This is a genomic window from Mycobacterium sp. GA-1285 (assembly GCF_001499905.1).
GTDB lineage: Bacteria > Actinomycetota > Actinomycetes > Mycobacteriales > Mycobacteriaceae > Mycobacterium.
In genome coordinates this window covers 112,735-168,613 of sequence record NZ_LQIS01000055.1, presented here as the reverse complement: position 1 = coordinate 168,613, position 55,879 = coordinate 112,735, and the positions used below count along the sequence as shown (strand labels likewise).

Genomic DNA, 55,879 nt, shown 5'->3' with positions numbered 1-55,879 from the left:
CGACGTCATCGATTTCGATTCGACCGGCCACCAACCACTCCTTCTTCTGGCGCGGCCACCGGGTGCTTCGCCGGCACTCCGACGTGGCCGCTGTGTCGTCTGCGTCGAGTTCACAGCCGAGATGAACAAGCCTCGCCGCGCCCTATACCCACGTTAGTGCGCAGCCCAACCCGAAGCGCGGCAAGCAGTGCGCCCGGGCCCCCTGCGAGCCGGCGGATTGTCAGTAATGTTGTCTCGCGTGATGGCCCGATGAAAGCGCTGAGAAGGTTCACTGTCCGAGCGCATCTGCCCGACCGGCTGGTGGCGCTCGAACGGTTGTCGATCAACCTGCGCTGGTCCTGGGATCGGCCGACGCAGGAGCTGTTTGAAACGATCGACCCGGAGCTGTGGAAGCGGGTCGGTTGCGATCCGGTCGGCCTGCTGGGGCAGGTCAGCCCGCGACGGCTGGACACCCTCGCCGACGACGAGGCGTTCTTGCGCCGCCTCGACGGGCTGGCCGCCGATCTCGACGACTATCTGAACCGGCCGCTGTGGTACCAGCACGAGATCGAACGCGGTGCCCAGGTGCCCAACGGCATCGCGTACTTCTCGATGGAGTTCGGGGTGGCCGAGTCCCTACCGAATTACTCCGGCGGACTCGGCATCCTCGCCGGTGACCACCTCAAGGCGGCATCGGATCTCGGCTTGCCGCTGATCGCCGTCGGACTGCTCTACCGCTCGGGTTACTTCCGGCAATCGCTGACCGCCGACGGCTGGCAGCACGAGAGCTACCCGGCCCTGGACCCGCAGGGGCTGCCGCTCCGGCTGCTCACCGACCGCGACGGCCAACCGGTGCTTGTCTCGGTTGCGATGCCCAGCGAAAGCGGATACGACAATCAGCTGCGGGCGCGGGTGTGGATCGCCCAAGTGGGCCGAATTCCGTTGCTGCTGCTGGATTCCGACGTCCCCGCGAACGACCACGATCTGCGCGGTGTGACCGACCGGCTCTACGGCGGCGACCAGGAACACCGGATCAAGCAGGAGATCCTCGCCGGTATCGGCGGAGTCCGGGCGATCCGGGCGTTCATCGAGTTGGAGAGGCGGCCCTCGCCAGAGGTGTTCCACATGAACGAGGGACACGCCGGCTTCCTCGGTGTGGAGCGCATCCGTGAACTCATCGACGCCGGGCTCGACTTCGACACCGCGCTGACGGTGGTGCGCTCGTCGACGGTGTTCACCACGCACACCCCGGTCCCCGCGGGTATCGACCGGTTCCCGGTGGAGATGGTGCGGCGGTACTTCGGCGGCTCCGTCGATGAGCGCTCGCGCGAAGAGCATGGATCAAGCGGACCGTCCGAAACCTCCCGGCTATTGCCCGGCCTTCCGCTCGATCGCATCATCGCCTTCGGCGAGGAGGACGACCCGACCAAGTTCAACATGGCGCACATGGGCCTGCGTCTGGCGCAGCGCGCCAATGGTGTCTCGTTGCTGCACGGCAACGTCAGTCGGCACATGTTCAACGAGTTGTGGCCGGGGTTCGATCCCGACGAGGTGCCGATCGGATCGATCACCAACGGTGTGCACGCGCCGACCTGGGCGGCGCCGCAGTGGATGGAACTCGGCCGCGAACTGCTCGGCAGCGAGGACCTCAGCAGCGCGCGCGAACCCGCGGTGTGGGGCCGGCTGCAACAGGTCGACACCAGTCGTCTGTGGGGGATCCGCTCGCAGCTGCGCGAGCAGCTCGTCGAGGACGTGCGTGCGAGGTTGCGTCGCTCCTATCTGGAACGCGGCGCCGCCGAAGCCGAGTTAGGTTGGATCACAACAGCTTTCGACCCCAACGTCCTGACGATCGGATTCGCGCGGCGGGTGCCGACCTATAAGCGCCTGACGTTGATGCTGCGCGACCCCGGACGGTTGGAGCGGCTGCTGCTCAACGATCAACGGCCGATTCAGCTCATCGTCGCCGGGAAATCCCATCCCGCCGATGACGGCGGCAAGGCCCTGATCCAGCAGGTGGTCAAGTTTGCCGACCGGCCCCAGGTTCGGCACCGGATCGCTTTCCTGCCCGACTACGACATGTCGATGGCGCGCCAGTTGTACTGGGGATGCGATGTGTGGCTGAATAATCCGCTGCGGCCGCTGGAGGCGTGTGGCACGTCGGGCATGAAGAGCGCGCTCAACGGCGGGCTGAACCTGTCGATCCGCGACGGGTGGTGGGACGAGTGGTACGACGGCGAGAACGGTTGGGAGATTCCGACCGCCAAAGGTCTTGCCGACGAGAATCGCCGTGACGACCTCGAGGCGGCGGCTCTCTACGACCTGCTGGAAAATTCGGTCGCGCCGAAGTTCTATGACCGCGACGAGCGCGGCGTCCCGGCGCGCTGGGTCGAGATGGTGCGGCACACGCTGATCGTGCTGGGGCCCAAGGTTCTGGCGTCTCGGATGGTGCGCGACTACACCAAGAAGTACTACGCGCCAGCGGCACAATCGCTGCGACGCACCGTCGAGCCCGGCGGTGACAGTGAACCGTTCGGCGCCGCAAGGGATCTGGCCACCTACCGGTTGCGTGCCCAGGAATCGTGGCCCAAGGTCCAGATCACCGACGTCGACAGCTACGGACTGCCGGACACCCCGCTGCTGGGCTCGGAGCTCACACTGACCGCCACCGTGTACCTGGCGGATCTGCGCCCCGACGAGGTTGCCGTGCAAGCCGTGCTGGGCCGCGTGGACACCAGCGACCAACTCGTCGATCCAGTGGTGGTGCCGATGGCACACACCGGGTCCGCCGACGGCGGGAAAGAGGTCTTCTCCGCGACCGCGCCGTTGCCCGTCGCGGGACCGGTGGGCTACACCGTGCGGGTGCTGCCGCATCATCCGCTGTTGGCGGGCGACAACGAGCTCGGCCTCGTCACGCTCGCCTGACACCTGGTCTCGAAGTCACCCTCGACGGCGGGCCACATCCCGCGAATGCCCACCTGACCGGGCGATCGGGAGGATTCTGGGAGCATCCGCACGCGGCATACATCGGGCGCGGTAGGTTCCGAAGCGTTGCTAACGATGGAGGGTGGCCAGTGACGATTGGGATTGCGCTGCGGCGAGGCGTCACAGTGATCGCGGTCGCGGGGGTACTTGGCAGCGCGGGCGCAGCTTCCGCATGGGCCGATCCGGAGGCAGAGCCGGTCGTGGCCGAAGTGCCCGCCGAGGGAGCGCCCCCTGCGCCACCGCCTCCGGACGGTGCCGTCGAGTCCACCCCGCCCGCGGTGACCGAGACGCCCGACGGTTGGCGTCTCGAAATGGGCGCCGAGAAAGAGACCCAGGCACCGACACCTCCGCTGACGACTGCGTTGTCGTCACGTGAATATGTCGTCGGCGGCACGTATAAGGGACGGCTGATCGGCCCGGGCGACGAAGCGCCTGAGGGCAGCCTCGAAGTCGGCTACGAGATCGGCTGCGGCATCGACATGAGCACCTCGAACGGCGTCTCTCTGACCGGCACCGCGGGCATCAACCCGTCCATCGGACTACTGGGGCTCACCATCGCCGGTGGTGGAGAGGACTTCGGAATCCTGCCGAGCCTCGGCGGCAATGTCGGCGGCGGTATCACCGTCGGTCTCAAACCGGGTCTGGTCAACGTGGTACCCGTGACGAAGAAGAAGTTCACCGGCGCGGACCCATGGGTGATGGTGAGCAACTTCCGGGTCAAGATCGACGGCTGTGTCGGCGAGTCCTTCATCCGCTCGTATGCGTACCTCAGCCGTACGACGGACCAATCGGAGGCGATCGTGGCCTGGTACGGCGTGACCAAAAAGATCTGAGCAGATCTGAACCACTTAGTCGAAGCGCTTGAAGCAGCGCTCGGTGTCGCCGAGGACGCCCACCCGGAACGCGTCGATGCGTGAGAAGCCCGACGGCACCGACTCGCCGTTGACGTCGCTGGCGACCAAGCCGTTCAAGAGGATGCCCGACACGGCTTCGTCGATGTCGCCTGCGGTCAGAGCGACGGTGTTGCCGTCCGGGGTCGTCACGCTCTTGGAGAGCTTGGTGGTGGCGACACCGGTCAGGCACGCCGTGCGCAGCGCGGCCTCGGCGTCGTCCAGTGCGACGCCGCCGCGCTCGGTCTGGATGGCCTGCATGTACCGCGACACCAGCACCGAGTAAGCGGTGTTGTCACCGGTGGCCAGGCCGACCGGATCATCGACATCGGGTTGAGCGCCCATCATCGCGAGCTCATCGAGGTCGACCGCGATCGTGTTGGTCGCAGGGCAGTAGGACACCGGCGGGCGCGGCCGCGCGTTCGTGCACTCAGGGGAGTCGAAGCTCAACTTCGGCGGGTTGGCGGGCTTGAAGAGGATGTTCATCGCGTCCATCACGGCGCGCACCGACTCTTCGGAGACCGGCCATTCACCTGTCTCGTCCGATTGTAGGAGCACCGGCAGATTCCCCCGGCGTTGACCGATCTCCCGCAAGTCGATGGCCGCGCAGGCCGACGGGCCATCCGTGAAACCGAATTGGAAGGCCGACAGACGTTCGAACGCCGAACCGTGTTCGTCGACACCGACTTCGGGGTCGTCCTCACTCAACAGCGGATCGCGAAACGCGATGACGGCGGCCAACACGTTGTTGAGTCCTTCGCCGGTCGACAGCGTGAAGCGCGGTGAGTCGTCTTCGGCGACCCAGCGCATATAGGCGCCTGCAAGGCAATCGGCCTGTTGTTCGGACACCAGCGTCGGGGTGTCGTCGTCGACCAGGCCCGCCTGCCTCTGCACCGCGTGGCCGTATTCGTGGGCGAGCACCATCGTCACGCCCATGTCGCCGAACTCTCGCCGCAGGCTCGGCACAAGCTCGCCGCGATCCCACCCGATGGTGTTGTCGGTGGTGCAGTAGCCGGCGTTGACCAGTCCGTAGGTGTCGGTGTCGCAGAACACGGTGCTGTCGAATCCGTTGGCGTCCCAGGAATACACGCGATCGACGGGTTCGAACCGACTGTCGAAAGCGTTGCCGTACGCGCCTTCCCAGAACTCTTCGATGTCGCTGATCGCCTGGCGGGCCAGTTCGTCGGAGTCGCTCCCGTCGGTGCCCACCACCACTCGCGCCGGTCCATGCGCTTCCGGACGCAAACCGGTGGGGCCGTCGGTCGCCGGCATGCCCGCGACGCGGAACGGGTCGTTGAACACCGATACCGGCTCGCCTCGCAGCGTTGTGGTGCATCCGGTGATGACGAGAACCGCCAACATCGCGGTCACCGCGCCGACCCGGTGTCGTCGATTCATGGGCGACGCCTTTCCCGTCGAGGCGGCCAACGGGCGCGCACTGAACCGTTGTCAGGATAGAAAACAATCACCGCGCGCGTAGACGTTCGAGTGCCTGACGCACACGGTTGGAGTCGGTGGTCACCCAGAACGGCGGCAGGGAGGCTCGTAGGAACCCGGCGTAGCGGGCGGTGGCCATTCGCGAGTCCAACACGGCGACCACGCCGCGGTCGTCGACGCTGCGCAACAGCCGTCCCGCGCCCTGGGCCAGCAGCAGCGCCGCGTGACTGGCGGCGACGGCCATGAAACCGTTGCCGCCTCGGGCGGCCACCGCCCGTTGCCGGGCCGTCAACAGCGGATCGTCGGGGCGCGGGAACGGAATACGATCAATGAGCACGAGCGACAGTGACGGTCCGGGAACGTCGACGCCCTGCCACAGCGACAGCGTGCCGAACAGCGATGTCTCCGGATCGTCGGCGAACCGCTTGACCAACGCCGATGTGGTGTCCTCGCCCTGACACAGCACCGGAGTTTCCAGACGCTCCCGCATGATCTCGGCGGCCGCCTTGGCCGCACGCATCGAGGAGAACAGCCCCAGGGTTCGCCCGCCCGCCGCGGTGATCAGCGCGGCGATTTCGTCGAGTTGTTCCGCGGAACCTTTGCCGTCACGTCCCGGCGGCGGCAGATGCGCTGCGACGTACAGGATGCCGGACGTCGCATGCTCGAACGGCGATCCGACGTCGATGCCCTTCCACTCGGTCTGCCCGCCCGTCAGCCCCCACGCCGATGCCATCGCGTCGAAGGTGCCGCCGATCGTCAGCGTCGCCGACGTCAGTACCGTCGTCACATTCGCAAAGAGCCTGGTGCGCAACAGCTCCGAAACCGAAAGCGGGGCAACCCGCAACACCGTCCGTACGGATGCGCGCGTGTCCTCACGTTCGATCCACACCACGTCCGTGCGGTCCGGGATCGCCGGTACGAAGGAGTCGAGGACGCGCGAGGCGGCATCGCCGATATCGGTCAAGGCGGTGACGGCTTCGGTGCGCGCGGATGCGGCCGCCGGGTCGCTGGGCGCGGTGTCGATGGCCGACCGCGCCCGGTAAGCGGCGTCGCGCACCGCGGTCAGGTAGGTCGCCAACTCGGCGTCGAGCACGTCGATGCGGCCGGGTTCGGTGTCGTGGATCGCCGACGACAGCGTCGCCGTCGCGGCCTCCAGCCGTTGCGCCAGTTCCTGGTCGACCAGGCGCGCGGCGCGGCGGTGTGCGATGCCGAGCGATGTCGCGGACAACTCGCCGGTGGCCACCGAGGTCACGCGGTCGACCAGCTCGTGCGCCTCGTCGACGATGAGCAAATGGTGTTCGGGCAGCACGGCGGCGTCGGAGATCGCGTCGATGGCCAGCAGCGCATGATTGGTGACGACGACATCGGCACTGCCGGCGCGACTTCGAGCCTTCTCCGCGAAACAATCGGCGCCGAACGGGCACCGGGCCACACCGATGCATTCGCGCGCCGACACGCTGACCTGCGACCAGGACCGATCGGGGACGCCGGGGGTCAGCTCGTCACGATCGCCGGTGCCGGTGTCCGACGACCAGGCGATCAGCCGCTGCACGTCTCGACCCAGGGCACTGGTCGCCACCGGTTCGAACAACTCCTCTTGGGGACGGTCATCCTCGCCGGCGGTGCCTGCCGAACTGCCGATGTGGATCTTGTTCAGGCACAAGTAATTTCCGCGGCCCTTCAACAACGCGAACTCGGGTGTGCGCGGCAGCGCGTCGGCCAACGACTCGGCCAGCCGCGGAAGGTCGCGGTCGACGAGTTGGCGTTGCAGGGCGATGGTGGCGGTGGAGACGACGACGGGTTCGTCGGCCTCGACGGCGCGTGCGATCGCCGGGACCAGGTAGGCCAGCGATTTCCCCGTGCCCGTCCCGGCCTGTACCGCAAGGTGCTCACCGGTGTCGAAGGCGTTGGCGACCGCCTTGGCCATCTCGAGCTGACCCGCGCGTTCGTGGCCGCCGAGACCCGCGACGGCGACGGCCAGCAGTTGGGCGATGTCCGACATGTCGTTCGTGGTGAACCCTTACGTGCCGGGAGGAATCAGCCGCGTCGGCACCGCGGGTTCGCCGCGCGACAGCTTCAGCCCATCCCAGGGCAGGCTCATCAAGCCTTCCCTGACCCGCTCGCGGGCCGCGTCGAGGGCCAGATCCGCAACCGGTTCACCATGCCGTACCAGTGGAACCGTGAGGACTCGCGCGGTGAGGCCGTCGGGTTCGGACGGCGGACGGTGATAAGGAGATACGACCTCCTCGACGATCGTGCCGGTCGGCTTGGCGAACCGCATCGCCTGCTTCCGACCGCCGTGGGATTGCTTGTGGGTACTGCGCTTCTCCACCGGTAGGCCGTCCACCTCGACCAGCTTGTAGACCATTCCGGCGGTCGGGGCGCCGGAACCGGTGACAAGAGACGTCCCGACGCCGTAGATGTCGACGGGTTCGGCGCGCAGCCCGGCGATCGAGAACTCGTCGAGATCGCCCGAGACGACGATCTTTGTCTCGGTGGCGCCGAGGTCGTCGAGTTGAGCGCGGACTTGGCGCGCGAGCACCCCGAGGTCTCCGGAATCGATTCGCACCGCACCGAGTTCCGGACCGGCGACCTCGACGGCCGTCGCCACACCCGCGGTGATGTCGTAGGTGTCCACCAGCAGCGTCGTGCCCACACCCAGCACATCGACCTGGGCTCGGAACGCCGCGCGCTCGTCGGGCCCGTCATGGGTGGTGTGGAGCAAAGTGAACGCGTGCGCGCTGGTGCCGAGGGCCGGAACCCCGTAGTCGATCTGGGCCTGCAGGTTGGACGACCCGGAGAAGCCGGCCAGGTAAGCGGCGCGAGCGGCGGCGACGGCGGCCTGCTCGTGGGTGCGCCGCGAACCCATCTCGATCAGGGACCGCCCCTCGGCCGCACTGACCATGCGGGCCGCAGCCGACGCGATCGCGGTGTCGTGGTTGAAGATCGACAACGCCAGTGTCTCGAGTACGACACATTGGCCGAACGTGCCGTGCACCGAGAGCACCGGCGAACCCGGGAAGTAGAGCTCACCCTCGGCGTATCCGTCGACATCGCCTCCGAATCGGTAGTCGGCCAGATACGCGAGCGTCCCGGGGTCGAGGAAATCCGCGAGCGACGACAGCGCCGCGTCGTCGAATTCGAACTGCGCCAATGCATCCACAAACCGTGCGGTTCCTGCCACCACGCCGTAGCGACGCCCTTCGGGCAGTCGGCGCGCGAAGATCTCGAAGGTGGTGCGTCGGTGCGCGGTGCCGTCACGCAGTGCGGCCGCGAGCATCGTCAGCTCGTATTTGTCGGTGAGCAGGGCCGGGGATGCGGCGGTCACACCGTCACCGTAGTAGCTCGAAGTGCCGGTTATGCGTTGGCTATCCTGAACGACATGGTTACGCCGGCGAAGGCTCGACCGGGAACTCGCGAAGAGCGAGACGTCAAATCTGTCGCGACTGAAGACGCCGCCGCCGACACACCTTGGGTGACCATCGTGTGGGACGACCCGGTGAACCTGATGACCTACGTGACCTACGTCTTCCAGAAGCTGTTCGGCTATCCCGAGGCGCATGCGACTAAATTGATGCTGCAAGTGCACAACGAGGGCAAGGCGGTGGTGTCGGCGGGCAGCCGTGAGGCGATGGAGGTCGACGTGTCCAAGCTCCACGCCGCCGGGCTGTGGGCGACCATGCAGCAGGACCGCTGACAGACTCGTGCGCAAGTGGAAGCGGGTGGAGACCGCCGATGGAGCGCGCTTTCGGTCGGCCATTGCGCCGCACGAGGCCGCCCTGCTGCGAAGCCTCGCCACCTCGGTGGTGGGCATGCTGGAAGAGCGCGAATCATCCGCGCCCGCAGACGAACTCGAAGCGATCACCGGCATGCGTACGGGCAACTCGACACCGCCCGAAGACGACACGATGAAACGCCTGCTGCCGGATTTCTACCGGCCGCAAACAGAGCATCCGGCCGGCTCCAGCGCCGCCCAAAGCCTCAACAGCGCGCTGCGCGGCCTGCATGAGCCGGCCATCATCGATGCGAAACGTAAAGCCGCACAGACACTTCTGGACACCATGCCGGCACAGGGCGGCAAGTTCGAGCTGACCGAGGACGATGCGCACGCCTGGGCCGCCGCCGTCAACGACATGCGCTTGGCGCTGGGCACCATGCTCGCGATCTCACCCGACGGGCCCGACGAACTGCCGCCCGACCATCCGATGGCCGGGCACCTCGACGTCTACCAGTGGTTGACCGTGCTGCAGGAGTATCTGGTGTTGGGGCTGATGGGCAAGTCGAGATGAGTTCGATCACCGACGTGGCCGGCATCCGGGTGGGACATCACCATCGCCTCGATTCGGACGTGACGTTGGGTTCTGGTTGGGCCAGCGGCACCACGGTCGTGCTGACGCCGCCTGGAACCGTGGGAGGCGTAGACGGCCGGGGCGGCGCGCCCGGCACCCGGGAGACCGACCTGCTCGACCCGATCAACTCGGTCCAACTCGTCGACGCCGTGGTCTTGAGCGGCGGCAGTGCCTACGGACTGGCGACCGCCGACGGGGTGATGCAGTACCTCGAGGAGCAGGGTCGCGGCGTCGCGCTGGACGGCGGCGTGGTGCCGATCGTGCCCGCAGCGGTGGTGTTCGATCTCCCGGTCGGCGGATGGCAGTGCAGGCCGACCGCGGAGTTCGGCTACGCCGCGGCCGCAAGCGCGGAGACCGACGTGGCGATCGGCACCGTGGGCGCGGGCACGGGAGCGCGCGCCGGTGTGCTCAAGGGCGGCGTGGGTACGGCGTCGACGGTTCTCGACTGCGGCGTCACAGTGGGCGCCCTGGTGATCGTCAACTCCGCGGGTGAGGTGCTCGACACGACGACCGGCCTGCCGTGGCTGGCGTACCAGATCGAGGAGTTCGGGTTGACTCCACCGCCCGCCGAGCAGATCGCCGCCTACGCCGCCCGGCACCAGGAGTTCAGCCCGCTCAACACGACCATCGCCGTGATAGCGACCGACGCCGTGCTGAGTTCTGCGGGGTGTCGACGGGTTGCCGTTGCCGCACATGACGGTTTGGCGCGCACCATCCGGCCGTGCCACACGCCGCTCGACGGCGACACGGTCTTCGCGTTGGCCACCGGCGCGGTCGAGGTCTCGGCGGATCCGGCCACGCCGGCGTCGATGTCGCCGGAGGTCCCGTTGATCACGCAGGTGGGCGCTGCGGCGGCGGACTGTCTGGCCCGCGCTGTGATGGTCGGGGTACTGGCCGCCGAGTCGGTGGCTGGAATACCCACGTACCGAGACATGTTGCCCGGAGCGTTCGAGTAACCGCGAAACTGCATTCCAGCAGCCGATTACTCGACATTTCGCTGCTGGAATACAGTTTCGGGCAAGAAAGGGGTAGCTGCTGTGTTGGTGATCCGAGCGGATCTGGTCGACGCGATGGTCGCCCACGCCCGCGCCGACCATCCCGACGAGGCGTGCGGCGTGATCGCGGGACCCGAGGGCTCGGACCGTCCGGAACGCTTCATCGCGATGACCAACGCCGAGCGGTCGCCGACGTTCTACCGGTTCGACTCGATGGAGCAGCTGCGGGTGTGGCGGGAGATGGACGACGCCGATGAGGTTCCGGTCGTGATCTACCACTCGCACACCGGGACCGAGGCCTATCCCAGCCGCACCGACATCTCCCTGGCCCAAGAACCCGACGCCCACTACGTGCTGGTGTCGACGCGCCACCCCGAGGAGCACGAACTGCGGAGCTACCGCATCGTCGACGGGGTCGTCACCGAGGAACCCGTCAAGATCGTCGATCAATACCGGACTTAAAAGGAGCCCTTCGCATGTCTGTCGCGTCCGTTTCAGTGTCCATCCCGACCATCCTGCGCACCCACACCGGAGGGGAGAAACGCGTCACCGCGTCCGGCGACACCCTCGCGGCGGTGATCAGCGATCTGGAGGCCAACTACTCGGGCATCTCCGACCGCCTGATGGACAAGGACAACCCCGGGAAGCTGAACCGGTTCGTCAACATCTACGTCAACGACGAGGACGTGCGGTTCTCGGGTGGGCTCGACACCACTGTCGCCGACGGCGACTCGGTGACGATCCTGCCCGCAGTGGCTGGAGGGTAGCGGTCGTTTGATGGCGCGATACGACTCGCTGCTGGAAGCGCTGGGCGGCACACCGCTGGTGGGGCTGCGCCGGCTCTCGCCCCGGTGGGACACCGAGCCCCATGTGCGGCTGTGGGCCAAGCTCGAGGATCGCAATCCCACCGGTTCCATCAAGGACCGTCCGGCGCTGCGGATGATCGAGGAGGCCGAACGACAGGGTCTGCTTCAACCGGGCGCCACGATCCTGGAGCCGACGAGTGGAAACACCGGCATCTCGCTGGCGATGGCGGCGCTGCTCAAGGGCTACCAGATGATCTGCGTGATGCCGGAGAACACCTCGATCGAACGCCGTCAGCTGCTCGAGTTGTACGGTGCGCGGATCATCTACTCGCCCGCCGAGGGCGGCTCGAACACCGCCGTCGCCCACGCGAAAGAGCTTGCGGCACAGAATCGTTCGTGGGTGATGCTCTACCAGTACGGCAACGAGGCCAATTCGTTGTCGCACTACGAGGGCACGGGCCCCGAGTTGCTCGCGGACCTGCCGGAGATCACCCACTTCGTCGCGGGCCTCGGCACCACCGGCACCCTGATGGGGACCGGGCGGTTCCTGCGCGAGCGCAAGCCGGACGTCAAGATCGTCGCCGCCGAACCGCGGTACGGCGAGGGCGTTTACGCGTTGCGCAACATCGACGAAGGGTTCATCCCCGAGTTGTACGACCCGGAGGTGCTCACGACGCGGTATTCCGTCGGTTCGTACGACGCGATCAGGCGCACCCGTGATCTGGTTCAGGTGGAGGGGATATTCGCGGGCATCTCTACCGGTGCGGTGCTGCACGCGGCGCTGGGCATGGCGGCCAAGGCGGTCAAGGCCGGCGAGCAGGCCGACATCGCGTTCGTCGTCGCCGACGCGGGTTGGAAGTATCTGTCGACCGGTGCGTACGCCGGTAGCCTGGATGACGCCGAAGACGCGCTTGAAGGGCAGCTATGGGCATGACCGGCTATCCGGGGACCACACCGTCGCAACCGAGGAAGCGGCCCGCGTGGGTGGTCGGCGCCGTCACCGTCTTCAGCTTCGTCGTGCTGCTGTGGGTCATCGAACTGTTCGACTCGTTGTCGAACCACCGTCTCGACGACAACGGCATCCGGCCGATGGAGTCCGACGGGCTGGTGGGCATCCTGTTCGCTCCGCTGCTGCACTCGAACTGGGATCACCTGATCGCCAACACCGTTCCGGCCCTGGTGCTGGGCTTCCTGATGACGCTGGCGGGGATGTCGCGATTCATCTTCGCGACCGCCATCGTGTGGATCCTCGGTGGTCTGGGCACGTGGCTCATCGGCAACATCGGCATGCACTGCCCGTACGTCGGGGTGCGGTGCGAGGCCAACCACATCGGCGCTTCGGGGCTGATCTTCGGCTGGCTGGCGTTCCTCATCGTGTTCGGGTTCTTCACCCGCAAGGCGTGGGAGATCGTCGTCGGCGTGATCGTGCTGCTCGTCTACGGCAGCGTGCTGCTCGGCGTACTGCCGGGCACCCCGGGGGTGTCGTGGCAGGGCCATCTGAGCGGGGCGGTCGCCGGCGTCATCGCGGCGTATCTGCTGTCCGGCCCGGAGCGCAAGGCTCGCGAGAAACGCAGGAGCGTGGCGTCGAACCCGTACCTGAGGTCATGAACCCGGTCGTGTCTGCGGAGGCGCCCGTCGGCATCTTCGACTCGGGCGTCGGCGGGCTCACGGTCGCGCGCGCGATCATCGACCAGTTGCCCGACGAGAACATCGTCTACGTCGGTGACACCGCCAACGGACCGTACGGGCCGCTGTCCATCCCGGAGGTGCGCGCACACGCGCTGGCGATCGGCGACGATCTCGTCTCGCGCGGTATCAAGGCACTGGTCATCGCCTGCAACACCGCGTCGTCGGCCTGTCTGCGCGACGCCCGAGAGCGCTACGCGCCGGTGCCCGTCGTCGAGGTGATCCTGCCCGCGGTGCGCCGCGCGGTGGCAACCACCCGCAACGGCCGCATCGGTGTCATCGGCACCGCGGCGACGATCGGGTCCGGCGCGTACCAGGATGCCTTCGCGGCGGCCCGCGACACCGAGGTGATCGGTGTGGCCTGCCCCCGATTCGTCGACTTCGTCGAGCGCGGTGTGACCAGTGGACGCCAGGTGCTCGGGCTCGCCGAGGGATACCTGGAACCGCTTCAGCGCGCGCGGGTCGACACGCTCGTGCTGGGCTGCACCCACTACCCGATGCTGTCGGGACTGATCCAGTTGGCGATGGGCGAGAACGTCACGTTGGTGTCGAGCGCCGAGGAGACCGCCAAGGACTTGCTGAGGGTGCTCACCCAGCTCGATTTGCTGCGGCCGCACGACTCCCCGCCGGCGAAGCGGATCTTCGAAGCGACGGGAGACCCTGACGCCTTCACCGCGCTTGCCGTACGGTTCCTCGGGCCGACGCTCGACGGCATTCGACCTGTCCAACGTCACGCCGGCGCGCCGAGATGATTTCGGTCGCTCAAACCGGCCATGTTTTCGTCACAGCTGGATCGGGCATGGCAAGCTAGTGAGCGTGCGAATCACCGTACTCGGTTGCTCCGGCAGTGTTGTCGGACCTGATTCGCCGGCGTCCGGATATCTCGTCACCGCGCCCGATACCCCGCCGTTGGTTCTCGACTTCGGCGGCGGCGTCCTCGGAGCGTTGCAGCGCCACGCCGATCCCAACGACGTGCACGTGTTGTTGTCACACCTACACGCCGACCACTGCCTCGATTTGCCGGGCCTGTTCGTGTGGCGGCGCTATCACCCGTCGCCGGCGCAGGAGCGCGGTATCTTGTACGGCCCCGCCAATACCTGGGCTCGGCTCGGTGCCGCGTCGTCGCCCGAAGGCGGGGAGGTCGACGATTTCTCGGACGTCTTCGAGATCCGGCACTGGGTGCACAATCAGTCGGTGACCATCGGCTCACTGACTGTGACACCGAAGCTCGTCTGCCACCCGACCGAGTCCTACGGCATCCGCATCACCGATCAGCACGACGCGACGTTCGTCTACAGCGGGGACACCGGCTACTGCGACGCCCTCATCGACCTCGCCCGAGGCGCCGACGTGTTCCTGTGCGAGGCGTCGTGGACGCACTCGCCGGATCGCCCGCCGAGACTGCATCTGTCGGGCACCGAGGCGGGCCGCGCCGCCGCCGAGGCCGGCGTCGGCGAACTTTTGCTGACCCACATTCCGCCGTGGACGTCGCGCGAGGACGTCATCAGCGAGGCCAAGGCCGAGTTCGACGGTCCGGTGCACGCCGTCGTGTGCAACGAGACGTTCGACGTCGTGCGCGCGGCCTAGCTGACATCACTAGTCGGAGCCAGCGGATAGGGTTGGCTCGTGTCCCGAAGAGAAGACGGCCGGCTGGACGACGAGCTGAGACCGGTCCGCATCACCCGTGGTTTCACCACCCATCCCGCCGGTTCGGTGCTGGTGGAATTCGGCGAGACGCGCGTCATGTGCACGGCAAGTGTCACCGAGGGTGTTCCGCGCTGGCGCAAGGGCTCCGGAACGGGCTGGCTGACAGCGGAATACGCGATGTTGCCGGCCGCAACGCACGATCGGTCCGATCGCGAGTCGGTCAAGGGCCGTATCGGTGGGCGCACTCAGGAGATCAGCCGGCTGGTCGGCCGGTCGTTGCGGGCGTGCATCGATCTCGCGGCGCTGGGCGAGAACACGATCGCGATCGACTGCGATGTGTTGCAGGCCGACGGGGGCACGCGAACAGCCGCGATCACCGGAGCCTACGTCGCGCTGGCCGATGCGGTGACCTATCTGTCGGCGGCGGGCAAGCTGTCCGACCCACGGCCGCTGTCGTGCGCGATCGCCGCGGTCAGCGTCGGCGTGGTCGACGGGCGCATCCGCGTCGACCTGCCCTACAGCGAGGACTCGCGCGCCGAGGTCGACATGAACGTGGTGGCCACCGACACCGGCACCCTCGTCGAGATTCAGGGCACCGGCGAGGGCGCGACGTTTCCGCGCTCCACACTGGACAAGATGCTCGACGCGGCGATGACGGCGTGTGAGCAGATCTTCGAGATCCAGCGTGAGGCGTTGGAGTTGCCGTATCCGGGGGTGCTGCCCGAGCCGAAAGAAGCGCCCAAGAAGGCGTTCGGAAGCTGACCGAGCTGCTGGTGGCCAGCCGCAACCGCAAGAAGCTGGCCGAGCTGCACCGAGTGCTGGCGGCGGCGGGGGTGTCGGGACTGGCGCTGCTCTCGCTCGACGACGTGCCCGCCTTCGACGAGGCGCCCGAGACGGGGGCGACATTCGAAGAGAACGCGTTGGCCAAGGCGCGCGACGCTCATCGCGCGACGGGTCTGGCGACGGTCGCCGACGATTCCGGGCTGGAAGTCGCCGCCTTGAACGGAATGCCCGGGGTGCTTTCGGCGCGATGGGCGGGCCGGCATGGGGACGACGCCGCGAACACGGCACTGGTGTTGGCGCAACTCGCCGACGTCCCCTCGGAGAGGCGCGGCGCGGCGTTCGTCTCTGCGTGCGCGCTGGTGCACGACGCCGGCGAGGTGGTCGTGCGGGGGGAGTGGCCGGGCAGCATCGTCCGCGCGCCACGCGGGAGCGGCGGATTCGGGTACGACCCGGTGTTCCTGCCCGCCGGGTCGACGCGGACCGCCGCCGAACTCCAGCCCGCGGAGAAGGATGCGGTGTCGCACCGTGGCCGTGCGCTGACGGCGCTGCTGCCCGCGCTGCGCGAGTTGGCCGGTCGAACCTGAACGCGAATTTTGTATAGGTCAACTAAGCGGTAGCATGCCCGGGGTGCGTCGCTCCTCCGTCGAATCCGATGTCGGCAGGACGCGGCACCCGGCGATCGTCGTGGCGGTGCTGGCTGCGGCGGGCATCAGTGTGTCGCTGATGCAAACGCTCGTCATCCCGCTCATCCCGGAATTGCCCACATTGCTGAACACCGGCGCATCGAACGCGTCGTGGGTGATCACCGCGACGCTGCTGACGGCGGCGGTCGCGACACCGATGTTCGGCCGGCTCGGCGACATGTACGGACCCAAACCCATCCTGATCATCTGTGCCGTGCTGCTCACGGCGGGTTCGTTGATCGCGGCGACGACTACGGCGCTGATCCCGGTGATCGTGGGCCGGGGGCTACAGGGCTTCGGGATGCCGATCATCCCGCTGGGCATCAGCGTGATGCGCGCAGCGGTGCCGGCTCATCGGGTCGGCACCGCGATGGGACTGATGAGCGCGTCGCTGGGTGTCGGTGGCGCACTTGGACTTCCGCTGTCGGCGATGATCGCCGATCGCTTCGACTGGCACGCGTTGTTCTGGTTCGGCGCCGCACTCGGGGTCCTCTCGGCGGTGTCGTTCGCCGCACTGGTGCCGCGGCTGCCCTCGGTTTCGGCCGACCGGTTCGACGCGCTGGGCGCGATCGGTCTCGCGGGCGGGCTCGTCACGCTGCTGCTGGGCATCTCCAAGGGGGGAAGCTGGGGGTGGACCAGCGCGATCACCGTGACGATGTTCGCCTCGTCGGTGGTGATCTTCGGTGTGTTCGCCCTGTGGCAGTTCCGAACGGCCGCCCCGATCGTCGATCTGCGCACCACGCTGAAACGGCCGGTGCTGACGACGAATCTGGCATCGATCGCGGTGGGCTTCTCGCTGTTCGCGATGTCGTTGATCGCGCCGCAGATCCTCGAGATGCCCGTGGGGTCGGGCTACGGCCTCGGCCAGTCGATGCTGCAGACGGGTCTGTGGCTGGCCCCCGGCGGGTTGGCGATGATGTTGACGTCCCCGGTGGCGGCTCGGATCGCCGATGCGCGCGGCCCACGGTTCACGCTGTTCGTCGGATCGACCGTGGTGGCGATCGGCTATCTGTCGGGACTGGTGTTGATGAACAGCCCCTGGCAGCTGGGCCTGTTCAACGTGATGGTGAGCGTCGGCGTCGGTTTCGCGTTCTCGTCGTTACCCGCGTTGATCAATGCGGCGGTCCCGGTGTCGGAAACGGCGGCCGCCAACGGGATCAATGCACTCGCACGGTCGCTGGGCACATCGATCTCGAGCGCGGTGATCGGTGCGGTGCTGACCGTGATGACCACGACTGTGGTTGGACAGCAGGTGCCGTCGCTGGCCGGTCTGCGGGTGGCGCTGTTGATTGCGGCTGGTGCGGCCGTCGTCGCCGCGCTCACTGCGCTCGTGATCCCGAAAATCGGTGAAATGAACGAGTCAGAACCGGATCTGGCCTTGGCTACAGACCGTAGCGGTCCTTGATCTCCCTGGTCTGGACCTGCTCGACGATGATGCCGACGAGTGGAATGGTGCCCGCGAACAGTACGCCGATGGTCTTTCCGATCGGCCAGCGCACCTTGACCGCGAGGTTGGCGGTGAAGAGCAGGTACACGAAGTAGACCCAGCCGTGGACCACCGCGATCCAGTTCAGGCCCTCGACGTGGTAGACGTACTTCATCACCATCTCGTAGCAGAGCGCGATGAGCCAGATGCCCGTCGTCCAGGCCAGCACCCGGTAGCCCAGGAGTGCCTTGCGGACGTTTTCGGCGGAGGTGATCGGCGGTTCGGTCATGTGGCCGGGTGTTCCTTGTCCTTCTCGGCGAGCTCGGCCAGATAGGCGTTGTACTCGCGCAGTGCGGGGTCGTCGACATCGTCGTCGAATCGGGTTGTCGCTGAGGGCTTTTGCGGGAGCAGATCCTCGGGGATCTCGGTGAGGTCGCGTTTCGCGGGCTCGGGCGGAGCTTCCTCGTAGCGCACGAACTTGTAGTAGGCGTACACGACGAAGCCGGCGAACAACGGCCACTGCATCGCGTAGCCGAGATTCTGGAAGCTGCCCGAGGCCGATTCGAAGCGCGTCCACTGCCACCACGCCAGCGCGAGGCAGCCGACGGCGCCGACGATCACCAAAGCGATGAGCGCCGGCCTCCTACGCCGTGTAGTGGACATCTTCCAACGGTACCGCGACGTCCTTGGGGCCGACGAACTCGTCGAGGCGGGCGGTGGCGGCCTTGCGGTAGACCGAGACGATGTACCTGCTTGACCGTGTCCACGGGATGTCGAGCTTGTCCAGCGCGCTCGTGAACAGGCCGAGGATGTCCTCCGAGCGGTTGGAGAAGTGGTACCGGATGCTGCGTATGCCGCGATCGTTGGCGACGACGCGACAGCCGTCGCTATGGATCAGACCGATGATGAACTCCTCGGTCGCCTGATCGACGAGCGCCTGCTGCCACGGTTCAAGCGCGATACGCCGCGTGTGCTTCCTTCCTGGACCGTGTTGCGGGAGCAAGCATGGCCAGTGTTTGGAGTAGAGCCCGACTTCGACGCAGTTTTTCGGTAGTTGCTGAACGGACGCACGCTGTCCGGGCATCAGCTGATCGATTGCCTGGCGACAACGATCGATGATCGCCGGGTACTTACTGTCCAGGACGATCCTCAACCGCCAGACGCGTCTTGAGCGCGAGATGCATCCGTCGCCGAGGTAGAGACCGAGCAGGTACGCGTAGGCGGGTGGCGCGATGTCGTTGAAGTCATGAAAGGTGCCGCACCGAGCACTGTTGGACGGCCGTGAGCGACGCTGAGGACGACGACGCCAATCTTGAATCGTCGGACGCGGAATCCCTAGCAGGCGAGCGATCGCGCAATCTTGACGCCAGCCGCGATGAGCCGCTTAGCGGCGTTGAACTCGTCGGCAGAGCGCACGGCAGCCCCTTCCACACGGCTACAACAGACCGTATTGGGCAGGTCCGACAGGCGGGGCGATCGTTGTTGCGAGGTACGATCGCCACGCTCATGCGCGAGTGGCGGAATGGAAGACGCGATGGTTTTAGGTGCCATTGTCCTTTGGACGTGGGGGTTCGAGTCCCCCCTCGCGCACTGAATTCGCTACGCAGTGCTCTGGATTGGTCGAGCCGCCCGTCCGCCCAGCTGTCGGTGCCTGGCGAAGGCGATCGCGAAGCATTAGAAGCTACCTAGCGGCGAAGAACTTCTGCCCGTCGCTGGGAATGCGCCCGAAGCCTGCCTTGAGTAGTGGCGCCAATACTTTGACGGGCAAGGTCATCGCGTTCTTCGGTTCGATCGCGACGACCCAGGTGAACCGTGTCTGGTCGCCGTCGGCCTCGACGATGTAATCCTCGGCGAAGCGTTTGAACAGCGGCAACGTCGACTCGTAGACGTAGAAGGACTTCTGATGGCCCTCGTCCCATTCGAAGAAGCGCTCACGCAGGATGGCGCCGCCGAGGGCGGTCACGTCACGGGTGGTCCCGACTCCGAACGGGCGCGGTGATGTCCAGGTCACCTTCTTGACCGCGGGCCCCCACGCCGCTAGCGACTCGTCGGACGTCAGCGACTTCCATACCCGTTCCGGGGTTGCGGCGTAGCGCTTCTCGTAGCGGAAGACGTGGGGCGCAGAAGCCAGGAAGTCAGCGTCGGCGGATAGCAGCGGGTACCAGCGGGCCACAGCTGGACATCATCGCAGGCTTGTACCGGCGCGTGTCAGTCGTCCGCGCTCTGCTTTCCGAAGCAGACCAGGCTTGCGGCGAAGCTGAATGCGGCGACCAGACCCGCGGCGGCGGCCAACGGTGTGTCGGACGCACCCCAACTCGCCACGCTCACCGCGACCGCGATGATCGCGGTAAAGATGAGGAAGAGGCCTGTCGTGGCGACCGCTTCGGCGGCCGGACTGTCGGCGGGGGCGAGGGCGCGCTCGCGCATCGAGGTCTCCTGGTAGCTCGCGGAATCGGTTGCGCAGAGGTTGCCCGCTGGCAACGCCGGTGAAACCCTCGATCTCGAATATGCGGTTCAGCCCGCCTGTCGAACGGTGAACCCATTGCGCTCGGCCAGCGACCGCAGTTGCCGCAACGCGAACTGGCGGGCCCGGCCGGCGTCGGGAAGGTAGATGCCGGCCCACACGCCGACCGCTCCGGGCGTTCGACACGCCTCCTGCGCGCAGAGCCACCGGCGGGGGCACGCGCGGCACAACTCCTTGGCGCCTTCGTCGGCCCCCAGGGTCCACCGGTCGGGAGCTTGGACGCAGGGGCCGATCGACCCGTCGTGGGGCGCGTCAACCGGGGCGGGACGCGCCATTCGGCCGGTCGGCCGCTCGTCGACGGGCATCTGCGTCTCCTCTCGGTCGGGACGGTCCTTGACGATCAGGCAGACAATACACATGTATCGGCTTCTCGCAATACAGGCGTATTGGCTACTGTGTGGGGGTGAGCACTGCTACCTGCGGATATTTATGACGGCGGCACCGACGGACCAACGGACCTCCGGTGGTCATCAGCGTTCGAGTGTCGACCGGATCCGGGAAGCGGCGCTCAAGTGCTTCGCGGCCCGGGGCACGTCCGCGACTTCGCTGCGCGCCGTGGCTGCGGAGGCCGGCGTCTCACTGGGATTGGTGCAACACCACTTCGAGACCAAGGCGAACCTGATCAGGGCCGTCGATGATCACGTGCTCGAGGTGATGGGAACAACGCTTGCGCAACCCATTTCCGAACCCACGGTCGACACCATCACCGATGTCGGCAACAGAGTGACCTCGCTGGTAGCCGGCGAGCCCGATGTGGTCGCCTACGTCGGACGTGCGCTCACCGACGGCAGTTCGCTCGGAGGCCAGGTGTTCGACACGCTGGCGACTTTGGGTGCGGCGCGTTGGAAAGCACGTCGGGAACTCGGACTGACTCGCCCCGATCTCGACCCGACGTGGGGCGTGCTGAACCCGCTCGTGCTGGCTCTCGGCGCCTGGGTGCTGCGCGACCACATCGAGCGGCACCTTCCCGAGCCGTTCGACACCCCGTCGCAGCTTCGGCGATGGGAGGACGCGGTGAATGCGCTGCTTCGTAACGGGCAGATGCGTCACGATGCGTGACGGTTGGCCGTATCACAGCTTCGCCGTATCACAGCGATGTGCCGCCGACCCGCTTGCGGTAGCTCGTCGGCGTCTCTCCGCAGAATTGCGTGAAGGCCCGGCTGAAAGAGCTGAGGTTGTCGAACCCGACGGCAGACGACGTCTCCTGCACCGACTGACCCGGGGCTGCGAGCAACGCCATGGCCTTGAGCATCCTGGCGTGCAGAAGGTATGTGCGCCAGGACAATCCGACCGAATCCTGGAACAGGCGTCGCAGCGTCCGCTCCGACACCGAAACGGCCCGGCTCACCTCGTCGGCGCTGACCCCGTCGAGATGTTCCTGGGTGTAGGCCATCGCGGCGGCGACGATGGGGTGTTCGGAACTGGGCAGGCTCAACGGCGCCTCGTGGTCGAGCGCCTCGGCCACCAGGTTGGCGAGGGTGCGGAAGAACGCGTCGGAAATCTCGTCGCCTTCGGCGCGGTCGATGGGCCAGCGCAGCGCGTAGATCATCATCTCGCGAATCAGGGGGGACACCGCGAGTATGCGCGCACGGTCACCCGCCTGCGGGATCAACTCGGGGTCGAACATCACCGCGACGGTCCGGACGTCGGGGTTCATGGTGGCCTGATGTTCGAGCCCGACGGGGATCCACGCGGCTTGCTGCGGCGGCAGCAGGTAGTGCGCCGAGTCGGTTTCCACCTCGACCACCCCGCCGAGCGCGTACTCGATTTGATGCACATCGTGCGAGTGCCAGCCGGTGATCAGCGCGTCACCCTCGTACAGGTAACTGCCACCCAGCGCTCGACCGCCTTGCCGGAGATCGATGACGCGCCGGGACGCACCCCCGGCCAACGTGGCCGGACGGGTCAAACCTCTGTCCGATAGCGCAGAGACGGTCACGGTGCTACACGGTACTACTGGGGTATGAACGTTGACGACCTGATCCTGGTGAGCATCGATGACCACGTTGTGGAGCCGCCGGACATGTTCCTTCGGCATGTCCCCGCCAAGTACAGAGACGAGGCGCCGATCGTGGTCACCGACGACAAAGGTGTGGACCAATGGATGTATCAGGGTCGTCCGCAAGGCGTCAGCGGGTTGAACGCCGTGGTGTCATGGCCGGCCGAGGAGTGGGGACGCGACCCCGCCGGCTTCGCCGAAATGCGTCCCGGCGTCTACGACGTCAACGAGCGGGTGCGTGACATGAACCGCAACGGCATCCTCGCGTCGATGTGCTTCCCCACGTTCACCGGCTTCTCGGCGCGGCACCTCAACATGCACCGCGAAGAGACCACGCTGGTGATGGTGTCGGCTTACAACGACTGGCACATCGACGACTGGGCGGGGTCCTACCCGGACCGCTTCATCCCGATCGCGATCCTGCCGACGTGGAACCCGGAGGCCATGTGTGCCGAGATCCGGCGCGTTGCCGCGAAGGGCTGCCGTGCGGTCACGATGCCGGAACTTCCCCATTTGGAGGGACTTCCGAGCTATCACGACGACGATTACTGGGGACCCGTGTTTCGGACCCTGTCCGACGAGAACGTGGTGATGTGCCTGCACATCGGTACCGGATTCGGCGCGATCAGCATGGCGCCCAACGCCCCGATCGACAACCTCATCATCCTTGCCACCCAGGTGTCGGCGATGTGCGCGCAGGATCTGTTGTGGGGTCCGGCGATGCGCAACTATCCGGACCTGAAATTCGCCTTCTCCGAAGGTGGTATCGGATGGATCCCGTTCTACTTGGACCGCAGCGACCGCCACTACACGAACCAGAAGTGGCTGCGACGTGACTTCGGGGACAAGTTGCCATCCGAGGTGTTCCGCGAGCACTCGTTGGCCTGCTACGTCACCGACAAGACGTCGCTGAAGCTGCGTCACGAGATCGGCATCGACATCATCGCGTGGGAATGCGACTATCCACACTCCGACTGCTTCTGGCCCGACGCGCCCGAGCAGGTGCTCGCCGAACTCAACGCGGCCGGCGCCTCGGATTCCGACATCAACAAGATCACCTGGGAGAACTCCTGCCGGTTCTTCAGCTGGGATCCGTTCAAGCTCACACCGAAGGAGCAGGCAACCTCGGGTGCATTGCGCGCCAAGGCGACCGACGTCGACGTGTCGATCCGGCCGCGCAAGGAATGGGCGCGGCTCTACGAACAGAAGCAGCTCGCCAAAGCGTGACGGCGCGGGGGCTCACCACACCAGCCCGCGAACCATTTCGGCCGGGGGGATGTCTTCCACGGCGATGATTCCCCGCGGCGCCCGGCACACCCAGTCGATGACGTTGACGACGCGGGCCGCGGTCGAAACGCATCCGGCCTCGGTGACATCGAGCACCGGGTGAGAGAGCAGCGTATTCACTTCGATGCGCGGCTCGCCTTCCACGATCACCTTGTGCACGCCGGAGTGCCCCTCGGGTGGGTACTCCCAGTCCGGCGCGGCCGCGGGTGTGAGCCGGGTGGTGTGCTCCACCGTGATGAGGGGCGCGCCGCGCCGAAATCCCTCTGCCGCGAAGCGCACACCCGCCAGTCCGCCGGGTTCGACGGTCATCATCTTGCACTCGATGCGCCGGTCGGTGTACCACGGCTCGAAACGCTCGGTGACATCGTCGAGTTCGACGGCGAGGTGGGCCGCGATGTTGCGCACCAGCCCGCCGAACATCGTCGTGACGACGCCCGGTAGAAACGCCATCGCCGGCTCGTCGCCCGGCTTGCTACCGAATCCCATTGCGGTGCCGGTGTACTCGTAGTCGCCGTAGTTGCCGTAGTCGAAGACCTCCTGCACGGTGACCGACTCCGCGCGGGTCACCAGGCTCAACGCGGCCAGTACCGCGGTGTCGCCGGAGTATCCCGGATCGATGCCGTTGACGTAGAGCGACGAATCGCCCTCTGCACAAGCTTCTTCCAGCGGTACCCGCAGCCAGTCGTCGATCTGACGAGGTGTCACCAGCCACACCATCGATGTGCCGACCACGTTGATCCCGGCGGCGAGGAACCTCGACATCTCCTCGATCGCCTCCATGGGCCGCGTCTCACCCAGCGCGGTGTAGACGACACAATCCGGCTTCAGCGCGATCAGCGCATCGATGTCGTCGGTGGCGGTGACGCCGGTGGGATCGCTCAGTCCGCACAATTCGGCGGCGTCCCGGCCGACCTTGTCGGGGTTGGCGGCGTGCACCCCGACAAGTTCCAGATCGGGACGCCCGATGAGCGCCCGCAACGAGTGCTGCCCGACGTTGCCGGTGGAAAACTGGACTACTCTGCGCATCTCGCGACCGTTCCTATCAGTAATCGGGGATCGGCAGGGGCGAATTGTTCGAGTCGATGCCGCCGTCGACGTGGAAGATCGCGTTCGTCGCGTAGCAGTCACGGGTCGCCAGGTAGACGCACAGCCGGCCGAGGTCCTCGACGCTGCCGAGCCGATGCAGCGGCGTCGCCTCCAGCATCTTCTCTAGCGAGCCCGGCATCAGATCCAAGCTGCTCTGCAGTCCGTCGGTGGCGAACGAGCCCAGCGCGATCGCATTGACCCGGATCTTGGGTGCGAGTTCCTGCGCCATGGCGCGCGTCAGAGCTTCCAGCGCGCCCTTGGCGGTACAGTAGGCGGCCAGCGCTCTGATGCCGAAACGCGCTGAGCCCGATGAGATGTTGACGATCGAGCCGTGGCCCGCCTCGATCATATGGGGTGCGCACAGTTGACTCATGATGAACGCGGAGGTGACGCACCAGTCGAACGTCAACCGGAAGTCTTCGTCGGTGATGTCGAGAAATCGTGCGTAGGTGGACCCGCCCACGTTGTTGACGAGGATGTCGATTCGACCGAAGCGTTCCATCGTGGTGCTCACCACGCGTTCGCCGTCGGAGCGGCTCATCGCGTCGGCGACGAGAGCCAGACCCTTACCGCCGTTGCCCTCGATGCCTTCGATGGTCCCCACGATGTCGGCCTCGGTGCGTGCGGTGCCGACGACCGTCGCACCCGCTTCCGCAAGAACCCTGGCGATGCCCTGTCCGACGCCCTTGCCGGCTCCGGTGACGATGGCCACCTGTCCGTCGAGATTGAACTGTTCCAGCGCCATCCGGACTCCTCTCTGAATTGACTGCAGTCAATCACACATGTCAATACCTGATCGGTGTTGCTATCGTCGGGGCATGGCAGTCGTGGACAAACCCTCAGCGCGAGAGGCCAAACGCCTGCAGACCCGCGAGCGGCTCATGGGTGCCGCCATTGCCGAGTTCAAGCGGTCGGGGATGGCCGAGGCGGACGTGGGCGCCATCGTCGACGCTGCGGGAGTCGCGCACGGCACCTTCTTCTTCCACTTTCCCACGAAGCAACACGTGTTGCTCGAGCTGGAGCGGCGTGAAGAGGAGCGCATCGCCAAGCAGCTCGGTCGGTACGCCGATTCCGCCCGCAGCCTGTCGTCTGTGCTGCAGGAGGCCGTTCGACTGGTACTTGGGCTGGAACGCCGTCTTGGCGCCATCTTGTTCAAAGACTTTCTCGCCCTGCATTTCTCGCAGACCCGCCCTGCTGACGAAAGCAATGAGCATCCGGTCATCGTCAGGCTCGCCCAGGACATCGAGCGCGCGCAGAGATCGGGACGGGTCGCGCCGGACGTCAACCCGGTGAACAGCGCGGTGTTCTTCCTCCTCGGACTCTATGCGTTGTTGACGACCACGCACGAGTGGCCGACGCAGAGCTCGATGCTCGAGGACTATGTGGCGAGGACCTTGCGCGGCATCGAAGCCCGCTAACATTGTTGACTGAGGTCAGTCTTCCTGCAATGCTCAGGAGGCCGACTTTCAGGAGGGTGCCTTGACTCTGCGCACAGAACCCGTCACCGGCGGCGGTCTCGTCGAGCACATGGAGCGTTCCCGGCTGGCCCAGCGCCAGGCGGATAAGTGGCTCATTTCCGGCAGCCTGCTCATCGGTACCGCCGCCCTCGGCATCTTCGGTCTCCCGCTGTTTCTGCGGGGGGTATGGCTGCTGCGCAAGGCTCAGCGCGAGGGCCTCTCGGTGCGCCCGATGATCGTCACGCTCATCGGCTACCTGGTGATCATCGACGCGGCCATAAACACGGTGGGCTGGGCGCTCGACCTTGTCGCCAACCACACCATCCTCGCGCGAATCCTGTTGAACGGCTGGGGGGCAATGTTCGACGCCGGATACTTCTGGCACTACAACGAGTTGTGGCTCGGCGGTGCCGCCGGACCGGGGGAGAAGGCGATGGAGGTCGGGATGATCCTCACCGTCTTCACGATGCGGATCGCCGCCGGAATCGGTTTCCTGCAGATGAAGCGGTGGGGCCATCAATGGATGATCGTCACCTGCTGGATGGGTGTGCTCATCTGGTGCCTGTACGTCTTCAACATGACGATGTACGCCGACGTGCGATACGCGGGCACGATCTTCCCCGTTGTCGGGTGGTGGCTGTACGACATCTTCTACATCACGCCATTCCTCGCGATCCCCTATCTACACACGGTCAATCGCGAGATTTTTTCAGACTGACTAAACTCATTGACTGGAGTCAGCTCATGGATTACAAAGAGGGCTTACTATGACCGCTCAGGGCGCACTGTCGGCGCGCGGACCAGGCCCGCAAGGAGTGTTGACCGCTGTCGACGCCGTGATCATTGACTCGCTGTCGGTCCGACCGGTCGTCTCGCCCGTACGGCGTCACGAGTTCCGCTGACTGTAACCCGCTCCGAGGAGGCGTATACGTGGACTGGATCTGGGAGATACTTCGCTATGTCGCCGCCTGGGGCGGAACCGGTCTCATCATCTGGTTTTGGTACTGGATGTTCTCCAACATCGGAACCTTCTGAGCGAATCCGAAGTCGATGACTGAACTTTCCGATTCACACGCGATGGCGGTCGAGCGCAGCTGCGCGGTGACGGCTGTGGCCTTGAGTAGCCAACGGCGGCAGGGCGTTCGTCTCGTGACGGGGGAGCACCGGGCATTCGGCCTGAATGCGGCGCTGGACTTCGTTCACGTTCCCTACCCGATCGGCCGCGGCTGGACCCGTAGAACACTCACGTGCGGGATTGCACTGCAATGCTCGCCGTCGAAAGACTCGATCGTCGGATTCCGGTTGAGCGAACTGTCCGCACGCGAACTACGCGCGCTGACGGTCGTCGAAGCCGGTGTCGCACTTGGCTGGGTCTCCGAGCGCTGGCCCGGCCTACTGCCCGAGTTCCGGCGTGTGCTCGGCGAATTCGAGACGCTCGACGGTGACCTCGATGCGACCTCGATGTTGAATCGGGCGATTGCGCTGGCGCGCACCGGAGAATCGCTCGGTGTCGATCCGCTGTTCGGCCGGCTCCCGCTGGCGTACACCGCTCCGCAGAGTGTGTCGGACAAGCTACGCCGCACGCTCGGCAGGATGCCCTGGACTACGTCGGAGAAGCGGCTACCACGCCCCTACTCGATTCCTGTCGGCGGAGACGGCGGGATCCGCAACCCCAACCTCCCGCCCCCCAGTCGGCCGCAGGACAACGATCTCGACATCACGCCCGAGCACCGGCCCGGCATCCCGTATCCCGAGTGGAACCAGTGGACCAAGAGCTTCATGCGCGACCACGTCGCCGTGCTCGAGAGGGCGCATCCGTCGCGCACCCGTGAGCCGGAACCGGCACCCGCCGAGCTGCGAAGGTGGTTCGAGGAGCACACCCATCGCGCGATGAAGAACCGGTTGGAAGACGGCTCCGATCTCGATGTCGAACAGTACGTCAATCACTACATCGACCTGGCCACCGGAGAGGCGATCGAACCGCGCATCTTCCGCGAGCTGCTGCCCAGCAACCGGGACGTCACCACGGCCCTTCTGCTGGACGGCAGCTCGTCGCTGGGTGTCCACGGCGGCCGGATCTTCAAGCTGGAGCTCGCCTGCGCCGACGCGCTTTCGCGTGCGATGACACTGGCTCGTGAGCGGCACGGCATTTTCGTGTTCACCGGCAACACGCGTCACCGCGTCGAAGTCAGTTGCCTCAAGGACTTCGAGGACCGCAGATTCGTGCCACCCGGCCGCCTGGGTCTGGCCACCGGCGGCTACACCCGGCTGGGGGCACCGCTGCGCCATCTGACCAGCCGGCTGCTGGCGCAACCATCCGAGCGCCGACTGCTCATCGTGATCGGTGACGGGCTCATCTCCGATGAAGGGTACGAAGGCCGTTACGCCTGGGCCGACGCCGCACACGCCGTCGAGGAGGCCAACGATGCCGGCGTGAGCGTCTACTACGTCGGCGTCGGCCCCACCCGGGTCGATCCCCTGCCGGAGGTCTTCGGACCTCGCCGTTCACAACGCATTCGACGAGTCGAGGAGCTGCCCCGCGTGCTTGCCCATGTCCATCGCGAACTGGTGGCCGCATGAATTACTACGCGAACGCCGACGAGATCCAGCTGTTCGAGCAGGCGTATCGGCAACGCCTGCCCGTGATGCTGACCGGGCCGACCGGCTGCGGTAAGACCCGCCTCGTCGAGCACATGGGAGTCCTGCTGCGACGGCCCGTCGTCACGATCAGCTGCCATGACGACCTGACGAGCTCCGACCTGGTCGGGCGGTTCATGGTCACCGGTGGTGATGTCGTGTGGACCGACGGACCGCTCACCCGGGCCGTGAAGGACGGTGCGATCTGCTACCTCGACGAGGTGGTGGAGGCCCGCCACGATTCGCTCGCGATCCTGCACTCGCTGACCGACCACCGCCGGGCGCTGTACCTCGACCGCGCGGGTGAGGTGGTTCGGGCGCCGGACACCTTCATGCTGGTCTGCTCGTACAACCCCGCCTACCGCAGTTCGCTCAAAGAACTGAAACCGTCCTTCCGCCAACGCTTCGTCACGCTGCCGATGAAGTACCTGGCACCCGAGCGCGAAGCGGAGGTCATCGTCTCCGAGACCGGTGTCGACCCCACGACCGCGACGCGGCTTGTGCAGTGTGCCACCGCGATCCGTACCGCCGACGAGGCGTTCCACTTCGAACCGCCGTCGACCCGCGTGCTCGTGACGGCCGCGCGGCTGATCGTCGCGGGCGCAACAGAACTCGAGGCCGCGGAAGCCTGCATCCTCGCACCGCTGTCCACCGACGGTGCCATCACCGACGGATTGCGTGAAGTCGCCGTGGCCAGCTTGGCCGCTGACGTCCCGAGCACCTCCCGTTAGGAAGGAGTCCGCCATATGGATCAGAAAGAGCGCAAGCGTAAGAAGGCGCTGATCATCCTGCAGATAGTCATCTACGGCTACCTGTTCACGATGTTCGCGATCCAGCTCTACATGTCGTTCGCGCGCGGATGGTGGGAGTTGTGAATCTGCCGCTGCTGAACCGCCGTTCCAAGACGCCGGCCGCGCTGGATGGTTCCGTGAGCCTCGAGGAGCACCACGAGGAATCTCGGCTCGCCCAACGCCGGGCCGACAAGTGGATGATCGTCGGCGCAGCGCTGATGGGCATGTGGGCGCCCGGCCTGATCGGATTTCCGATCTTCATGCGTGGCGTGTGGCTGCAACGTCAGGCCGCGCGCGCCGGACTCTCGATGCGGCCGATGATCGTCACCCTGATCGGATATCTCGTCCTGATCGACGGCATGCTCAACAGCCTCGGCTGGGCACTCGACCTCGTCGCCAACACCACGCTGATCAACCGGGTGCTGATGGTCGGCTGGGGTGCGATGTTCGACGCCGGTTACTTCTGGCACTACAACGAGCTTTGGGTCGGGGGCGCGGCCGGGCCCGGCGAGAAGTCCATGGTGTTCGGCATGATCCTGACGGTCTTCGCGATGCGATGCGCCGCGGCGATCGGTTTCCTGCAGATGAAGCGGTGGGGACATCAGTGGATGATCATCACCTGCTGGATGGGTGTGCTCATCTGGTGCCTGTACGTGTTCAACATGACGATGTATGCCGACGTGCGCTACGCCGGGGTCGTCTTCCCGGTCATCGGATGGTGGCTTTACGACATCTTCTACATCACGCCCTTCCTGGCCATTCCGTATCTCCACACGGTCAACCGCGAAATCTTCTCCGACTGAACAGGTTCAAGGAGCCCAGCCATGACATCGTCTTCGCCGACACCCGAGATCACCGGAAAAGAACCGGGGGATGATCTGCCACCGGGCACCACGCCGTACTACGCGCGGATGCACCTCTACATCAAGCGGGCAGTGCTGGTCTGCCTGGTGGCGCTGGTGATCGAGGGAGCCTTCACGTTGCCCTTCATGGCGGTCTATTACGGCTATCCCACTCTCAGCCTCACCGAGATCTGCAGCGAACTGCTCAAGGTCCGCTATTCCGATGACACGCTGGAATGCAAGGTCCCGTACCCGCCACTGGGTCCCCCCGAGGGTGCTGAGGGCAAGGACACCGCTCAAGACGAATGGGGCATTCAACCGGTGCCCAAGTACAACAGGATCGGCTGGCGTGAACTGGTCCGCATCCACGAAGAACGCGAAGCACGGCAAGCCGCTGAAGCGCAGGGGATTCCGGCTCCGTGACTCGCAAGTCGCCGGAGGAACACGCGGAGAACTGGGATCTTCGAGACGAGGATTTCAACGACGACAGCCTCCTCTACGACGTGTATGCGGCGATGCGACGCGAAGCCCCTTTCACCCACACCGGCACCCCGTTTCTCACGACCATGCCGAACAGCGCCTGGGTGGCGGTGCGCTACGCCGAGTGCTACCGGATCCTGCAGGACTGGCAGCATTTCTCGAGCAATCCGACTCCGGACGCGACCGAGGCGTTCGGCGGTGACCTGGTGATCACGCTTGACCCGCCCCGGCAGCAGAAGTTCCGCAGGGTGCTCAACCCCTACTTCTCGCCGGCGCGGATGAAGGCGCTACGACCCCAGATCCGCGACGAGACCGACCGGCTGATCGACGATTTCATCACCACCGGGCGCGGCGACCTTGCGCAGGTCGCGTGGCGTCAGCCGGGCATCGTGTTCTTCAAGTACGTGCTGGGCATGCCGGTCGAGGACGTCCCGTTGTGCATCGAACTCACCGACACCGCACTCAACGGCGCCACTGAGGAGGAGCGGGCACCCGCCTGGGGCGGGCTGTATCAGCACATCCACGACGCGGTCACCGCACGCACCGACGCGCCGCCCCGCGACGACATGATCGACGTGCTACTGGGCGCCGAGATCGACGGGGAGCGGCTGCCGTTCAACGACGTGGTGGCCAATGCCATGCTGCTTGTCCAGGCCGGACTGGAGACGACGGCCAGCGCGATGTCGTGGTCCTTCCACTATCTGGCGACTCACTCGGCCGAGCGGGACCGGCTGATCGGCGAACCCGAACTGCTGCCGCGCGCGGTGGAGGAGTTCATCCGCTTCGGTGGATCGATCCACGGCATACCCCGCACGGTCGCCGATGAAGTCGAGTTGGGCGGTCGGACCTTTCACCCGGGCGAGGCGGTCATCGTGAACTACGCCTCGGCCAACCGCGACGAGGAGGCGTTCGTCGATGCGCACCGATGCATCCTGGACCGGCGGGACAACCGCCATCTGGGTTTCGGCGCCGGTGTGCATCGGTGTCTGGGGTCCAACCTGGCCCGGTTGGAACTACAGGTGGGCTTGCAACAGGTGCTGACCCGAATGCCGAAATTCACCCTCGACCCCGCGAAACCACCGTTGTTCACGGGCAATTCGATTACCCGCGGCTTCCGCTCGCTTCCCGTTTCGTTCGACCCTGCCGAACGGTCGGCGGCATGACGTATCGAATCGTCCAGTGGACGACTGGGAACGTGGGCAGGCGATCGGTCCGCGCGGTCGCCCTCAATCCGGGGCTGGAACTGGTCGGGTGCTATGCGTGGTCGAAGGACAAGGTCGGTCGCGATGTAGGGGAGTTGTGCGGCATCGACCCGCTCGGGGTGGCCGCGACCGACGACGTCGACGCCCTGCTGGCGCTGAGGCCGGATTGCGTTGTCTACAACCCCATGTTCGCCGATGTGGACGAGATGGTGCGGATTCTGCACGCGGGCATCAACATGGTCTCCACATCGGAGTTCATCACCGGACACTTCTTCGGCGTCGACCGCGATCGCATCGTCGAGGCATGCCGGCAGGGCGGGTCAACCATCTTCGGCAGCGGAATCAACCCCGGCTTCATCCAGTTGTTCGCCATCGTTTCGGCAGGGTTGTCGGAGCGCGTGAACAAGGTGTCGGTCGTGGAGGCCATCGACACGACCATCTACAACTCACCGGCCACCGAAAAGCCCATGGGCTTCGGCTATCCCATCGATCGACCCGATCTGAGGCAGATCACCGAACAGGGCTCGGCCATCTTCCGCGACGGCGTCCTGCTGATCGCCGACGCGCTCGGCGTCGAACTCGACGACGTGTGTTGTGATGTCGCCTACGCCCAGACCACCGAAGACCTTCATCTACCGGGTGACTGGACCATCGCAAAGGGCTGTGTCGCCGGAGTCGACGTCGGTTGGAAGGGGATCGTCGGCGGCAAGGAGGTCATCGAGATCCGCGGCCGGTGGCGCAAGGGCCAGACGTTGGACCCCGACTGGGAACTGGACATGGGCTATACCATCGAAATCCTTGGGACACCGACGATCAAGACGACTCTGAGCTTTCTGCCGCCTGCCGACTTCGTCGGTGAGACGTTGGACGACTACATCATGCTGGGCCTGTCGATCGTCGCGATGCCCGCGATCACCGCGATCCCGGCCGTCGTGGCGGCGCCGCCAGGCATCGCCACCTACAACGATCTGCCGCTTCTACTTCCGCGGGGAGTCCTCGATGTCTGAGAAGACCTACCGGGTCATTCAGTGGATGACGGGCGACGTCGGCCGGGCCGGAGTCCGACATTTCGCCCAGTGTCCGGTGTTCGAGCTTGTCGGTGTGCTGGTGCACAGCAAGGACAAGGTCGGAAGGGACGCCGGTGAGATCGCGGGCATAGCGCCGACCGGGGTGATCGCGACCGATGACGTGGAGTCGATCACCGCCCTGGACGCCGACTGCGTGTTCTACACACCGGTGATCATGGACATCGACACGGTCTGCGGCCTGCTGCGCTCGGGTAAGAACGTCGTCACCACGAGCGGCTTCTTCCATCCGACAGACGATTTCCGCGAAGGTGGCGACAAGATCCGGGCCGCGTGCCAGGACGGCGGCGCGTCGTTCCATGCCGGCGGGATTCACCCCGGCTTCGCCGGCGACATCCTTCCGCTCACGCTCGCCCGCGTCGCCAGCAGGATCGACAAGATCGAGGTGTGGGAAGTCGTCAATGTGCTGACCGACGCACCGATGGATCACATCGACTGGATGGGGTTCGGCAAGGACAAAGACAAATTCCTGTCGGAACCGACGATTCTCGGCCTCGGCGTGCCGTTCTTCGCCCAGTCGATGCACATGGTCGCCGACGGCCTCGGCGTGACCATTGACGACGTGACCGCCGACGTCAGGGCTGCCGTGGCAACCGAGGACATTCCCCACGACCAGGGGGCCATCCCGCGCGGAACCGTTGCCGCACAACACCACGAGTGGACGGCTTGGGTCGACGGCAGTCCGTTGATCGTCTATCACGCCATCTACGTGACCGCGGGCCCCGGCGAACTCGACCCCGCGTGGGACTGGGGCAGGACCCGCTATCGCATCGCGATCGAGGGCGATCCGCCCAATGAACTCACGATGCACGGCTTGGTGGCGGCGGACGGGTCCATGACTCACCCGGGTTATACCTGGACCGCGATGGGCCCCATCAACGCCATCCCCGATGTCTGCGACGGCCCGCCCGGCTGGCTGACCCACTTGGACCTTGGCCTGGTCCGACCGCGCGGACTGGTTCGCAGATGACCGGTGACCCATTGCAGTTGCACCACGTCGTGTTCGCGGTCGCGCCGGAACGGCGGGTCGCGATGGCGTCGCTGTTCACCGATCTCGGCTTCACATTCGACGAAGCCGAACTGACCGAACTCGGGGTGCGCGTCCATCTGGACTGGAACCGGGGGATCGAGCTGATCAGCCCGATCCCCGGCTCGACGGCGTCGGTGGCGGCGTACGTCACCGAGTTCCTCCAGCGCCAGGGTGACGGTGTCTACACGGTCGTGCTCCGGGTGCCGGACGCCTCGGCGGCGGAATCGATCGCCGAACGCTACGGCTCGACCACCCGCTTCCGTCAAGGTTTTTCGGGAGAGGGTTCATATCTCGACGAGATCGACCTGTCGGTCCTGGGGCTTCCATTGACATTCCTAGCCACCAACGTGTCATGACCGACGCACTCGGGTTGACGCAGGTCCGTTACGAGGATCTGCCCATGGCACGGGACCGAGGGGCCGGCTGGGCCAAACTGCGCGAGCTGGGCTCGGTGCTTCACGGCGAGGGCTGGTATTACTTCACCCGACGCGAGGATGTGCTTGCCGCACTGCGGGATCCCGAGACGTTCTCGTCGAGGACCGACTACGACGACATGATCAGCCCGGTGCCCCTGGTGCCGCTCGGCTTCGATCCTCCCGAGCACACCCGTTACCGCCGGATTCTGCATCCCTACTTCAGCCCGCAGACGCTCTCCGGGCTGCTGCCGTCGCTGCAGGCGCAGGTGATCGACATCATCGATGAGATCGCCGGCCGTTCCGAGTGCGAAGTGATGGCCGATCTCGCGATCCCGTATCCGTCGCAGGTGTTTCTGACGCTGTTCGGTCTTCCGCTCGAGGATCGCGAACGCCTGATCGCGTGGAAGGATGCGATCATCGCGGTCAGCCTCGCGACCGACCCCGACAGCGTGGACCTGACCCCGGCGGCCGAGCTCTTCGGCTACCTCACCGAAGCCGTTCGGACACAGCGGGAGTCGCCACGGGAAGGCATACTGTCCGACCTGCTGCACGGTGAGGATGCGCTGTCCGACGCCGAAGCGACCGGGATGTCGCTCGTGTTCGTCCTCGCGGGCCTGGACACCGTCACCGCATCGATCGGCGCCGCGATGCTGGAGCTGGCCCGTCGCCCTGACCTGCGCCGGCACCTGAAGGACAACCCCGACGACGTCGGCGCGTTCGTGGAGGAGGTGATCCGGCTGGAGCCCGCGGCGCCGGTGCTCGGGCGCGTGACCACCCGGCCGGTGACCGTCGCGGGTGTGATGTTGCCCGCCGGAGCGCAAGTTCGGCTCTGTGTCGGCGCGGTCAACCGCGACGGAAGCGACGCGCACTCCGGCGACGATCTGGTGATGGACGGCAAACTGCACAAGCACTGGGGCTTCGGCGGCGGACCTCACCGCTGCTTGGGCGCACACCTGGCGCGGATGGAACTGAGGCTCGTTGTGACCGAATGGCTGAGGCGCATACCGGAATTCGACGTCGTTCCCGGCTATTTCCCCGAGATCGCGTGGCCGTCGGCGACCTGCTCGCTGCGCGACCTGCCCCTGCGGATCCGGTCGGGGACGACGCAATGACCTCCGGAGCGGCGAAGCCCAGCGTCTTCGATGCCGGGTTGCCGACGCTGTCCTACGACATCACGGCGACGCCCCAGGAGATCTATCCGGAGTTTCGGCAAGCGCAGCGGGAGGCGCCGATCGCGCTCGGACCCATCGGACCCGAGGTGTTGTCCTACGAACTGGCCAGGACCGTGCTGCGCGACCCCCGCTTCGGAATCCCACAGGGCATCCATCTGTCCGCGCACGGCATCACCTCAGGGGAGTTGTGGGACAGGGTGACCCGCAGCATCTTGAACATGGACGGCGACGAGCACCGTCGATTGCGCGGGTTGGTGTCGAAGGCGTTCACGCCGCGCGGAACGGCGCGCATGGACCCCACCATCCGCACCGTGGTCAACGAACTGATCGATCGGGTCGCCGACCGCGGCCGGTGCGAGTTCGTCGACGACATCGCCAGGCCGTACCCGATCCCGGTCATCTGCGCGCTCTTGGGCGCACCCCGCCAGGATTGGCAACGGTTCTCCCGGTGGGCCGAGGACATCTTCAAGATCGTCAGCTTCGACTGCGATCTGGCCGAGGAAGAAACGGTTGTCCTGAAGGCGTGGGACGAATTCGACTGCTACATCGACGAGATGATCGCACACCGGCGTGAGAACCTCACCGACGATCTGCTCTCCGAGCTCATCCGAACCGAAGACGACGGTGACCGACTCAATGCCGGGGAGCTTCGCATGCTGGCGTTCAGCATCCTGATCGCGGGCACCGATACCACCCGAAGTCAGCTCGCGGCGTCGATGCAGGTGTTGTGCGAGCACCCCGAGCAGTGGGAGCTTCTACGCAACGAACCCGCCCTCGCGATGTGCGCCGTCGAAGAAACGATGCGGCATTCACCGTCGATGTGCAGCACCGTCCGCAGCGCCATCGATGACGTCACCATCGGCGAATACACCTTCCCGGCAGGGACATTCATCATTGTCAACACCTACGCGGCCAACCGCGATCCGGCCATCTACGCGGACCCGACCCGCTTCGACATCACCCGTAGCGGTCCGCCGCCCATCCTCACCTTCGGTGGCGGCGTCCATTACTGCCTGGGCGCCAACCTCGCGCGGCGGGAACTCGCCGAGGCGCTGGTCATCATCGCGCGACGCATGTCGAACCCACGTGTGGTCGGGCCGGCACCGTGGAAGCCGCTTCTCGGTATGAGCGGACCGACCAGCCTGCCGATAGCGTTCGGCTGATGCGCTACAAACTCGATCCCGACGTGCTGCACACCGTCGCTGCGCAGGTCGTCGGATTGTGACCACCCTGCCGTTCGCGATGGTCGATACGCTGCTGGTGTCACTCGAACTGGAGTCGGTCCGCCGCTCGACGGTCGAGTTCGCGCGGTTGATCCGTCGGCGACCGCTTCCACGCGCCCGGTAGGAAACAGGCCGATATAGCCGAGATCACCGAAACAGCAACGAGATACGCCATGATCGAGCTACTGGATTTCGTGGCGGAATACAAAGCGGTGGCGATCGTGGGCGCGAATGCCGAACCTACCACTTGCGACAGCGTGTAGCCGATCGAGACGCCGCTGTAGCGCACGTCGGGGTCGAACGCCAGGCTGAACAACGAGCCGGTGACGCCGGCGGCCGGTGCCATCGCGAGCCCGAACACCAATAGGAGTGCGACCCCGAAGAGCAGCGCGCTGCCCGTGTTGATCAACGCGAACGCCGGGCCGATCGATATGCCCATCAGGATCACACCCGCGAGGAAGACGGGCTTTCGGCCCAAACGATCGGACAACGCGCCGAACATCGGGTAGGTCCCGACAGCGACCACCGCCGCGACGGCCGAAGACCACACCGCCGAGGGGGCGGGCGATGAATCCGACACCAAAGGTGGCGAACGACAACAGCAGTCCCGTCGCCGGCGACACGGCCGGGAAGAACAGCTTCGGGAACACCAACGCGGCGGCCGTGCCGTAGATGAGGAAGTCGTAGAACTCGACCGTTGTTCCGATGAAGCTGGCCAACCCCACGCGCATCGGCGAGGCCGGCGAAGACACCGTCGACATGCATCGATTGTGTGGCATACGTGTTTTCGCTGCACCCGGCGGGAAAACCTTCGCGGCGATATGCGGCGACGCTCCGCGTCTCTAACCAGCGCCCGCGGCCGGTGCCCACATCCTCGTGGGCACGGATCGGCCCCGTAGGGTTTCCGTCCCCTGCGGCGCCCAGCATCGTCTCTCGGCCTCGCCGGCGCGTTCGAGCGCGGTGCCCGAGCACAGCGCTCGCGTGTTGAATTCCTTGGCGCGGTCGGCCAGCCGCGCCGCCTCGTTGACCGCGTCCCCGACGACGGTGTATTCGTAACGGTTCTCGGCGCCGATATTGCCTGCAAACACGGGGCCGACCGAGACACCGATCCCGAAGTCGAGTTGCAGGCGTTGCAGGTCGGTGACGAGCGTGCGTGCGGTCGTCAGCGCCGCCGATGCCGGATCGTCGATGCTCAGCGGAGCGCCGAACACCGCCAGCGCCGCATCGCCTTGAAATTTGTTGATCAAGCCGTGCCGCTCGTCCACCGCCGCGACGACGATACGAAAGAAGTCGTTGAGGAGTTCGGCAACCTCGGCCGGCTCGTGGGTGGCCGCCAACTTGGTCGAGCCGACCAGATCGATGAACAAGACCGCGACCTCGCGTTCGTCGCCTGACAATGACTCGTTTTCTTCCACGGCCCGGCGCACAACATCCTCGCCGACATGGCGGCCGAACAGATCGCGCAGTCTTTCCCGCTCGCGCAGCCCGGCCACCATGCTGTTGAAACCGCGTTGCAGATGACCGATCTCGGACCACTCGTAGACCGCTACCGACCGGTCGATATGGCCGCGTTCCACTTCGGCCATCGCCTGCACGACCTCTCGAACGGGGTCGGAGATCGACATGGAGGTAAGGATCAAAGAACGAAGACCGAGAACGACTGCGACCAGCGCGAGCACCAGCAGCGCCAACTCAATAGCGGCCGTGTCCTCGATCAGCCATCCCCTGCTGCGCATGACCAACAGCGCTGCGATGGCTACGCCCGGCAGCGCGGTACACACGGTCCACATCAGCATCAACCGGGCCCGGACGCCCGGCGCGATCAGCCTCGGCAGCGCCGAATCCGTTGCGACGCTCGCTAATACGGGTCGCAACGTCCGCAATGTGAACAGAAAGCCGGTGCACACGGTGGCGATCACGCCGAAGAGCATCGCTGACCCGATGACCGCTAGCACTTCGGGACCGGCGCCCAGATTCATCGGAACCAAGACTGCGGCGTTGAGGACCCACGGCGTCAGCGTGGCGGCGGACTGGCGGTGCATTATCTGCAACGTCCACCGTCGTTCGGCGGCGGTGGGGGGGCGTCCCTCGCGCAGATAGCGCAGGGGTGGAAGGACGATGTACACGGCACTGGCAGCGACCGTCGCGGTACCCGCGAGGAGCAGTACGCCCGTGATGATCACGTTGGCGGGCGTGATCACGCTGCGCCCGCCCAGCGACGCGACAAGGAGGATGACCTCGGCGGCGGTGAGCAGATAGGCAGACGCGAGCCCTGCCGCGTACCGGAAGAGCAGGCGGCGTGGCCTCACGCAGTGGACGGTATCAGTCGCTCGCGGGTAGCGGTTTTGCTTCCTTGAGAGACAGCGGAGTGGTACCCACGCTCAGTGTCCCAGCCCCGGCCTTCGTCACGAGAACCTCGGCACCGTTGTCATCGACGTAGCGTTTGCCCATCGCGTTGCCGTCGGAGAATGCCGGGTCGATCTGGACGTCGCCGGATTTCTCGGCATCCAGGGGCACCATCGGGACGCCGCCCGCGCGCAGGTCGTCGAGGCTGTCGGCGCTGCGCACGACGATGACCTGGGTGTCGCACACCTGGCTCTGCAGTCGCGTGCCGTTCTTGATCATGCTGGGCTCCTTGTTATTTCGTGGCTGTCAACTCGGCGATCAGTTCTCGACGGAGCACCTTGCCGGTCGCGTTGGTCGGCAACTCGTCGCGGAACACGACGCGGTCGGGTGTCCGCGAGCCGCGCAATTGGCGTCGCACATGTTCGCGCAGCTCGTCGGCATCAGGGGTGGCCGGGCCGTCCGGCGTGTCGGCAGGGACGACCACCGCGACGATGATCTGACCCCATTGCGGATCCTCGGGTCCTACCACGGCGCAATCGCGCACGGCCGGGTGTTCGACGAGGACGTCCTCGATCTCGGCGGGTGCGATGTTCTCGCCACCGCGGATTATCGTGTCGTCGGAACGCCCGCCGATGAAGAGATAACCGTCCGCGTCGAGCATCGCGATGTCTTTGGTGGGGAACCACCCGTCGGCGTCGAGCACCGACCCGATCTCGGTGTAGCGGCCGGACACCTGGTCGCCGCGGACGAACAGTTCTCCGGTCTCACCGGGACCGAGCACCTCGCCGTCGGCGTTGCGGATCTGTACCTCGACTCCCGGCACCGGCTGGCCGACCGAACCCAACCTGCGCAGGACCGCCTCATCGGAGGAGGCAAGCGCTTCGCGATGGTCGTCAGGCCCGAGCACGGCGATGGTCGAGCTGGTCTCGGTCAACCCGTAGGCGTTGACGAAGCCGACCTCAGGTAGCAGCGAAAGCGCCTTGCGCACCAACGGAAGTGGCACCTTCGATCCGCCGTACGCCAGGCTGCGCAGGGTCGGCAGCGACACGCTCTCGGTCTCGAGGGCGGCCACGATGCGGTCCAGCATCGTCGGCACGACCGTCGCCGACGTCACGCCCTCATCGCGTACCAGCCGGATCCATTCTCTGGCGTCGAACTGCGGCAGGTACACCATCTTTCGACCGGCGTACAGGTTCGACAACGCCGCGCTGACACCGGCGATGTGATACGGCGGGACACAGATCAGCGCTGCGTCGCCGGGTTCGGCGGAGTCGAACTCGACTGTGCCGGTGATGTAGCTGGTGAGGTTGCTGTGAGTCAGCTCAACAGCTTTCGGCCGCGACGTCGTGCCGGATGTGAACAGCACGACGCCGACGTCTTCGGGATCGGCGAACACTGGGACATCTGGGCCGGGCTCGCCAGCCCGCGCGGCGTCGAGGAATTCATCGGAGCTGATGACCGCCTTGCCCGCGCCCGCGACCATGTCGCGGTACTCCGCGTCGGCGACGACGAGAGGCTGGGGGAGGCGGTCGATGAGTTCGCGGAGTCCGTCGGCGCTGAGCCGGTAGTTCAGAGGTGTCACCGGCACACCGGCGCGCGCCGACGAGAACAGCAGCAGGGGCAGCATCGCGCCGCCCATGCCGACGTACGCGACGTGCGACGCGCCCGACGCGGCGATGACGCCCGCCCCGCCGTCGGCCAGGGCGCTCAACTCACCTGTGGTCAGCCGCAATTCGCCCGACACCACCGCGGTGCGGTCCGGATCGCTCGAGGCCATCTCGAGCAGCAGGGAGATGCTCATGATTTGTCGACGAAGATATCAAGGATGGGGTCGTCTCCACCGCCGTAGCGCGACAGGTCCGTCACGCCGGATTCGGTGAGCAGTTTCGAGTCGATGAAGCATTTGCCGTTCACGTCGGCCGCGGGTCGGGACAGGATCATGGCGGCCGCGTCACCCACGATCTGCGGGTCGCGGGACCGGTTCAGCATCTCCTGGAAGCCGGGCGCATTGGCGACCGCAGACGTCGCGATGTAGGTCTCTGGCCACAGGCAGCTGAATCCGACGCCGGTGTCCGCATACTCGGCGGCCCAGCCCAGCGAGAGCAGCGTCATCCCGTACTTCGACAGTGTGTAGGAGGGGTGGGCGCCCAGCCAGTGCGGGCTCAAGTTCAGCGGCGGCGCCAACGTGATCACGTGCGCTCCCGCCGCTTGTGCGCCTTCCGTGCAGGCGCCGGACTTGCGCAGATACGGAAGCGCGGCCTTCGTGAGCAGAAAGGTACCGCGCACGTTGATGTCCATCATCAGGTCGAATTTCTTGGCCGCCAGTTGCTCGGTCGGCTCGGTGGCGATGGCGCTGGCGTTGTTGACGACGACGTCCACGCCGCCGAAATGCTCGACGGCCGCGTCGACCGCACGCTGCACATCTTCTTCCTTGCGCACGTCGCCGACCACCGCCACACCCTTGCCGCCCGCGGCCTCGACCTCGGCGACAGCGGTATGCACGGTGCCCGGCAGCTTCGGATGCGGTTCGGCTGTCTTGGCCAGGAGCACGCAGTTGGCGCCCCGCCTGGCCGCGGCGAGCGCGATCGCGAGACCGATGCCGCGACTGCCGCCGGAGACGACGAGCGTGCGGTCAGTGAAGGCGGACATGGACCTCCTTTGGCTGCGACCTGCGTCGCCCCACGATGCTAGCGGACCCAGAACGTGATCGGTATTGACGTTCTCATTTTACGCAAGTGCCATATTCGCTGTGTACCGCGGCTTCGATGCCTTTCTCGGCCGAAGGACGCCCCTTCCTCGGTGCAGGTTTCCGGGATGCGGTATTGGCATTCTCATTTTTTGCAAGTACGTTATCCGTGATGAGCGAGCCAGTACAGACCCCATCGGGGATCCCGCTCGAGCCGGTGTATGGGCCGGCGGACAGGCATACAGAGCCACCTCCGCCCGGCACCTATCCCTTCACGCGCGGAAACTTCGCGTCGGGATACCGCGGCAAGACGTGGACGTTCCGCCAGTACTCGGGGTTCGGTACGCCCGAGGAGTCCAATCGGCGCTACCGCTACCTGCTCGAACAGGGCGGTACCGGGCTGTCGGTGGCGCTGGACCTGCCGACCCAATGCGGCTACGACTCCGACGACCCCGAGTACGGCGAAGAGGTCGGCCGGGTCGGTGTCGCGGTCGACACGCTCGCCGACGCGGAAATCCTCTTCGACGGCATCCCGCTGGACAAGATCAGCACCAGCTTCACGATCAACGGCACCGCCGCGATCCTGCTGGCCTTCTACGTCGCCGCCGCGGAGAAGAAGGGCGTGCCGCGGGCCAAGCTCACCGGCACCATCCAGAACGACATCCTCAAGGAGTACGCATCACGCGGCACGTGGATCTGGCCGCCCGAGCCCTCGCTGCGCCTGATCGCCGACACCATCGAGTTCTGCGCCGCCGAGGTGCCCAAGTTCAACGCGATCTCCGTCGCCGGGGCGCACTTCCGCGACGCCGGCGCGAACGCGGTGCAGGAGATGGCGTTCACCCTGGCCGACGGCGTCACCTACTGCGACACGGTCGTCGAACGCGGCCGCATGACGATCGATCAGTTCGCGCCGCAGATCTCGTTCTTCTTCTACACCCACGGCGACTTCTTCGAGGAGATCGCCAAGTACCGGGCCGGACGGCGGCGTTGGGCGACGATCGTGCGCGAGCGCTACGGCGCGTCGTCGGACAAGGCGTCGATGTTCCGGTTCGGCTGTGTGGCCGGTGGCGCATCGCTGTTCGCACCTCAGGCCCAGAACAACCTCGTCCGGGTCGCCTACGAGGCGATGGCCGCTGTGCTGGGCGGCGTGCAGTCGATGTTCACCGCGGCGTGGGACGAGCCGTTCGCGCTGCCCAGCGAGGAATCGGCGACGCTGGCGTTGCGCACGCAGCAGATCCTCGCCTTTGAAACCGGCGTGACCAAGGTCGCCGATCCGCTCGGCGGGTCGTATTTCGTCGAGGCGCTGACCGACGCGACCGAGGAGAAGATCATCGAGATCATGCACGATCTCGAGACCCACGGCGGGATGGTCCGCGCCATCGAGGACGGTTACCTGCAGGGCCTGATCGCCGACGAGGCGTTCAAGATCCACCAGGAGATCGAGTCCGGTGCGCGACCGGTGGTGGGGGTCAACAAGTTCGTCTCCGACGAACCGCCGCCCGAGATCGCGACCTACGAACTCGACGCCGAGGGCCGCGATCTGCAACTCAAGCGACTCGCGAAAGTCAAGGCCGAGCGCGACGCCACCGCAGTCTCCGGATCATTGGCGGCGCTGGCGCGGGCGGCCGAAGGTGATGACAACCTGATGCACAAGCTGGTCGACTGCGCCAACGCCTACTGCACTGTGGGAGAGATGGTTTCGACGCTCAAGTCGGTGTGGGGCGAGTTCCAGCAGCCGGTGGTGTTCTGATGGCGGACTCTTCTGCGGGCGGGCCGGTGCGGGTGCTCGTCGCCAAGCCCGGCCTCGACGGACACGACCGCGGCGCGAAGATCGTCGCACGGACGCTGCGGGACGCGGGCTTCGAGGTGATCTACACCGGAATACGGCAGCGCATCGAAGACATCGTGTCGATAGCCCTGCAGGAAGACGTTGCGCTGGTGGGTCTTTCGATTCTCTCGGGTGCGCACGTGGCACTCACCGCGCGCACGGTGGAGGCCCTGCGCGCGGCCGACGCCGGCGACATCGCGGTCGTCGTGGGCGGCACCATCCCGCAGGGTGACGTGCCGAAGCTGCTGTCCGCGGGTGCCGCTGCGGTGTTCCCGACCGGCACTCCGCTCGACACCCTGGTCGACGAGGTGCGCAAGCTAACGGTGGGCGAAGATGGGGCGGGTGAACAGTGAGTCGCTCGGCGCTGAACTCTCGAAGGAAGAACTGACATGCGCCTTGGCGTGATGATCGGGGCCGAACGCGGCGATATGGCGCGCAAGGTGAACAAGCTGGTCTCCGATATCGAGTGGGCCGAATCCGCGGGGATGGACACCGCGTGGATGCCGCAGGTGCCCAACGACTTCGACTGCCTGACCATGGTGGCGCTGATGGCCGCGCACACCTCGAAGATCGAGCTCGGTACCGCCGTGGTGCCGCTGCAGGCGCAGCACCCGATCGCGCTGGCGCGTCAGGCGCTGTCGGTCCACGCAATGGCCGGCGGACGCCTCGCGCTCGGGGTGGGCCCGTCGCACCACTGGATCGTGCGCGACATGCTCGGCCTCCCGTATGACAAGCCCGCGGCGTACACCCGCGACTATCTCGAGGTGCTCAGCGCCGCGCTCGCCGGTCCCGGCGACGTCGACGTGGAGAACGACACCTTCACGGTGCACAACCCGACCGTCCTCGGCGCCGAAAGCCCGCTGCCGGTGTTGGTGGCCGCGCTGGGCCCGGTGATGCTGCAGATCGCGGGGGAGCGCGCCGATGGCACCGTGTTGTGGATGGCCGACGAGAAGGCCATCGGCGACCACATCGCGCCCAAGATCAACAAGGCCGCAGCCGAGGCGGGCAGATCTGCTCCGCGCATCGTCGCGGGAATTCCCGTGTGCCTGTGCGCGAATTCGGAGATCGAGACGGCGAAAGAACGGGCGAACCGCATCCTCGCCGAGGCCGAGACGTCGCCGAATTACCAGCGGCTGCTGGACCGCGGCGACGCCCGCGACGTCGGCGATTTGTGCGCGGCCGGAGACGAGGAAGCGATCCTTGCCCGATTCCAGCGGTTCGCCGACGCCGGAGTCACCGACCTGTCCGTCCGGCTGCTGCCGATCGGTGAGAACCGCGACGAACTGATCGCGTCGAAATACCGGACGCGCGAGGTGATTGCAGAGTTGGCCAAGGCGGTGCGGTGACGGCGGGTGGACCGCTGGCGGGCATCCGCATCATCGAGGTCGGAGTCATGCTGGCCGGCCCCTACGCCACCATGCTTCTGGCCGATCTCGGCGCGGAGGTCATCAAGATCGAGCCGCCGGGCGGGGAGATCTCGCGTCAGGTCGGCGACAGCTATTTCGCCAGTCTCAACCGCAACAAGAAGAGCGTCGTGCTCGACCTACGCTCTGAAGACAGCCGCGCGCGTCTCGGGGAACTCGTCGCGGATTCCCATGCGCTACTGGTGAATATGAAGCCGTCCGCGATCAAGAAGCTCGGCCTGACGTATGACTCGCTCAAGAGATTCAACGACCGCATCGTTTGTGTGGCGATGACAGGCTTCGGGCTCGAGGGCGGCGACGATCCGGCGTTCGACTACGTCATTCAGGCGGCGACCGGCGTCGCGGCCATGACCGGACATCCCGACGCACCGCCGACGTTGCCGGGATACTCGTCGGCCGACAACTCGACCGGTCTGGCCGCGGCGCTTGGATTACTGGCGCAGATCGTGTCCGGCCGTGGTGGCCAGGTCGACGTGTCCCTGCGGGACGTGATGTTCTCGCAGTTGAACTACCGCGCCTCGGCGTATCTCAACGACGGCGCGGTGCCGCTGCGCTATCCGTTCGGGGCGCATTCGTACTACGTTCCGGCGCAACTGTTCGCGACAGCGGAGGGTTACCTGGCGCTGTTCATCACCCACGACGGGTTCTGGCGGGCGTTCTCGGCCGAAGCGGGTATCGACGGCTTTCCGACGATGGCCGAACGCGCGGCCAAGCGCGACGAGGTGCTGGCGATCGTCGCTGCCGCGTTGGCCACGGACACCGCCGCGAGTTGGGAGTCGCGGTTGCGTCCCTTGGGTATTCCGGTCGCCGCGGTCCGCACATTGCCCGAGGCGTTGGAGCAGACGCCCGAGGTGATCGTGCAGGCGGGTGATTTCCGATTGGTGCGCAGCCCGATTCAGATCGCGGGCTATGAACCCGAGTACCGGCCGGCGCCCCGCGTCGACGAACACGGCGACGTCGCGGCTCAGTCGTCGTAGGTCACGCTGATCGTGTCGGTCTCCGGGATCGCCTGGCAGGTGAGGATGTACCCTTCGTCGACCTCGTCCTCGTCGAGTGCGTCGTTGACGCGCATCGTCGCGCGGCCTTCGGTCAGCTTGCCCATGCAGGTACCGCAGTTGCCGGCCTCGCATGAGAAGGGCGGGGACAATCCCGCCCGCCTGGCGCTCTCAAGAAGCGTCTCGTTGGCGACGCGCGGTACCGATACCTTCTTGCGGTCGAGCACGATCGTCACCTGTCCGCCACCCTGTGCCGGCTGGTCAGGCATCGGATCCGCCGTCATCAATCGCTCTCCTGGCATGTCGGTTCTAACTGTGCGAGAATATCATTCTCGTTAAATGATACGCTATTCTCAAAGCGAAATCGGGCCCCGTGACACTAGTGAGGACAGGGTGTGAGTGAGGCGATCGCGCTCGCCTTCGAGCAGTGTGAGTACACGCTGTCGCAACTCGATGCGTTGACCGCCGGGATGACCGCCACCCTGGAACAGCGCGGTGTGCGGGCCGGGGACCGAGTCGCGCTGATGTCGTCCAACCGTCCGGAGTTCGTCGTCGCGCTGCGCGCAATCTGGCAGTTGGGCGCCTCGGCGGTACTGCTCAGCCCCGCGTGGAGGCGCGCGGAAACCGACCACGCGCTCGCCCTGACCCGACCGGCGCACGCGGTAGGCGATCACCCGGTGCTCGCCGAACTCATGCCGATGCTCTCGCTCGACGATCCGATCGAGCCGACGCGGCGCGCGTTCGAACCGCCCGATCCGCAGGCCGACGCGTTGTTCGTGTTCAGTTCGGGAACCACCGGTATGCCCAAGGCAGTGCGTCACACGCACGCGGCGTTCGACGTCGCCGTGCGGCACTGGCGCGACGCGCTGCGGCTGTCGTCGTCGGACCGCATGCAGATCATGACACCGCCTTCGCACATTCTGGGCCTGCTCAACATCGTGATGGCACTCGATACGGGAACCTGGATCCGGCTGCACCCGCGCTTCGACATCGATGCCATGTTGCGCCACATCGAAAGTGACGGAATCACCATCGAGATGGCCGTGGCGCCAATTGCTTTGGCGCTAGCGGCGCATCCGGATCTGGAGTCCTACGACCTCTCGTCGCTGCGTTACATCATGTGGTGTGCGACACCGGTCACTCAAAGCGTCGCGGAAGCCGTCACCGCCAGGACAGGGGTGAAGTGGGCGACCGCATACGGTGCGAGCGAGTTGCCGGTGATCTCGTGCAACGACGTCGACGGCGGACACCTGGACACCGTGGGCCGGCCGGTACCCGGAGTGCGCGTGCGGGTGGTGTCGTTGGACGGGGGTGCGGTTCTCGGGACGGGTGAGGCCGGCGAGATCGAGGTTCAGTCGGATTCGGTCATGGCCGGATACCTGCCGGAGTCGGCGACTGCGGGAGCATTTGACGACGGGTGGTATCGCACGGGCGATGTCGGCTTTCTCGACGACGACGGGTGGCTGCGGATCACCGACCGGTCGAAGGAGATGATCAAGGTGCGCGGCTTCCAGGTCGCGCCCGCGGAGGTGGAGGCGGTACTGCACGGGCATGCCGCGGTCGAGGACTGCGCGGTCTTCGGTGTTCCGGACACCGCCGACGGCGAGGCGATCATCGTCGCCGTGAAGATGAATGCGCCAGTGCCGGAAGAGGACTTGGCGTCGTGGGTCGGGGAGCGGCTGGCCTCCTACAAGCGGCCCAGCCGGGTCGTCGTCGTGCCCGAGATCCCGCGTCTGCCCTCGGGGAAGGTTCTGCGTCGAGTGTTGAAGGAGCGTCTGTGGACGTCCGTCTGACCAGTGAACAACAACAGTTGCGGGCCGCCGCCGCTGCCCTGGCCGATGACCTCGGTCCCGGGTCGGTGGCCGACCTCGACGATGCGAACCGGATCGCGAGGCTGGAGAAGGCGGTGGACGCCACCGGCTTTCGCACGCTTCGCTCGGACGGCGCCTCGGGCGTTGAGGTGGCGATCGTGGCCGAGGAGTTCGCCCGGGGCCTGGTCGACGTGCCGTTCATCGGACCCGTGCTCGCCGACGACCTTCGGATGCGGGCCGGGCGTGAGCCGGCTGCTGCTGCTTCGGCGGATTCGGTGGATCTGACGAAAAGCCTAGCCGGAGTAGTCGAGTCGCCCGTTGAACTGGACGAGATTTCGGAGGAGGATGCGGCCCGATGGCGCACCTTGGCGCTGACGGTGTCGTGCGCTGACCTGCTCGGCGCGGCCAGGGGAGCGCAGGATCTGGCCGTCGAATACGCGAAGGTGCGCGAACAGTACGGTGCGACGATCGGGTCGTATCAGGCGGTCGGTCACCTCCTGGCCGAGAGTCTCGCCCTGATCGAAGGCTCGATCAGCGTGCTGCGGCACGCTGCGTGGGCGGTCGACGAGTTGCCGGCCGCCGAGGCGATCGAGGCGGCGCGGGTCGCCAAGATCTACTGTGCGCGCTCGGCTTTGACCGTCTGTGAGACCTCGATACAGGTACATGGCGGCATCGGCAACACCTGGGAGTGCTTGGCCCACGTCTACCTGCGCCGGGTGCTGGCCGCCACCGAGACATGGCCCGTGAAGTTGGAGGAGTTGTCCATTGGACTTTCGTGACTCACCCGAGGAAGCCGCGTTCCGTGAGCGGCTGCGCGGCTGGCTGACCGAACAGAAGGGCAAGTTCCCGACATCCGGCGACGAGTACTGGGCCGCCCAGGGCGCCTGGCATCAGGCGCTCTACGGGGCCGGCTTCTTCGGTACGTCGTGGCCGAAAGAGTATGGCGGACAGGACCTGCCGCCGGTCTACGACGTGATCGTCGACGAGGAGATCGCCAAGGCCGGGGCGCCGGCGCGGCCGAGCCTGGGTTATCTGGTGGTAGGGCTGTCCCACCACGGCAGCGAGGAGCTTCGGCAGCGCTTCCTGCCCGGGATGATCAACGGCACGGAGCGGTGGTGCCAGGGCTTCTCCGAGCCTGGCGCCGGCTCAGACCTGGCGTCGCTGACCACGACGGCGACCCTGTGCGGTGACGACCCCGACACTTACGTCATCCACGGTCACAAGATCTGGACCAGCTATTCCGACGTGGCCGACTGGTGCCTTCTGCTGGCCCGCACGGATAAGGATGTCCCCAAACACAAGGGCATTTCGGCGTTCATCGTGTCGATGCACCAGCCGGGGATCGAACAGCGGCCGCTGAAGATGATCAGCGGCGTCACCAAGGAGTTCGGCCAGGTGCTGTTCGACGGGGCCCGGGTCCCGGCGGAGAACATGGTCGGCGCACCCGGTGAGGGCTGGAGATTGGCGATGACCGTCGTCAGCCATGAGCGAGAGCCGTCGACGCTGGGTTTCTCGGCTCGCTACGGAAAGCTGGTGCGGCAGCTGGCCTCCCGGGTGGAGGGCCCGGCTCCCGAGGAACTGACGTGGGCGTGGGTGCAGACCGAGATGCTGCGGCTGCACGTGCGCAGAAGGTTGTCCGAACAGCTCGACGGGATGACGCACGGGCCGCAGGGCTCCCTGGACAAGCTGCTGATGACGTGGACCGAGCAGTCAGTCGGGCATGCTGCGCTGGCCACCGTCGGCACCGGTGATCACGAATTGTTCGGCGCCTACATGTACAGCCGCGCGCAGAGCGTGATGGGCGGTACCTCGCAGATTCAGAAGAACATCATCGCTTCACGCATTCTCGGATTAGGAGTCTAAGTTGTACGACCTACCACCGGAGATCGACGTTCAGGCCGACGGCGCGTTGCGCATCATCACGCTGAACCGGCCGGAATCCCTGAATTCGGTCAATGACGATTTACACTGCGGGCTCGCCTGGTTGTGGCCCCGGCTGGCCGAGGACAGGGAGGCTCGCGCGGCGGTGATCACCGGTGCGGGACGGGCCTTTTCGGCCGGTGGTGACTTCGGTTACCTCGAGGAGTTGCGTCAGGACGCCGATCTGCGCGCCAAGACGATCCTGCATGGCCGCGAGATTGTGCTGGGCATGGCACGCTGCCGGATTCCTGTGGTGGCGGCCGTCAACGGTCCGGCAATGGGCCTGGGCTGCAGCCTGGTGGCGTTGTCCGACATCGTCTACATCAAAGACGATGCGTACCTGGCCGATCCACACGTTCAGGTGGGTCTGGTCGCCGCCGACGGCGGGCCGCTGGTGTGGCCGCTGGAGATGAGCCTGCTACATGCCAAGGAGTACGCGCTGACCGGTGCGCGGATCTCGGCGCAGCGCGCCGCCGAACTGGGTCTGGCGAACCACGTCGTCGAGGATCCGCTGAGCGAGGCGATCGCCTGCGCGAAGAAGATCATGGAGTTGCCGCGCCAAGCGGTGGAAAGTACCAAGCGTCTGTTGAACATTCACCTCGAGCGCTCGGTGCTGGCGGTGCTCGACTACGCCAACACCGCCGAGGAGCAGTCGTTCAAAACCGACGATTTCCGTGAGATCGTCGCGCGGCTGAACGCCAAGAAGAAGTAGCGCACACTCAGGTTGGCGCGAGCGTGCGTGTCTGCTGCGCGACACGCCGCTCGCGCGCGCCGCTATGCGCACGCTCGTGCGCGTGCGAGTGTGCGCAACCTGTCGAACCCGACCGGTATGCGAAACGCACGGCCTCGTATGGCCCGGGCTGAGCACACGTGCCAGATGCAGACGCGCACCGTCGCGATGGCGCGATGGTGCGCAAACTGCTGAAATTGCGCGGCGTGTCGTGTGCAAACACGCACGCTCGCGGAACACGAGCTACTTGGGGGGGAAGCGCAGCGCTCCGTCGAGGCGGATGATTTCGCCGTTGAGATAGTCGTTTTCGACGATGCTCTGCGCCAGTTGCGCGTATTCCGTGGACCGGCCCATCCGCTTCGGGAACGGCACCTGCGGACCCCAGTACTGCTCGAGTTGGTCGGCCGCCTGTCCATACGCCGGGGTGTTGATGGTGCCCGGCGCGATGGTGACCACGCGGATACCGAGCGGCGAGAGATCACGTGCGGCATTCAGCGTCATGCCGATCACGCCGCCCTTGGCCGCGGCGTACGGCAGCTGGCCGATCTGTCCCTCGTAACCGGCAATCGACGCGGTGTTGATGATGACGCCTCGGGCGCCCTCGTCGAGCGGCTCGGACTTCGCGATCTCCGCGGCCGCCAACCGCATCACGTTGAAGACCGCCGTCAGGTAGAACTCGATCGTCGTCTTGAAGCCGTCGAGGCCCAGCGGGGAACCGTCCTTGCCGATGAGCCGGCCGCCGCTGGCTGGACCTCCGTGGGTGTCCACCGAGATGCGCAGGGGAGCCACCGCGGCAGCCTCGGCGATGGCCGCGTTGACGGAGTCCTCCGACGTCGCATCGGTGCGGACGTAGCGCACGCCGAGTTCGCTCTCCAGCGTCTTGCCCTTGTCGTCGGCCATGTCCGCGACCACGACCTTGGCTCCTGCGCCGTGCAGACGCCGGACCGTCGCCTCGCCGAGACCGCCGGCGCCACCGACCACGACTGCCGAGCTACCCGCGATCTGCATATGGTTCCCTTTCTTGCAACTGGCACTCTCGGCTTGAGAGAATAACATTCTCACACTGGTCGAGATGGAGAACTCAATGCCTGAAGCCGTGATCGTTTCTGCCCTGCGCACGCCCATCGGCACCGCGATGAAGGGCACGCTGCGAGACACCGATGCCTATGAGTTGGCCGAGCACGTGGTCGGCGGGGCCGCCGGTGAGGTGGACGGACTGACGATCGACGACGTCATCCTCGGCGAAGGTCTCTACGGCGGCGGAGTGATCGCGCGCCACGCCGCGATCACCGCGGGCCTCACTTCGGTGCCCGGGCTGTCCACCAACCGGCATTGCGCCGCCGGGCAGGCCGCGGTCCAAAGCGCCGCAGCCAGCATCCGCGCGGGTATGGATCAGGTGGTGATCGCCGGTGGCGTGAACTCCGCGTCCACCACCCCGCGCTTCACCCGCCGCGCCAGCAGCGCCAAAGACGCCGCGATGCTCGACTGGTTTCCGCCCACACACCCGGACCGCGCCGATGCGCCCAACATGGACATGTCGATCACCGTCGGCTGGAACGCCGCCGTCCGCGCGGGCGTCAGCCGCGAGGAGATGGACCAGTGGGCGCTCGGCTCGCACCGCAAGGCGATCCAGGCGATCGACGAGGGCCGCTTCGAGGACGAGATCGTTCCTATCGAGACGCCGTACGGATTGTTCGACACCGACGAGCATCCGCGCCGCGACACCAGCATCGAGAAACTCGCCGCGCTCAAACCGCTGCATCCAGAGATCGAGGGCTTCTCCATCACCGCCGGCAACGCCTGCGGCGCCAACGACGGAGCCGCGGTGCTCACACTCGCCAGCGACCGGCTCGGGCTGGCCCCGCTGGGAACCGTCAAGGCATGGGCATCGGTCGGTGTCGACCCCGCATTCACCGGGCTGGCGCCGGTCGAGGCGATCCCGAAAGCCCTCAAGCGCGCGGGCATTTCGATCGCCGACGTCGACTTGTTCGAGATCAACGAGGCGTTCGCTGCGATGTGCGTGGCGACTGTCAAACTGCTCGACATCGACCCCGACCGGGTCAACGTCAGTGGAAGCGGATGCTCGCTCGGCCATCCGGTGGCAGCTACCGGCGCGCGGATGCTCGTCACGCTCGTACACGAATTGCGCAGGCGCGGCGGCGGGATCGGCGTCGCCGCGATGTGTGCGGGTGGCGGCATGGGATCGGCCACGGTCATCGAGGTGCCGACTCCGTAGACTGCCAGTCAATGACCAGCCAAGACCGACTTGCGGAGCTCATCGAGGCGGCGCGCGAGGGATCCACCCGTGCGACCGGCCGATTACTCAGCATCGTCGAAAGCCCCAGGCGCAGCGAGCTTCTCGACGCGCTGGGGTCCGTCGAGGCGCCGCGGATCGTGGGTGTGACCGGACCGCCGGGCGCCGGGAAATCGACGACGGTCGGTGCGCTCGTCGGCGCCTACCGAGAACGTGGCGAACGCGTCGCTGTGTTGGCGGTCGACCCGTCCTCGCCGTACAGCGGGGGAGCACTGCTCGGCGACCGGATCCGGATGGCCGCCCACATCAACGACCCCGACGTCCTGATCCGATCCGTCGCGGCGCGCGGACATCTCGGCGGCCTGGCCGCAGCGGTGCCCGCGGCGATCCGCGTACTCGCGGCGCTGTCCTACGGGCTGGTGGTGTTGGAGACCGTCGGCGTCGGACAGTCCGAGATCGAGATCGCCGCCGTCGCCGATCCCACCGTCGTGATCCTCAATCCCGGCGCAGGCGACGCCGTGCAAGCGGCCAAGGCAGGTCTGCTGGAAGTCGCCGACATCGTGGTGGTGAACAAGGCAGACCGCGAGGGTGCCGACCAGACCGTGCGTGACCTCCGTGCCGAGACGAAAGCTCCGGTCCTGAAATTGGTTGCGGCCCAAGGCGACGGCGTTGTCGAGCTTGTCGACGCGATCGAGGCGCATCACCGCTCCGACAGCCGGGAACGACGCGCCGCGCGGGCCAGGGCGCAGATTTTGTCGCTGGCGCAGACGTTGTTGCTCACCCATCCGGACCTGAATCGGTTGGCCGCGGCGGTCGCCGACGGCGCCGACGATCCCTATACCGCCGCCGAGCGCCTCTTCGTCGTACATGAGGGAACCTGACCCCGCTCGGGTAGGTCGAGCATTCGCCGGGACATCTGAATAAGTTGAGCGCGAAGCGTTTCGGCGTCAAGATCGGCAACCAGTGGATGCATGACGGCCACGCTGATCGCGCTGGACAGCACCGCGGCGTGTAGCCGGGCTTCCGGGCCGGCGTGGGTGCCCAGCAACGCGGCATACAGCCGTTCGATGAATCGTTGGAACGGCTCATGTTCGGCCTGGAGCCGCAGGATCACCGGATCGAACTGCAGCACGGTGACGACTCCGCGCCGTTCGATCGCCTGGTCGATCATCCGGTCGAGCAGGATCTCCCGCGATTTGAGTCCGTGGCCGGCCGCCTCGGCAGCTTCCAGCGCATCCTCGAGCCGGCTCATCTCGCGCTCGGTGATCGCGATGACGATCTCTTCCTTCGTCTTGAACTGGCGGTACACGGCCGCCTTGGTGACCCCGATGGCATCGGCGATCATCTGAAGCGATGTGCCGCTGACTCCGTGCTCGGCGATCAACTTCAAAGCGGCATCCAGGACCCTGGTCTGCGCAGCGGTGCGGGTGATCGCACTGAATCTCTGTTCTGCCGTGGCCACACCGTCGAGGGTAGCCCAGCATTGACCATTTGGTTGCCGATCGGCTACCGTTCGAGTAGCCGATCGGCAACTAGCGTGGGAGCAGACGATGAGACGAACTGATGGCGAGTTGATCATGCTGTGGGCCTTGCCTGCGATGGTGATCATCTGGTTGTCGGCGTTCCTGCTGTTTCCCGGCTTCGTGCCCCCCATGTCGCCGACCATGTCGGCCGAGGAGGTCGCCGCCTTCTACCGTGACGAGACCGCACGGATCCGCTACAGCATGATCCTCTTCAACTGGTTCGGCGTCGGGTTGATCCCGACGGTGATTCTGCTTGCGATGCAGGTACGCAAGATGGCACACCGCACGCCGATCCTGACCTACTGCCTGATCGGCTGCGCGGGCGGTCCGCCGACGCTGTTCTTGATCGCCAATATGTTCTGGCTGCTGGGGGCCTTCCGGCCCGAGCGTTCCCCCGAGCTCACGCAACTGCTCAACGACCTCGCCTGGGTCACCTTCACGGTACTGGTGCCCTACCTCATCGCGCAGTGCCTGGTGCTGGCCCTGGCGATCTACTGGGATCGCCAGGATCGGCCGGTCTTTCGGCCGTGGGTGGCGCACTTCAACCTGCTCGTCGCCGTTGCCCTGATGCCGGCGGCATTCGGCGCGGTGACGATGACCGGCCCGCTGGCGTGGGACGGCGTGCTGTCGTTCTGGGTCAAAAACATCGCGATCGCCGTGTGGATCGTGGTGATGGGAGTTGTTCTCACACAGAACATCCGCCGCCAACGGGCAGAAGTCGCGGTCCCCGCATGAGCGCGCTGAGTGCGGAAGCGGTAGCGGCGCCCGATCCGCCCGACCATTCACGGCTACGCCGTCTGGTCTGGAATTTCCGCTACCACCCCAAGCGCGAGCTGTGGTTCGCGTGGTGGGTGATGGTGGTCTTCTACCAGCTGTACGGCGTGCTGTTCTTCCTCGTCACGCGCGTGCAACCACCGCCGAGCCCTGACTGGGACACGCCGTTGATCGTGCAGTGGTTCGCCGATCGCCACCTCGGCCTGCTCACGGGGTTCGGTGTCGTGTTCCTGATCTCGGGCATGTGTGCACCGATGAATGCGCTTCTCGCATACTCGATGTGGCGGATGTCGGTGAGCCGCGTCTTCGCCTATTCGTACCTGATCATGTATTCGCTCGCCGCCCTGCCCGGCATGCTGGTGATGGCCATCGCGATGACCGTCGGTGCGCTCCGACCGGATCGCGACCCCGAATTGATCGTGTGGATGTACGACTTCGCGTTCCTGTCGTTCAGTGGAACGATGGGGGTGTTCCTGGTCGGTTCCGTGGTCTGGCTGGTGGCGATCCTGCTCGACAAGAACAACGTGTTCCCGAAGTGGTTCGCGTACCTAGGGCTGTGCAACGCGCTGACCGAAGTCGTCGTCGCACCCGCCTGGATCTTTCAACGCGGCGCATTCGCGTGGAACGGTGCGATCGCGTGGTGGATCAACATGGTCGTGTTCATCCTCTACACCGCGGCGTTCATCGTGTTGCT

61 protein-coding genes, 1 tRNA gene and 1 pseudogene (2 of these 63 running past the window's edge) are annotated in these 55,879 nt (G+C 66.1%); 42 read left to right on the top strand and 21 right to left on the bottom strand.

Annotation, left to right across the window (positions count from 1 at the left end; all coding sequences use genetic code 11):
• Nucleotides 1–31, bottom strand: partial view of an alpha-1,4-glucan--maltose-1-phosphate maltosyltransferase gene (locus AU193_RS22525; protein ID WP_156425330.1) — the 5' end (the start) only. It extends 2,057 nt beyond the left edge of the window; only the first 31 of its 2,088 coding nucleotides appear in the window; its start codon is at nt 29–31; its stop codon lies off the left edge, out of view.
• A gap of 218 nt (nt 32–249) precedes the next feature.
• Here AU193_RS22525 and glgP point away from each other — a divergent pair, with 218 nt between their 5' ends.
• Both glgP and AU193_RS22515 read left to right on the top strand, forming a co-directional pair.
• Nucleotides 250–2,901, top strand: a complete 2,652-nt coding sequence (glgP, locus tag AU193_RS22520) for an alpha-glucan family phosphorylase (protein WP_064424596.1) — start codon at nt 250–252, stop codon at nt 2,899–2,901.
• Between the two features lie 149 nt (nt 2,902–3,050).
• Entirely contained in the window at nt 3,051–3,794 is a 744-nt protein-coding gene (locus AU193_RS22515; RefSeq protein ID WP_082683107.1) for an MspA family porin, read from the top strand.
• A 15-nt stretch (nt 3,795–3,809) separates the two neighbouring features.
• On the opposite strand, the gene AU193_RS22510 is transcribed toward AU193_RS22515, so the two are convergent.
• From AU193_RS22510 to AU193_RS22500, 3 genes are all read right to left on the bottom strand, one after another.
• Nucleotides 3,810–5,249, bottom strand: a complete 1,440-nt coding sequence (locus tag AU193_RS22510; protein ID WP_064424595.1) for a neutral zinc metallopeptidase — start codon at nt 5,247–5,249, stop codon at nt 3,810–3,812.
• 67 nt (nt 5,250–5,316) lie between these two features.
• Nucleotides 5,317–7,290 carry an ATP-dependent DNA helicase gene (locus tag AU193_RS22505; RefSeq protein WP_064424594.1) on the bottom strand — a complete coding sequence of 658 codons (1,974 nt, stop codon included), beginning with the start codon at nt 7,288–7,290 and terminating at the stop codon, nt 5,317–5,319.
• An 18-nt stretch (nt 7,291–7,308) separates the two neighbouring features.
• Nucleotides 7,309–8,649, bottom strand: coding sequence for a nicotinate phosphoribosyltransferase (locus tag AU193_RS22500; protein ID WP_371259274.1), 1,341 nt, complete (start codon nt 8,647–8,649; stop codon nt 7,309–7,311).
• A gap of 21 nt (nt 8,650–8,670) precedes the next feature.
• Here AU193_RS22500 and clpS point away from each other — a divergent pair, with 21 nt between their 5' ends.
• From clpS to AU193_RS22440, 12 genes are all read left to right on the top strand, one after another.
• Complete coding sequence (gene clpS / locus AU193_RS22495) at nt 8,671–8,985, top strand: ATP-dependent Clp protease adapter ClpS (RefSeq protein WP_064424592.1); 315 nt, start codon at nt 8,671–8,673, stop codon at nt 8,983–8,985.
• A 7-nt stretch (nt 8,986–8,992) separates the two neighbouring features.
• A complete protein-coding gene (locus AU193_RS22490; RefSeq protein WP_064424591.1) occupies nt 8,993–9,577 on the top strand; it encodes a DUF2017 domain-containing protein in 585 nt (194 codons plus the stop codon).
• Nucleotides 9,574–10,593, top strand: coding sequence for a P1 family peptidase (locus AU193_RS22485; protein ID WP_064424590.1), 1,020 nt, complete (start codon nt 9,574–9,576; stop codon nt 10,591–10,593). The genes AU193_RS22490 and AU193_RS22485 overlap by 4 nt, the downstream gene beginning before the upstream one ends.
• Nucleotides 10,594–10,674: 81 nt before the next feature.
• Entirely contained in the window at nt 10,675–11,094 is a 420-nt protein-coding gene (locus AU193_RS22480) for a Mov34/MPN/PAD-1 family protein (protein WP_064424589.1), read from the top strand.
• A 14-nt stretch (nt 11,095–11,108) separates the two neighbouring features.
• On the top strand, nt 11,109–11,399 hold the full coding sequence (locus AU193_RS22475; protein WP_064424588.1) for a MoaD/ThiS family protein: 291 nt from the start codon (nt 11,109–11,111) through the stop codon (nt 11,397–11,399).
• Nucleotides 11,400–11,409: 10 nt separating this feature from the next.
• Entirely contained in the window at nt 11,410–12,372 is a 963-nt protein-coding gene (locus tag AU193_RS22470) for a cysteine synthase (RefSeq protein WP_064424587.1), read from the top strand.
• Nucleotides 12,363–13,046: a rhomboid family intramembrane serine protease gene (locus AU193_RS22465; protein ID WP_064424586.1), complete on the top strand. Its 684-nt coding sequence runs from the start codon at nt 12,363–12,365 to the stop codon at nt 13,044–13,046. The genes AU193_RS22470 and AU193_RS22465 overlap by 10 nt, the downstream gene beginning before the upstream one ends.
• Nucleotides 13,043–13,876 carry a glutamate racemase gene (gene murI / locus AU193_RS22460; RefSeq protein ID WP_064424585.1) on the top strand — a complete coding sequence of 278 codons (834 nt, stop codon included), beginning with the start codon at nt 13,043–13,045 and terminating at the stop codon, nt 13,874–13,876. The genes AU193_RS22465 and murI overlap by 4 nt, the downstream gene beginning before the upstream one ends.
• Before the next feature lie 58 nt (nt 13,877–13,934).
• Complete coding sequence (locus AU193_RS22455; protein WP_064424584.1) at nt 13,935–14,711, top strand: cyclic nucleotide-degrading phosphodiesterase; 777 nt, start codon at nt 13,935–13,937, stop codon at nt 14,709–14,711.
• Between the two features lie 39 nt (nt 14,712–14,750).
• Nucleotides 14,751–15,533 (top strand): ribonuclease PH, encoded by a 783-nt coding sequence (gene rph / locus AU193_RS22450; RefSeq protein WP_064424583.1) that lies wholly within the window; start codon nt 14,751–14,753, stop codon nt 15,531–15,533.
• Nucleotides 15,530–16,138 carry an RdgB/HAM1 family non-canonical purine NTP pyrophosphatase gene (rdgB, locus tag AU193_RS22445; protein ID WP_064424582.1) on the top strand — a complete coding sequence of 203 codons (609 nt, stop codon included), beginning with the start codon at nt 15,530–15,532 and terminating at the stop codon, nt 16,136–16,138. Before rph ends, rdgB begins: the two co-directional genes overlap by 4 nt.
• Before the next feature lie 43 nt (nt 16,139–16,181).
• The gene (locus tag AU193_RS22440; RefSeq protein ID WP_256364343.1) at nt 16,182–17,642 is read left to right on the top strand and encodes an MFS transporter; all 1,461 of its coding nucleotides are present in this window, start codon (nt 16,182–16,184) and stop codon (nt 17,640–17,642) included.
• Here the strand turns inward: AU193_RS22440 and AU193_RS22435 are convergent.
• From AU193_RS22435 to AU193_RS23705, 3 genes are read right to left on the bottom strand one after another with little or no spacing between them, the layout of a single operon-like run.
• Nucleotides 17,620–17,952 (bottom strand): DUF3817 domain-containing protein, encoded by a 333-nt coding sequence (locus AU193_RS22435; protein WP_064424580.1) that lies wholly within the window; start codon nt 17,950–17,952, stop codon nt 17,620–17,622. The genes AU193_RS22440 and AU193_RS22435 overlap by 23 nt on opposite strands.
• Nucleotides 17,949–18,326: a hypothetical protein gene (locus tag AU193_RS22430; RefSeq protein WP_064405484.1), complete on the bottom strand. Its 378-nt coding sequence runs from the start codon at nt 18,324–18,326 to the stop codon at nt 17,949–17,951. Before AU193_RS22430 ends, AU193_RS22435 begins: the two co-directional genes overlap by 4 nt.
• Nucleotides 18,307–18,666 carry a hypothetical protein gene (locus AU193_RS23705; protein WP_253868019.1) on the bottom strand — a complete coding sequence of 120 codons (360 nt, stop codon included), beginning with the start codon at nt 18,664–18,666 and terminating at the stop codon, nt 18,307–18,309. Before AU193_RS23705 ends, AU193_RS22430 begins: the two co-directional genes overlap by 20 nt.
• A gap of 505 nt (nt 18,667–19,171) precedes the next feature.
• Here AU193_RS23705 and AU193_RS22420 point away from each other — a divergent pair.
• Nucleotides 19,172–19,253: transfer RNA gene (locus AU193_RS22420), tRNA-Leu, on the top strand.
• Between the two features lie 91 nt (nt 19,254–19,344).
• Here AU193_RS22420 and AU193_RS22415 read toward each other — a convergent pair.
• The 3 genes from AU193_RS22415 to AU193_RS22405 form a co-directional block, all read right to left on the bottom strand.
• Nucleotides 19,345–19,836 (bottom strand): SRPBCC family protein, encoded by a 492-nt coding sequence (locus AU193_RS22415; protein WP_064424578.1) that lies wholly within the window; start codon nt 19,834–19,836, stop codon nt 19,345–19,347.
• 35 nt (nt 19,837–19,871) lie between these two features.
• Nucleotides 19,872–20,090: a hypothetical protein gene (locus AU193_RS22410; protein ID WP_064424627.1), complete on the bottom strand. Its 219-nt coding sequence runs from the start codon at nt 20,088–20,090 to the stop codon at nt 19,872–19,874.
• 87 nt (nt 20,091–20,177) lie between these two features.
• Nucleotides 20,178–20,462, bottom strand: coding sequence for a WhiB family transcriptional regulator (locus AU193_RS22405; RefSeq protein WP_064424626.1), 285 nt, complete (start codon nt 20,460–20,462; stop codon nt 20,178–20,180).
• A 154-nt stretch (nt 20,463–20,616) separates the two neighbouring features.
• Between AU193_RS22405 and AU193_RS22400 the strand changes: the two genes are divergently transcribed.
• A complete protein-coding gene (locus AU193_RS22400; RefSeq protein ID WP_064424577.1) occupies nt 20,617–21,246 on the top strand; it encodes a TetR/AcrR family transcriptional regulator in 630 nt (209 codons plus the stop codon).
• Between the two features lie 28 nt (nt 21,247–21,274).
• On the opposite strand, the gene AU193_RS22395 is transcribed toward AU193_RS22400, so the two are convergent.
• Complete coding sequence (locus AU193_RS22395; RefSeq protein WP_064424576.1) at nt 21,275–22,126, bottom strand: helix-turn-helix domain-containing protein; 852 nt, start codon at nt 22,124–22,126, stop codon at nt 21,275–21,277.
• Between the two features lie 24 nt (nt 22,127–22,150).
• On the opposite strand from AU193_RS22395, the gene AU193_RS22390 reads away from it, so the two are divergent.
• Nucleotides 22,151–23,413 (top strand): amidohydrolase family protein, encoded by a 1,263-nt coding sequence (locus tag AU193_RS22390; RefSeq protein WP_064424575.1) that lies wholly within the window; start codon nt 22,151–22,153, stop codon nt 23,411–23,413.
• A 12-nt stretch (nt 23,414–23,425) separates the two neighbouring features.
• On the opposite strand, the gene AU193_RS22385 is transcribed toward AU193_RS22390, so the two are convergent.
• Both AU193_RS22385 and AU193_RS22380 read right to left on the bottom strand, forming a co-directional pair.
• Complete coding sequence (locus tag AU193_RS22385) at nt 23,426–24,499, bottom strand: hypothetical protein (RefSeq protein WP_064424574.1); 1,074 nt, start codon at nt 24,497–24,499, stop codon at nt 23,426–23,428.
• A 16-nt stretch (nt 24,500–24,515) separates the two neighbouring features.
• Complete coding sequence (locus AU193_RS22380) at nt 24,516–25,304, bottom strand: SDR family NAD(P)-dependent oxidoreductase (protein WP_064424573.1); 789 nt, start codon at nt 25,302–25,304, stop codon at nt 24,516–24,518.
• A gap of 73 nt (nt 25,305–25,377) precedes the next feature.
• On the opposite strand from AU193_RS22380, the gene AU193_RS22375 reads away from it, so the two are divergent.
• The 13 genes from AU193_RS22375 to AU193_RS22320 all read left to right on the top strand — a co-directional run bounded on the left by AU193_RS22375 (nt 25,378) and on the right by AU193_RS22320 (nt 36,834).
• Nucleotides 25,378–25,977: a TetR/AcrR family transcriptional regulator gene (locus AU193_RS22375; protein ID WP_064424572.1), complete on the top strand. Its 600-nt coding sequence runs from the start codon at nt 25,378–25,380 to the stop codon at nt 25,975–25,977.
• Between the two features lie 109 nt (nt 25,978–26,086).
• Entirely contained in the window at nt 26,087–26,734 is a 648-nt protein-coding gene (locus tag AU193_RS22370; RefSeq protein ID WP_253868023.1) for a hypothetical protein, read from the top strand.
• 332 nt (nt 26,735–27,066) lie between these two features.
• Nucleotides 27,067–28,596, top strand: coding sequence for a nitric oxide reductase activation protein NorD (locus AU193_RS22365; protein WP_064424570.1), 1,530 nt, complete (start codon nt 27,067–27,069; stop codon nt 28,594–28,596).
• A complete protein-coding gene (locus tag AU193_RS22360) occupies nt 28,593–29,384 on the top strand; it encodes a CbbQ/NirQ/NorQ/GpvN family protein (protein ID WP_064424569.1) in 792 nt (263 codons plus the stop codon). The genes AU193_RS22365 and AU193_RS22360 overlap by 4 nt, the downstream gene beginning before the upstream one ends.
• A 15-nt stretch (nt 29,385–29,399) precedes the next feature.
• Nucleotides 29,400–29,528, top strand: a complete 129-nt coding sequence (locus AU193_RS23740) for a hypothetical protein (protein WP_256364342.1) — start codon at nt 29,400–29,402, stop codon at nt 29,526–29,528.
• Nucleotides 29,525–30,247, top strand: a complete 723-nt coding sequence (locus tag AU193_RS22355; protein WP_064424568.1) for a hypothetical protein — start codon at nt 29,525–29,527, stop codon at nt 30,245–30,247. Before AU193_RS23740 ends, AU193_RS22355 begins: the two co-directional genes overlap by 4 nt.
• Before the next feature lie 21 nt (nt 30,248–30,268).
• Complete coding sequence (locus tag AU193_RS22350; protein WP_064424567.1) at nt 30,269–30,709, top strand: hypothetical protein; 441 nt, start codon at nt 30,269–30,271, stop codon at nt 30,707–30,709.
• On the top strand, nt 30,706–31,929 hold the full coding sequence (locus AU193_RS22345; protein WP_064424566.1) for a cytochrome P450: 1,224 nt from the start codon (nt 30,706–30,708) through the stop codon (nt 31,927–31,929). The genes AU193_RS22350 and AU193_RS22345 overlap by 4 nt, the downstream gene beginning before the upstream one ends.
• Nucleotides 31,926–32,975, top strand: a complete 1,050-nt coding sequence (locus tag AU193_RS22340) for a dihydrodipicolinate reductase (RefSeq protein ID WP_064424565.1) — start codon at nt 31,926–31,928, stop codon at nt 32,973–32,975. The genes AU193_RS22345 and AU193_RS22340 overlap by 4 nt, the downstream gene beginning before the upstream one ends.
• A complete protein-coding gene (locus tag AU193_RS22335) occupies nt 32,968–34,023 on the top strand; it encodes a hypothetical protein (RefSeq protein WP_064424564.1) in 1,056 nt (351 codons plus the stop codon). Before AU193_RS22340 ends, AU193_RS22335 begins: the two co-directional genes overlap by 8 nt.
• The gene (locus AU193_RS22330) at nt 34,020–34,439 is read left to right on the top strand and encodes a hypothetical protein (protein ID WP_064424563.1); all 420 of its coding nucleotides are present in this window, start codon (nt 34,020–34,022) and stop codon (nt 34,437–34,439) included. Before AU193_RS22335 ends, AU193_RS22330 begins: the two co-directional genes overlap by 4 nt.
• Nucleotides 34,436–35,611: a cytochrome P450 gene (locus AU193_RS22325; protein WP_064424562.1), complete on the top strand. Its 1,176-nt coding sequence runs from the start codon at nt 34,436–34,438 to the stop codon at nt 35,609–35,611. The genes AU193_RS22330 and AU193_RS22325 overlap by 4 nt, the downstream gene beginning before the upstream one ends.
• Nucleotides 35,608–36,834 (top strand): cytochrome P450, encoded by a 1,227-nt coding sequence (locus AU193_RS22320; RefSeq protein ID WP_064424625.1) that lies wholly within the window; start codon nt 35,608–35,610, stop codon nt 36,832–36,834. Before AU193_RS22325 ends, AU193_RS22320 begins: the two co-directional genes overlap by 4 nt.
• A gap of 163 nt (nt 36,835–36,997) precedes the next feature.
• On the opposite strand, the pseudogene AU193_RS22315 reads toward AU193_RS22320, so the two are convergent.
• The 5 genes and pseudogenes from AU193_RS22315 to AU193_RS22295 all read right to left on the bottom strand — a co-directional run.
• Nucleotides 36,998–37,625: pseudogene (locus AU193_RS22315) on the bottom strand (hypothetical protein); the annotation flags it as partial.
• Between the two features lie 111 nt (nt 37,626–37,736).
• Nucleotides 37,737–39,203 (bottom strand): adenylate/guanylate cyclase domain-containing protein, encoded by a 1,467-nt coding sequence (locus AU193_RS22310; RefSeq protein WP_064424560.1) that lies wholly within the window; start codon nt 39,201–39,203, stop codon nt 37,737–37,739.
• A gap of 13 nt (nt 39,204–39,216) precedes the next feature.
• Nucleotides 39,217–39,519 carry a hypothetical protein gene (locus AU193_RS22305; protein ID WP_064424559.1) on the bottom strand — a complete coding sequence of 101 codons (303 nt, stop codon included), beginning with the start codon at nt 39,517–39,519 and terminating at the stop codon, nt 39,217–39,219.
• A gap of 13 nt (nt 39,520–39,532) precedes the next feature.
• Nucleotides 39,533–41,041 (bottom strand): class I adenylate-forming enzyme family protein, encoded by a 1,509-nt coding sequence (locus AU193_RS22300; protein WP_064424558.1) that lies wholly within the window; start codon nt 41,039–41,041, stop codon nt 39,533–39,535.
• Entirely contained in the window at nt 41,038–41,889 is an 852-nt protein-coding gene (locus AU193_RS22295; protein WP_064424557.1) for an NAD(P)-dependent oxidoreductase, read from the bottom strand. The genes AU193_RS22300 and AU193_RS22295 overlap by 4 nt, the downstream gene beginning before the upstream one ends.
• Before the next feature lie 209 nt (nt 41,890–42,098).
• Here AU193_RS22295 and AU193_RS22290 point away from each other — a divergent pair, with 209 nt between their 5' ends.
• Genes AU193_RS22290 through AU193_RS22275 form a run of 4 tightly spaced genes read left to right on the top strand, consistent with a single transcriptional unit; the run spans nt 42,099 to nt 46,155 of the window.
• On the top strand, nt 42,099–43,676 hold the full coding sequence (locus tag AU193_RS22290; protein ID WP_064424556.1) for a methylmalonyl-CoA mutase family protein: 1,578 nt from the start codon (nt 42,099–42,101) through the stop codon (nt 43,674–43,676).
• Nucleotides 43,676–44,107, top strand: coding sequence for a cobalamin B12-binding domain-containing protein (locus AU193_RS22285; RefSeq protein WP_064424555.1), 432 nt, complete (start codon nt 43,676–43,678; stop codon nt 44,105–44,107). Before AU193_RS22290 ends, AU193_RS22285 begins: the two co-directional genes overlap by 1 nt.
• Before the next feature lie 36 nt (nt 44,108–44,143).
• Nucleotides 44,144–45,100: an LLM class F420-dependent oxidoreductase gene (locus AU193_RS22280; RefSeq protein ID WP_064424554.1), complete on the top strand. Its 957-nt coding sequence runs from the start codon at nt 44,144–44,146 to the stop codon at nt 45,098–45,100.
• Entirely contained in the window at nt 45,097–46,155 is a 1,059-nt protein-coding gene (locus tag AU193_RS22275; protein WP_064424553.1) for a CaiB/BaiF CoA-transferase family protein, read from the top strand. The genes AU193_RS22280 and AU193_RS22275 overlap by 4 nt, the downstream gene beginning before the upstream one ends.
• Here AU193_RS22275 and AU193_RS22270 read toward each other — a convergent pair.
• A complete protein-coding gene (locus AU193_RS22270; protein WP_064424552.1) occupies nt 46,143–46,457 on the bottom strand; it encodes a 2Fe-2S iron-sulfur cluster-binding protein in 315 nt (104 codons plus the stop codon). The two genes, AU193_RS22275 and AU193_RS22270, sit on opposite strands and share 13 nt — an antisense overlap.
• A gap of 111 nt (nt 46,458–46,568) precedes the next feature.
• Between AU193_RS22270 and AU193_RS22265 the strand changes: the two genes are divergently transcribed.
• The 4 genes from AU193_RS22265 to AU193_RS22250 are packed head-to-tail and all read left to right on the top strand — an operon-like array spanning nt 46,569 to nt 50,616.
• Nucleotides 46,569–47,966, top strand: a complete 1,398-nt coding sequence (locus AU193_RS22265) for a class I adenylate-forming enzyme family protein (RefSeq protein ID WP_064424551.1) — start codon at nt 46,569–46,571, stop codon at nt 47,964–47,966.
• The gene (locus AU193_RS22260) at nt 47,951–48,763 is read left to right on the top strand and encodes an acyl-CoA dehydrogenase family protein (protein ID WP_064424550.1); all 813 of its coding nucleotides are present in this window, start codon (nt 47,951–47,953) and stop codon (nt 48,761–48,763) included. The genes AU193_RS22265 and AU193_RS22260 overlap by 16 nt, the downstream gene beginning before the upstream one ends.
• The gene (locus tag AU193_RS22255; RefSeq protein WP_064424549.1) at nt 48,750–49,847 is read left to right on the top strand and encodes an acyl-CoA dehydrogenase family protein; all 1,098 of its coding nucleotides are present in this window, start codon (nt 48,750–48,752) and stop codon (nt 49,845–49,847) included. The genes AU193_RS22260 and AU193_RS22255 overlap by 14 nt, the downstream gene beginning before the upstream one ends.
• 1 nt (nt 49,848) lies before the next feature.
• Complete coding sequence (locus AU193_RS22250) at nt 49,849–50,616, top strand: enoyl-CoA hydratase/isomerase family protein (protein ID WP_064424548.1); 768 nt, start codon at nt 49,849–49,851, stop codon at nt 50,614–50,616.
• A 261-nt stretch (nt 50,617–50,877) separates the two neighbouring features.
• Here the strand turns inward: AU193_RS22250 and AU193_RS22245 are convergent, their stop codons facing one another.
• On the bottom strand, nt 50,878–51,642 hold the full coding sequence (locus AU193_RS22245) for an SDR family NAD(P)-dependent oxidoreductase (protein ID WP_064424547.1): 765 nt from the start codon (nt 51,640–51,642) through the stop codon (nt 50,878–50,880).
• A gap of 76 nt (nt 51,643–51,718) precedes the next feature.
• Here AU193_RS22245 and AU193_RS22240 point away from each other — a divergent pair, with 76 nt between their 5' ends.
• Entirely contained in the window at nt 51,719–52,870 is a 1,152-nt protein-coding gene (locus AU193_RS22240) for a thiolase family protein (protein WP_064424546.1), read from the top strand.
• Nucleotides 52,871–52,881: 11 nt separating this feature from the next.
• Nucleotides 52,882–53,769, top strand: coding sequence for a methylmalonyl Co-A mutase-associated GTPase MeaB (gene meaB / locus AU193_RS22235; protein WP_064424545.1), 888 nt, complete (start codon nt 52,882–52,884; stop codon nt 53,767–53,769).
• Here the strand turns inward: meaB and AU193_RS22230 are convergent.
• The gene (locus AU193_RS22230) at nt 53,724–54,350 is read right to left on the bottom strand and encodes a TetR/AcrR family transcriptional regulator (protein ID WP_064424544.1); all 627 of its coding nucleotides are present in this window, start codon (nt 54,348–54,350) and stop codon (nt 53,724–53,726) included. The two genes, meaB and AU193_RS22230, sit on opposite strands and share 46 nt — an antisense overlap.
• Before the next feature lie 88 nt (nt 54,351–54,438).
• On the opposite strand from AU193_RS22230, the gene AU193_RS22225 reads away from it, so the two are divergent.
• Nucleotides 54,439–55,146: a hypothetical protein gene (locus AU193_RS22225; protein WP_064424543.1), complete on the top strand. Its 708-nt coding sequence runs from the start codon at nt 54,439–54,441 to the stop codon at nt 55,144–55,146.
• Nucleotides 55,143–55,879 carry the 5' portion of a hypothetical protein gene (locus AU193_RS22220; RefSeq protein ID WP_064424542.1) on the top strand. 103 nt of this gene lie beyond the right edge of the window, so 737 of the gene's 840 nt are visible here — the first part of the coding sequence; the start codon lies at nt 55,143–55,145; its stop codon lies beyond the right edge, outside the window. Before AU193_RS22225 ends, AU193_RS22220 begins: the two co-directional genes overlap by 4 nt.

What these genes read in the sequence shown, in the direction of transcription:
- glgP (WP_064424596.1), top strand. Translation starts at nt 250, where the DNA reads ATGAAAGCGCTGAGAAGGTTCACTGTCCGAGCGCATCTGCCCGACCGG.
- AU193_RS22510 (WP_064424595.1), bottom strand. Translation starts at nt 5,249, where the DNA reads ATGAATCGACGACACCGGGTCGGCGCGGTGACCGCGATGTTGGCGGTT.
- AU193_RS22505 (WP_064424594.1), bottom strand. Translation starts at nt 7,290, where the DNA reads ATGTCGGACATCGCCCAACTGCTGGCCGTCGCCGTCGCGGGTCTCGGC.
- clpS (WP_064424592.1), top strand. Translation starts at nt 8,671, where the DNA reads ATGGTTACGCCGGCGAAGGCTCGACCGGGAACTCGCGAAGAGCGAGAC.
- AU193_RS22485 (WP_064424590.1), top strand. Translation starts at nt 9,574, where the DNA reads ATGAGTTCGATCACCGACGTGGCCGGCATCCGGGTGGGACATCACCAT.
- AU193_RS22475 (WP_064424588.1), top strand. Translation starts at nt 11,109, where the DNA reads ATGTCTGTCGCGTCCGTTTCAGTGTCCATCCCGACCATCCTGCGCACC.
- AU193_RS22470 (WP_064424587.1), top strand. Translation starts at nt 11,410, where the DNA reads ATGGCGCGATACGACTCGCTGCTGGAAGCGCTGGGCGGCACACCGCTG.
- AU193_RS22465 (WP_064424586.1), top strand. Translation starts at nt 12,363, where the DNA reads ATGGGCATGACCGGCTATCCGGGGACCACACCGTCGCAACCGAGGAAG.
- murI (WP_064424585.1), top strand. Translation starts at nt 13,043, where the DNA reads ATGAACCCGGTCGTGTCTGCGGAGGCGCCCGTCGGCATCTTCGACTCG.
- AU193_RS22435 (WP_064424580.1), bottom strand. Translation starts at nt 17,952, where the DNA reads ATGACCGAACCGCCGATCACCTCCGCCGAAAACGTCCGCAAGGCACTC.
- AU193_RS22430 (WP_064405484.1), bottom strand. Translation starts at nt 18,326, where the DNA reads ATGTCCACTACACGGCGTAGGAGGCCGGCGCTCATCGCTTTGGTGATC.
- AU193_RS22410 (WP_064424627.1), bottom strand. Translation starts at nt 20,090, where the DNA reads ATGCGCGAGCGCGCCCTCGCCCCCGCCGACAGTCCGGCCGCCGAAGCG.
- AU193_RS22405 (WP_064424626.1), bottom strand. Translation starts at nt 20,462, where the DNA reads ATGGCGCGTCCCGCCCCGGTTGACGCGCCCCACGACGGGTCGATCGGC.
- AU193_RS22400 (WP_064424577.1), top strand. Translation starts at nt 20,617, where the DNA reads ATGACGGCGGCACCGACGGACCAACGGACCTCCGGTGGTCATCAGCGT.
- AU193_RS22390 (WP_064424575.1), top strand. Translation starts at nt 22,151, where the DNA reads ATGAACGTTGACGACCTGATCCTGGTGAGCATCGATGACCACGTTGTG.
- AU193_RS22385 (WP_064424574.1), bottom strand. Translation starts at nt 24,499, where the DNA reads ATGCGCAGAGTAGTCCAGTTTTCCACCGGCAACGTCGGGCAGCACTCG.
- AU193_RS22380 (WP_064424573.1), bottom strand. Translation starts at nt 25,304, where the DNA reads ATGGCGCTGGAACAGTTCAATCTCGACGGACAGGTGGCCATCGTCACC.
- AU193_RS22375 (WP_064424572.1), top strand. Translation starts at nt 25,378, where the DNA reads ATGGCAGTCGTGGACAAACCCTCAGCGCGAGAGGCCAAACGCCTGCAG.
- AU193_RS22370 (WP_253868023.1), top strand. Translation starts at nt 26,087, where the DNA reads ATGGAGCGTTCCCGGCTGGCCCAGCGCCAGGCGGATAAGTGGCTCATT.
- AU193_RS22365 (WP_064424570.1), top strand. Translation starts at nt 27,067, where the DNA reads ATGACTGAACTTTCCGATTCACACGCGATGGCGGTCGAGCGCAGCTGC.
- AU193_RS22360 (WP_064424569.1), top strand. Translation starts at nt 28,593, where the DNA reads ATGAATTACTACGCGAACGCCGACGAGATCCAGCTGTTCGAGCAGGCG.
- AU193_RS23740 (WP_256364342.1), top strand. Translation starts at nt 29,400, where the DNA reads ATGGATCAGAAAGAGCGCAAGCGTAAGAAGGCGCTGATCATCCTGCAG.
- AU193_RS22350 (WP_064424567.1), top strand. Translation starts at nt 30,269, where the DNA reads ATGACATCGTCTTCGCCGACACCCGAGATCACCGGAAAAGAACCGGGG.
- AU193_RS22340 (WP_064424565.1), top strand. Translation starts at nt 31,926, where the DNA reads ATGACGTATCGAATCGTCCAGTGGACGACTGGGAACGTGGGCAGGCGA.
- AU193_RS22335 (WP_064424564.1), top strand. Translation starts at nt 32,968, where the DNA reads ATGTCTGAGAAGACCTACCGGGTCATTCAGTGGATGACGGGCGACGTC.
- AU193_RS22330 (WP_064424563.1), top strand. Translation starts at nt 34,020, where the DNA reads ATGACCGGTGACCCATTGCAGTTGCACCACGTCGTGTTCGCGGTCGCG.
- AU193_RS22325 (WP_064424562.1), top strand. Translation starts at nt 34,436, where the DNA reads ATGACCGACGCACTCGGGTTGACGCAGGTCCGTTACGAGGATCTGCCC.
- AU193_RS22320 (WP_064424625.1), top strand. Translation starts at nt 35,608, where the DNA reads ATGACCTCCGGAGCGGCGAAGCCCAGCGTCTTCGATGCCGGGTTGCCG.
- AU193_RS22305 (WP_064424559.1), bottom strand. Translation starts at nt 39,519, where the DNA reads ATGATCAAGAACGGCACGCGACTGCAGAGCCAGGTGTGCGACACCCAG.
- AU193_RS22300 (WP_064424558.1), bottom strand. Translation starts at nt 41,041, where the DNA reads ATGAGCATCTCCCTGCTGCTCGAGATGGCCTCGAGCGATCCGGACCGC.
- AU193_RS22295 (WP_064424557.1), bottom strand. Translation starts at nt 41,889, where the DNA reads ATGTCCGCCTTCACTGACCGCACGCTCGTCGTCTCCGGCGGCAGTCGC.
- AU193_RS22290 (WP_064424556.1), top strand. Translation starts at nt 42,099, where the DNA reads ATGAGCGAGCCAGTACAGACCCCATCGGGGATCCCGCTCGAGCCGGTG.
- AU193_RS22285 (WP_064424555.1), top strand. Translation starts at nt 43,676, where the DNA reads ATGGCGGACTCTTCTGCGGGCGGGCCGGTGCGGGTGCTCGTCGCCAAG.
- AU193_RS22280 (WP_064424554.1), top strand. Translation starts at nt 44,144, where the DNA reads ATGCGCCTTGGCGTGATGATCGGGGCCGAACGCGGCGATATGGCGCGC.
- AU193_RS22270 (WP_064424552.1), bottom strand. Translation starts at nt 46,457, where the DNA reads ATGACGGCGGATCCGATGCCTGACCAGCCGGCACAGGGTGGCGGACAG.
- AU193_RS22245 (WP_064424547.1), bottom strand. Translation starts at nt 51,642, where the DNA reads ATGCAGATCGCGGGTAGCTCGGCAGTCGTGGTCGGTGGCGCCGGCGGT.
- AU193_RS22240 (WP_064424546.1), top strand. Translation starts at nt 51,719, where the DNA reads ATGCCTGAAGCCGTGATCGTTTCTGCCCTGCGCACGCCCATCGGCACC.
- meaB (WP_064424545.1), top strand. Translation starts at nt 52,882, where the DNA reads ATGACCAGCCAAGACCGACTTGCGGAGCTCATCGAGGCGGCGCGCGAG.
- AU193_RS22225 (WP_064424543.1), top strand. Translation starts at nt 54,439, where the DNA reads ATGAGACGAACTGATGGCGAGTTGATCATGCTGTGGGCCTTGCCTGCG.